At 68.7% G+C, this 57,671-nt stretch carries 50 protein-coding genes (1 of these 50 running past the window's edge); 11 read left to right on the top strand and 39 right to left on the bottom strand.

The window, feature by feature from the left end; all coding sequences use genetic code 11:
• The 6 genes from VFK57_14825 to VFK57_14800 all read right to left on the bottom strand — a co-directional run.
• Positions 1–625, bottom strand: the 5' portion of a protein-coding gene (locus VFK57_14825) for an FAD-dependent oxidoreductase (protein ID HET7696985.1). It extends 59 nt beyond the left edge of the window; the window shows 625 of its 684 coding nt (coding positions 1–625); its start codon is at positions 623–625; the stop codon falls past the left edge of the window.
• 11 nt (positions 626–636) lie between these two features.
• Positions 637–921, bottom strand: a complete 285-nt coding sequence (locus VFK57_14820; GenBank protein ID HET7696984.1) for a BON domain-containing protein — start codon at positions 919–921, stop codon at positions 637–639.
• Complete coding sequence (locus VFK57_14815; protein HET7696983.1) at positions 905–1,678, bottom strand: enoyl-ACP reductase; 774 nt, start codon at positions 1,676–1,678, stop codon at positions 905–907. The genes VFK57_14820 and VFK57_14815 overlap by 17 nt, the downstream gene beginning before the upstream one ends.
• A 73-nt stretch (positions 1,679–1,751) precedes the next feature.
• Positions 1,752–2,447 (bottom strand): hypothetical protein, encoded by a 696-nt coding sequence (locus VFK57_14810; GenBank protein HET7696982.1) that lies wholly within the window; start codon positions 2,445–2,447, stop codon positions 1,752–1,754.
• A gap of 111 nt (positions 2,448–2,558) precedes the next feature.
• Complete coding sequence (locus tag VFK57_14805) at positions 2,559–3,890, bottom strand: S41 family peptidase (protein HET7696981.1); 1,332 nt, start codon at positions 3,888–3,890, stop codon at positions 2,559–2,561.
• On the bottom strand, positions 3,887–4,654 hold the full coding sequence (locus VFK57_14800; protein HET7696980.1) for a hypothetical protein: 768 nt from the start codon (positions 4,652–4,654) through the stop codon (positions 3,887–3,889). The genes VFK57_14805 and VFK57_14800 overlap by 4 nt, the downstream gene beginning before the upstream one ends.
• Before the next feature lie 98 nt (positions 4,655–4,752).
• Here VFK57_14800 and VFK57_14795 point away from each other — a divergent pair, with 98 nt between their 5' ends.
• On the top strand, positions 4,753–4,974 hold the full coding sequence (locus VFK57_14795) for a hypothetical protein (protein HET7696979.1): 222 nt from the start codon (positions 4,753–4,755) through the stop codon (positions 4,972–4,974).
• On the opposite strand, the gene VFK57_14790 is transcribed toward VFK57_14795, so the two are convergent.
• The 9 genes from VFK57_14790 to VFK57_14750 all read right to left on the bottom strand — a co-directional run bounded on the left by VFK57_14790 (position 4,975) and on the right by VFK57_14750 (position 15,908).
• A complete protein-coding gene (locus VFK57_14790; GenBank protein HET7696978.1) occupies positions 4,975–6,171 on the bottom strand; it encodes a hypothetical protein in 1,197 nt (398 codons plus the stop codon).
• A complete protein-coding gene (locus VFK57_14785) occupies positions 6,171–7,388 on the bottom strand; it encodes an MFS transporter (GenBank protein HET7696977.1) in 1,218 nt (405 codons plus the stop codon). Before VFK57_14785 ends, VFK57_14790 begins: the two co-directional genes overlap by 1 nt.
• Positions 7,385–8,149 carry a 5-oxoprolinase subunit PxpA gene (locus VFK57_14780; GenBank protein HET7696976.1) on the bottom strand — a complete coding sequence of 255 codons (765 nt, stop codon included), beginning with the start codon at positions 8,147–8,149 and terminating at the stop codon, positions 7,385–7,387. Before VFK57_14780 ends, VFK57_14785 begins: the two co-directional genes overlap by 4 nt.
• A gap of 17 nt (positions 8,150–8,166) precedes the next feature.
• On the bottom strand, positions 8,167–9,621 hold the full coding sequence (locus VFK57_14775) for a M20/M25/M40 family metallo-hydrolase (GenBank protein ID HET7696975.1): 1,455 nt from the start codon (positions 9,619–9,621) through the stop codon (positions 8,167–8,169).
• 37 nt (positions 9,622–9,658) lie between these two features.
• On the bottom strand, positions 9,659–11,890 hold the full coding sequence (locus VFK57_14770) for a TonB-dependent receptor (GenBank protein ID HET7696974.1): 2,232 nt from the start codon (positions 11,888–11,890) through the stop codon (positions 9,659–9,661).
• Positions 11,891–12,398: 508 nt separating this feature from the next.
• On the bottom strand, positions 12,399–13,535 hold the full coding sequence (locus VFK57_14765) for a DGQHR domain-containing protein (protein ID HET7696973.1): 1,137 nt from the start codon (positions 13,533–13,535) through the stop codon (positions 12,399–12,401).
• A gap of 35 nt (positions 13,536–13,570) precedes the next feature.
• Positions 13,571–14,674 (bottom strand): heparan-alpha-glucosaminide N-acetyltransferase domain-containing protein, encoded by a 1,104-nt coding sequence (locus tag VFK57_14760; GenBank protein HET7696972.1) that lies wholly within the window; start codon positions 14,672–14,674, stop codon positions 13,571–13,573.
• Entirely contained in the window at positions 14,671–15,075 is a 405-nt protein-coding gene (locus tag VFK57_14755; GenBank protein HET7696971.1) for an OsmC family protein, read from the bottom strand. The genes VFK57_14760 and VFK57_14755 overlap by 4 nt, the downstream gene beginning before the upstream one ends.
• 50 nt (positions 15,076–15,125) lie before the next feature.
• Positions 15,126–15,908 (bottom strand): FTR1 family protein, encoded by a 783-nt coding sequence (locus VFK57_14750; protein ID HET7696970.1) that lies wholly within the window; start codon positions 15,906–15,908, stop codon positions 15,126–15,128.
• 91 nt (positions 15,909–15,999) lie between these two features.
• Here VFK57_14750 and VFK57_14745 point away from each other — a divergent pair, with 91 nt between their 5' ends.
• Together VFK57_14745 and VFK57_14740 are read left to right on the top strand one after the other, a co-directional pair.
• A complete protein-coding gene (locus VFK57_14745; GenBank protein ID HET7696969.1) occupies positions 16,000–17,955 on the top strand; it encodes a membrane dipeptidase in 1,956 nt (651 codons plus the stop codon).
• Positions 17,952–18,608: a GDSL-type esterase/lipase family protein gene (locus VFK57_14740; GenBank protein HET7696968.1), complete on the top strand. Its 657-nt coding sequence runs from the start codon at positions 17,952–17,954 to the stop codon at positions 18,606–18,608. Before VFK57_14745 ends, VFK57_14740 begins: the two co-directional genes overlap by 4 nt.
• Before the next feature lie 64 nt (positions 18,609–18,672).
• Here VFK57_14740 and VFK57_14735 read toward each other — a convergent pair whose 3' ends face one another.
• Positions 18,673–19,134, bottom strand: coding sequence for a DinB family protein (locus VFK57_14735; GenBank protein HET7696967.1), 462 nt, complete (start codon positions 19,132–19,134; stop codon positions 18,673–18,675).
• On the bottom strand, positions 19,135–20,943 hold the full coding sequence (locus tag VFK57_14730; GenBank protein ID HET7696966.1) for a carbon starvation protein A: 1,809 nt from the start codon (positions 20,941–20,943) through the stop codon (positions 19,135–19,137).
• Positions 20,944–21,017: 74 nt separating this feature from the next.
• Here VFK57_14730 and VFK57_14725 point away from each other — a divergent pair, with 74 nt between their 5' ends.
• Complete coding sequence (locus VFK57_14725; protein ID HET7696965.1) at positions 21,018–21,917, top strand: VWA domain-containing protein; 900 nt, start codon at positions 21,018–21,020, stop codon at positions 21,915–21,917.
• Positions 21,918–22,081: 164 nt separating this feature from the next.
• The gene (locus VFK57_14720) at positions 22,082–24,391 is read left to right on the top strand and encodes a YfhO family protein (GenBank protein ID HET7696964.1); all 2,310 of its coding nucleotides are present in this window, start codon (positions 22,082–22,084) and stop codon (positions 24,389–24,391) included.
• On the opposite strand, the gene VFK57_14715 is transcribed toward VFK57_14720, so the two are convergent.
• The 15 genes from VFK57_14715 to VFK57_14645 form a co-directional block, all read right to left on the bottom strand.
• Complete coding sequence (locus VFK57_14715; GenBank protein HET7696963.1) at positions 24,322–25,320, bottom strand: lysylphosphatidylglycerol synthase transmembrane domain-containing protein; 999 nt, start codon at positions 25,318–25,320, stop codon at positions 24,322–24,324. The genes VFK57_14720 and VFK57_14715 overlap by 70 nt on opposite strands.
• Positions 25,301–26,257 (bottom strand): glycosyltransferase family 2 protein, encoded by a 957-nt coding sequence (locus VFK57_14710; protein ID HET7696962.1) that lies wholly within the window; start codon positions 26,255–26,257, stop codon positions 25,301–25,303. The genes VFK57_14715 and VFK57_14710 overlap by 20 nt, the downstream gene beginning before the upstream one ends.
• Positions 26,250–27,443 carry a methyltransferase domain-containing protein gene (locus VFK57_14705; GenBank protein HET7696961.1) on the bottom strand — a complete coding sequence of 398 codons (1,194 nt, stop codon included), beginning with the start codon at positions 27,441–27,443 and terminating at the stop codon, positions 26,250–26,252. The genes VFK57_14710 and VFK57_14705 overlap by 8 nt, the downstream gene beginning before the upstream one ends.
• Complete coding sequence (locus VFK57_14700; GenBank protein ID HET7696960.1) at positions 27,440–28,633, bottom strand: FkbM family methyltransferase; 1,194 nt, start codon at positions 28,631–28,633, stop codon at positions 27,440–27,442. Before VFK57_14700 ends, VFK57_14705 begins: the two co-directional genes overlap by 4 nt.
• Positions 28,630–29,454: an SDR family oxidoreductase gene (locus VFK57_14695; protein ID HET7696959.1), complete on the bottom strand. Its 825-nt coding sequence runs from the start codon at positions 29,452–29,454 to the stop codon at positions 28,630–28,632. Before VFK57_14695 ends, VFK57_14700 begins: the two co-directional genes overlap by 4 nt.
• Positions 29,451–30,428 carry a Gfo/Idh/MocA family oxidoreductase gene (locus VFK57_14690; protein ID HET7696958.1) on the bottom strand — a complete coding sequence of 326 codons (978 nt, stop codon included), beginning with the start codon at positions 30,426–30,428 and terminating at the stop codon, positions 29,451–29,453. The genes VFK57_14695 and VFK57_14690 overlap by 4 nt, the downstream gene beginning before the upstream one ends.
• The gene (locus tag VFK57_14685) at positions 30,429–32,240 is read right to left on the bottom strand and encodes a thiamine pyrophosphate-binding protein (protein ID HET7696957.1); all 1,812 of its coding nucleotides are present in this window, start codon (positions 32,238–32,240) and stop codon (positions 30,429–30,431) included.
• The gene (locus VFK57_14680) at positions 32,237–34,552 is read right to left on the bottom strand and encodes an N-acetylneuraminate synthase family protein (GenBank protein ID HET7696956.1); all 2,316 of its coding nucleotides are present in this window, start codon (positions 34,550–34,552) and stop codon (positions 32,237–32,239) included. The genes VFK57_14685 and VFK57_14680 overlap by 4 nt, the downstream gene beginning before the upstream one ends.
• Positions 34,539–35,591: an NAD-dependent epimerase/dehydratase family protein gene (locus tag VFK57_14675; protein ID HET7696955.1), complete on the bottom strand. Its 1,053-nt coding sequence runs from the start codon at positions 35,589–35,591 to the stop codon at positions 34,539–34,541. The genes VFK57_14680 and VFK57_14675 overlap by 14 nt, the downstream gene beginning before the upstream one ends.
• Positions 35,576–36,355, bottom strand: coding sequence for a glucose-1-phosphate cytidylyltransferase (rfbF, locus tag VFK57_14670; protein HET7696954.1), 780 nt, complete (start codon positions 36,353–36,355; stop codon positions 35,576–35,578). Before rfbF ends, VFK57_14675 begins: the two co-directional genes overlap by 16 nt.
• Positions 36,348–37,343: a GDP-mannose 4,6-dehydratase gene (locus VFK57_14665; protein ID HET7696953.1), complete on the bottom strand. Its 996-nt coding sequence runs from the start codon at positions 37,341–37,343 to the stop codon at positions 36,348–36,350. Before VFK57_14665 ends, rfbF begins: the two co-directional genes overlap by 8 nt.
• Positions 37,327–38,064 (bottom strand): FAD-dependent oxidoreductase, encoded by a 738-nt coding sequence (locus VFK57_14660; protein ID HET7696952.1) that lies wholly within the window; start codon positions 38,062–38,064, stop codon positions 37,327–37,329. The genes VFK57_14665 and VFK57_14660 overlap by 17 nt, the downstream gene beginning before the upstream one ends.
• 3 nt (positions 38,065–38,067) lie before the next feature.
• Positions 38,068–39,396, bottom strand: a complete 1,329-nt coding sequence (rfbH, locus tag VFK57_14655; GenBank protein ID HET7696951.1) for a lipopolysaccharide biosynthesis protein RfbH — start codon at positions 39,394–39,396, stop codon at positions 38,068–38,070.
• Between the two features lie 74 nt (positions 39,397–39,470).
• Complete coding sequence (locus VFK57_14650; protein ID HET7696950.1) at positions 39,471–39,722, bottom strand: MoaD/ThiS family protein; 252 nt, start codon at positions 39,720–39,722, stop codon at positions 39,471–39,473.
• Positions 39,723–39,753: 31 nt separating this feature from the next.
• On the bottom strand, positions 39,754–41,703 hold the full coding sequence (locus VFK57_14645; protein HET7696949.1) for an aldehyde ferredoxin oxidoreductase C-terminal domain-containing protein: 1,950 nt from the start codon (positions 41,701–41,703) through the stop codon (positions 39,754–39,756).
• A gap of 55 nt (positions 41,704–41,758) precedes the next feature.
• On the opposite strand from VFK57_14645, the gene ggt reads away from it, so the two are divergent.
• A complete protein-coding gene (gene ggt / locus VFK57_14640; protein HET7696948.1) occupies positions 41,759–43,447 on the top strand; it encodes a gamma-glutamyltransferase in 1,689 nt (562 codons plus the stop codon).
• Positions 43,448–43,499: 52 nt separating this feature from the next.
• A complete protein-coding gene (locus VFK57_14635) occupies positions 43,500–44,477 on the top strand; it encodes a hypothetical protein (GenBank protein ID HET7696947.1) in 978 nt (325 codons plus the stop codon).
• A gap of 12 nt (positions 44,478–44,489) precedes the next feature.
• Here the strand turns inward: VFK57_14635 and VFK57_14630 are convergent, their stop codons facing one another.
• Entirely contained in the window at positions 44,490–44,822 is a 333-nt protein-coding gene (locus tag VFK57_14630; protein HET7696946.1) for a hypothetical protein, read from the bottom strand.
• A gap of 88 nt (positions 44,823–44,910) precedes the next feature.
• Between VFK57_14630 and VFK57_14625 the strand changes: the two genes are divergently transcribed.
• The 3 genes from VFK57_14625 (at position 44,911) to VFK57_14615 (ending at position 47,445) form a co-directional block, all read left to right on the top strand.
• Positions 44,911–46,092: a tetratricopeptide repeat protein gene (locus tag VFK57_14625; protein HET7696945.1), complete on the top strand. Its 1,182-nt coding sequence runs from the start codon at positions 44,911–44,913 to the stop codon at positions 46,090–46,092.
• Between the two features lie 33 nt (positions 46,093–46,125).
• Positions 46,126–46,623: a hypothetical protein gene (locus VFK57_14620; GenBank protein HET7696944.1), complete on the top strand. Its 498-nt coding sequence runs from the start codon at positions 46,126–46,128 to the stop codon at positions 46,621–46,623.
• A gap of 111 nt (positions 46,624–46,734) precedes the next feature.
• Positions 46,735–47,445 (top strand): hypothetical protein, encoded by a 711-nt coding sequence (locus VFK57_14615; GenBank protein ID HET7696943.1) that lies wholly within the window; start codon positions 46,735–46,737, stop codon positions 47,443–47,445.
• Here the strand turns inward: VFK57_14615 and VFK57_14610 are convergent.
• From VFK57_14610 to VFK57_14590, 5 genes are all read right to left on the bottom strand, one after another.
• Positions 47,434–48,834: a mechanosensitive ion channel family protein gene (locus VFK57_14610; GenBank protein ID HET7696942.1), complete on the bottom strand. Its 1,401-nt coding sequence runs from the start codon at positions 48,832–48,834 to the stop codon at positions 47,434–47,436. The two genes, VFK57_14615 and VFK57_14610, sit on opposite strands and share 12 nt — an antisense overlap.
• Before the next feature lie 47 nt (positions 48,835–48,881).
• A complete protein-coding gene (locus VFK57_14605; protein HET7696941.1) occupies positions 48,882–50,015 on the bottom strand; it encodes a M48 family metalloprotease in 1,134 nt (377 codons plus the stop codon).
• Entirely contained in the window at positions 50,012–52,054 is a 2,043-nt protein-coding gene (locus VFK57_14600) for an adenylate/guanylate cyclase domain-containing protein (protein HET7696940.1), read from the bottom strand. The genes VFK57_14605 and VFK57_14600 overlap by 4 nt, the downstream gene beginning before the upstream one ends.
• A 41-nt stretch (positions 52,055–52,095) precedes the next feature.
• Positions 52,096–53,376: an SLC13 family permease gene (locus VFK57_14595; GenBank protein HET7696939.1), complete on the bottom strand. Its 1,281-nt coding sequence runs from the start codon at positions 53,374–53,376 to the stop codon at positions 52,096–52,098.
• Between the two features lie 637 nt (positions 53,377–54,013).
• Positions 54,014–55,570, bottom strand: a complete 1,557-nt coding sequence (locus tag VFK57_14590; protein HET7696938.1) for a sulfatase — start codon at positions 55,568–55,570, stop codon at positions 54,014–54,016.
• Positions 55,571–55,694: 124 nt separating this feature from the next.
• On the opposite strand from VFK57_14590, the gene VFK57_14585 reads away from it, so the two are divergent.
• Positions 55,695–56,660 carry an alpha/beta hydrolase-fold protein gene (locus VFK57_14585; protein HET7696937.1) on the top strand — a complete coding sequence of 322 codons (966 nt, stop codon included), beginning with the start codon at positions 55,695–55,697 and terminating at the stop codon, positions 56,658–56,660.
• Between the two features lie 9 nt (positions 56,661–56,669).
• Here VFK57_14585 and VFK57_14580 read toward each other — a convergent pair.
• A partial coding sequence (locus tag VFK57_14580) for a serine hydrolase domain-containing protein (protein ID HET7696936.1) occupies positions 56,670–57,671 on the bottom strand: 1,002 nt, incomplete at its 5' end.

Here is a 57,671-nt window from a genome sequence, read left to right as displayed (position 1 = left end):
GAATGTCGACCACCATCGACGGCGGGCCGCAGATGAACGCCATCGTCTTCGGCGTGGCGAGTTCGGCGAGGTGGCGATCGCCGGCGCGTCCGCGCGCGTGGCGCCAGTCCTGCGCGTCGCCGGTGAGCGTCAGGGTGAGCGCGAGCGTGCCGGCCTCGTCCAGCGCGCGCAGCTCGTCGAGATAGGCGAACTCCTCCGGCGTGCGCGCCGAGTACACCAGGGCCATCCCGCCCCGCCGCCCGCTGTTCACACACTCGAGGATCATCGATCGCAGCGGCGCGATGCCGGTGCCGCCGGCGATGAACAGCAGCGGGTGGTGCGGCGCCGTCTCCGGAACGAGGAAGCGGCCGGCGGCCCGGCTGACGACGAGCGGAATGCCCGGCTCGAGCTGCGACACCCGCGCCCCGAATCTGTTGCTGCCGTCCACTTTGACGAGGAACTCGACCCAGCCCGTCGCCGCGGTCTCGGAGGGAGCGGAGGCAATGGAGTACGGCGTACCCGGATCGTCCGGCTGCACGGCAATCGACGCCGACTGCCCGGCGCGGTACGAGAACGCGGCGCCGTCGAGTGCCACACGCACGATCCGCGTCGTGGGGGTGGCGAGGAAATTCGACTGCAGCCGCACGGTCGCTTCGGTCAGGGGACGATTGTGAGTTCCGACTTGACGCCGCGCGCGCCCCGCACCTTGCGCGCAGCGGCGATCGCCGCGTCGGCGTCCGACTGCGATTTCACGGTGCCGCTGATCGTGACGACGCCGCGGGAGACGCGGGCGTCGAGCCGCTGCGGCCCGACGCGCGGATCGTTGAGCAGGGCGATCTTCACGCGCGTCGCGATCGTCTGATCGTCGCGCGTGCCGCTCGTCGCCGCGCCGCAGCCGGCGAGCAGGACGACGAGCAGCAGGACCTCACATGCCCGTGCCATGGAAGCCGCCGTCGACCATGAGGACCTCCGCCGTCACCGCGCGGCCGGCGTCGGTCAGCAGGAACATCGCGGCGGCGGCGACCTCGGAGGTGTCGACCGTGCGCCTGAGCGGCGCCCGATCGCGGTAGACCTGGAGGATCGTCGAGAAACCGCCGATCCCGGAGGCGGCGAGCGTCTTGATCGGCCCCGCCGAGACGGCGTTGACGCGGATGTTCTTCGGACCGAGGTCGGCGGCGAGATACCGCACCGTCGACTCGAGCGCGGCCTTGGCGACGCCCATCACGTTGTAGTTCGGGAACACGCGGTCGCTGCCGAGATAGGTGAAGGTCAGGATGCTGCCGCCGCCGCGCTTCTCCATCAACGGCAGCGCGCCGCGCGCCAGCGCGATGAGCGAGTAGGCGCTGACGTCCAGCGCCATGCGGAACCCCTCGCGCGTCGTCTGCACGAACGGATTCGACAGCTCCTCGCGCGGCGCGTACGCGGCGCCGTGCACGACGAAGTCGAGGCCGCCGAACGAGCGGTCGATCTCCTCGAACACGCCGGCGATCTGGCCGTCGTCGGTGACGTCGAGCGGGAGGATGAGCGGATCGGCGAGGCCGGCGGAGAGATCGCGGACGTTCTCCTCGAGACGCTCCCCCTGGTAGGTCAGCGCCAGCCGCGCGCCGGCGCCGGCCGCCGCCTGCGCCACCGCCCACGCGATCGAGCGCTTGTTGGCCACGCCGACAATCAGGCCTGTTTTTCCGGACAGAGAAGACATCAACGAGAAGGTATCAGCTTCCGGCGGAAAGCGGGAAGCCGGCCGCGAGTCGCAGCGGACCGCCGGTGGCGGTCTATCGTCCGCGCTTGCGCGGGCCGCCGGGCCGGGACTGTCCGCTGCCGCCGCCGCGCCCGAAGCCCTGGTTGGGACCACGGCCCGATCCGCCGCCGCGATGCGGCCCGCGGCCGAAGCGATGACCGGCGTTGCCGTTGCCGTTCCCGCTGCCGCCGGCTCCCCGTCCGCGGAAGCCGCCGCGCGCGTTGTTGTTCTGCCGGATGGTGAACTCGGGCGCCTGGCGCTCGATCTTGAATCCTTCCGGGCGAGGCAGCTGCGCGCGGATCAGCGGCCGGTGCATCGAGGCTTCGTCGGGCTCGGGCGGCAGCAGGCGCGCCTGACTGTCGTCGTCCTCGGGCAGGTCGGCGTCGCCGAGAACAGCGGGAACGGGGGACTCGGGCGAGTTGTCGGAATCGGTCATGTCGTCGGGCTCCACGAAGTGTTCGGGCTCACGATGTGGTGCCGCGCCCCGCGGCCTCGCGCCGGGCTCCTCGATGCCGGCGAGAACTTCCTTGTAGAGAGCGCCGGTCGACTGCGGCTTTCGGCGCCGCGGCGCCTGGCCGCCCTTGTAGACGTGTTCGGCGTCGCACGTCGTGCAGCGCGTCTGCTTGACGTCTTCCTCGATCATCGCGACGACGGCGTGATTGGTCACGCGCCGCTCGCGCGGACAGTAGTCGTCCAGAATGTCACCGAGACGCAGCCGGCGCTGCTCCATTACTCTACTTCCCCCGAATTGTTCCTGAAGGTGGGCTGGGATAGACGCGTTGCAGGTACCTAGAGTCTAGCAGACGCGCCCCCCAGAGCGCAACCGTGCGACGATTAACTCCTATGGCTGCCGGGGGTTGCGGCCCGCAGCCGCGCCCGTTCGAGCGGCGTCGATCCAGGCGAGCGCGCGCTCCAGCACCGGATCCCGCTCCTCCAGCAGGGCCGCCCGCGTCAGCGCCACCGGCTCGTCGGGGACGACGCCGCGTCCCTCCACCCGCACGCCCGTGCCGGTGACGAAATCCCCCCACGCGTGGATCAGCACGTCGCCGTTCGGCAGCTTGTCGAACAACGCCGGCAGGGCGCGGCCCATCGACGTCTGGCCGAACACGCGGGCGCGCCCGAGCGACTGCATGCCGCCGCTGAAGCACTCCGACGCGCTGCCGGTCAGACCGTCGACGAGGATCGCGAGCGGCCCGCCGTATGGCTCGACGCGCCGTCCGGCCGCGCTGACCAGCCGCGGGTTGGCGTTGAACCGGAGCGGCTGCGCCGTGTCTTTCGTCGTCATCACGCCGAGCGTGGCGCGTTCGGCGAGGAAGTGGCCGGCGAGCCCCATGATCATCCCGGCGAGCCCCCCGGGGTTGCCGCGGAGATCGATCACGATGCCGTCCGCCGACCGAAACCTGTCGACGGCAATCTGGAAATCGCGATCGACCGCGGTCATCCAGACGTTGAATCCGATCACGCCGGCCTTGCCGCCGCGCGGCGTCGACGCCTCCGACGAGGTGACGCGGACGTACATCGTCGGCAGGCTGCCGACCGTCACGGGTTCGCCCGTATCGAAGCGGCGGGTGATGGTCTTCTTCACCGGCGCGCCGGAGCCGTCGAGGAACGTGATCTCGACCGGCGCACTGGCCGGCCCCCGCAGCCGCGTCACCGCGAGGCGCCAGGCTTCCACCTGGGCGACCTGCGGCGAGGTGGACTCCGTGATCGTCTGAAGCATGCCCGCGGTGTCGATGCCGCCGATCGACTGCACGATCCAGCCGCGCTTCACGCCTGCGGCCGCCGCGTCGCGATCCACGTCGGTGACGACGATCTGCTTCTCGATCAGACGGATGTCGAACCCGGGATGCCCGCTGAGATTGGTGCGATCGCCGGGTGAATCGGGCGTGCTCGGGATCACCGCGAAATGCGACAGGCCGAGCCGGCCGAGCATGTCGGCGAGCACGGCGCGAAGCTCGCCGGCGGTCCTGGCGCTCCTGGCCCTGGGACGCAGCTCCTCGCCGACGCGATCCCAGTTGGCGCGATCGAATTTCGGATCGAAATGGCTGTCGCGCACGATGGTCCACACGGCGTCGAAGGTCTCCGCGGCCTTGTAGACCTCGGCCGAGACGGCGCGCCAGCCGAGGACGAGCGCGACGATCAGCGAGGATGCTGCGACGCGCCGCACTGTCACTTGATCAGCGCCTTGATGGCGTCCGGCGGGGTGAACGCCGCCGGATCGACCTTGTCGAACTCGACGGACGTCACGGTGATCGTCTGCTCGACCCCCATCACCTTCTGACTCTGCGCGGTCGCGACGAGCAGGTTGCCGAACTTCTTGTAGCCGCCGGTCACGGTGGTGACGGTCATCGTGCCCATCGCCGTTTCGCGGGTGTTGATGCTGCCGGCGCGGAGGCCGGTGGACGCGTCGTAGAAATCGTAATCCTCGCTGCCGTCGATGCGCTGCAGCTGGACCTTGTAGCACGGCCGGCCGTCGAACGTCGTCTTCTCGACGGTCTTGATCGAGGGATACTTCTTCGGATCGCGCAGCTCGCTGTAGAAATCCGCATCGAGCTTCGCCTGCGTCAGCTCCTTGTTGACCTTCAGCATCGGGCCGGTCATGGGTGTGAGCGACCAGGCGTGCGAGCCGTCGAAACCTTCCATGATGTCGCCGATGCCGGCGACCGACGTCTTGACGATGACGCGATCGGGGTTGGCGGCGGCGGAGATCTCGATCGGACCGGAGATGCCGGACGCCGGCACGCTCAGCGTCCCCTTCACCTGCAGCGACGTGTGGCTGAGCACGGCCTCGCGTCCGCCGATCTCCTTGATGTGCCGGTTGACGATCTCGCGGCCATCGGGCAGCGCGGCGGCGGCCGGCTCCGGTTTCTGGGCGGGCGCCTGAACGTAGAACGGCGCGGCGAACAGCACCGCAAGAGCGGCAGAACGAAGAATCATGCAGGAACTCCTGAGCAGGCGGGGAAGCTGTCTCAGTGTAGCGCATTCCGCGCCTGGCGGGCCGGGCGCCAGCACAGGCGGAGGGCTATACTGACGGCATGCTGAAGGGGTCGAAACCGGCGATCGTTCAGAAGATCCAGCCCATCAGCATCCACGGGCAGATTTCCCTCGACGTGTATTACACCGACCCCGACGACCCGCAGGGGCAGGTCCGCATCGCCCGCGTCGGCAAGGAGTCGATTCCGCGCAGCCTGGAGGCAGGCGATCGCGTCGATCTCCATTACGTCGTCGGCGTCGTCACCCACATCACCAAAACGTAATCAGCGGCGGCGCGCCCGGACGAGGACGTCGAGCGTGTCGGGACGCGGATTCCAGAACGACAACCGGATCCGGCCGTCGCTCTCCTGCGTGATCGCTGCAGGGATGGAGCTGGTCGTCAGATACCAGCCGGCCGGCAGCACCATGTCGTTGCGCGGACGGCCGAAGCTGCGATGCCACATCAGTTGTCCGTCGACGAGCGCGTAGCGCGCCGGGTCCGTGTAGGTTTCCGAGATCCGCAGCCGCACCGACGTGCCCTTCTTCACCGGTGGAAACGGAATGAGCACGACCTGGGTGTGCGGCTCGACGCGATCCGGGATGTCGATCTTCTCACGGGCGATGTCGGCGCCGGTCAGCGTGCGCGTCTTCAGCGCCTCGCCGGTGTCGAGGTTCTTCGCGGAGGGATCCGACACGGTGCTGCCGGCGCGCACCACGTTCACGTACTGGTGCTCGCCTTCTCGGGCGGCAGTGTAGTCGTGATAGAGCGCGAACGCGTGCGTTTCGGGTTCCTTCAGGAAGTAGACGATCGTGCGGTCCTGGATGGCGCGCTCGGCGACGCGAATCTGGTTCATCGGCAATTCGCGTGGCGGCGCATCGGCGATCGGTGGCGTCGGCGGCGGTGTTGACGGAGCGACGGAGGGCGCCGGCCGTCCGGTCATACGCCGCGCTCTGATGTACATGCTGAACCTGCGTGTCTGCATGAAGCTCGCGGCAATGCGCCCGTCCGCCTGTTCGAGCACCTGCACGGGCATGTCCGACGCCAGGATCTCGTACCCCGCGGGCAGAACGATGGCGCCGCGCGGCGGCAGATCAGTTCGATGGAACTCGAGCGCGTCGCCCGAGCTGTGGTACTCCGAAGGGTTGGCGTAACTCGCCTGCAGACGCACCCGCGCCTCCCCACCTTCGGGGACGGCGCGTTTCAGGAGCACGCTGACCGCACCCTTGACCTTCTGTTCGACTTTCAACGCATCGCCGGTGGCGAGATCGGTTGCCACGATATCGGTGAGCTCCTGCCCGACGCGGATCACATCGGAGAAAGACGTCGCGCCCGCCTTGCTGATGGTCGCGTCGAGCGTGACGCGGACGCGAGCGGTCTGCGGTGCGAGCAGTTCGTAACGGACGTACGAGTCGAGGTTCTGTGCCGACGCCGATCCGGCGGCGAACAGACACACGGCGGTGAGCGCAAGAGAGCGGGGCATCACTTCAACGCGCGTCCTTTCGTTTCGGGGATCCAGATCCACATCACCGCGGCGAGCACGAACGCCGCGGAGCACACCAGCAGGGCCTGGCCGAAGCCGCGGGTATCGGCGAGGGTGCCGACGAGATACGGCGCCGCGGCGCTGACGAGACGGCCGATGTTGTAGGTAAAGCCCTGTGCGGTGGCGCGGATCGATGTCGGGTAGATCTCGGCGGTCACGGCTCCGAAGCCGGAGAAGTACCCGGTCGCGGCAAAGGCGACGCAGGGACCGAGCACGAGCAGCAGCGTCGGATTGCGCACCGTGACGTAGACGGCGAGCAGCACCGCCGCGGTGAGCAGATACATCACGTACGCGGTCTTGCGTCCGATCCGATCGCTGATCACGCCGTAGGTGACGTAGCCCACCCACATCCCGGCCTGCATCACGAACAGGTAACCGGTCGTCGCTGCGCCGGTGAGCGCCGCGCCCCCCTGGGCGACGGGAGATTTCAGGTAGCTGGGCAGCCACAGGTTGAACCCCCACCAGGCGAACAGCGTGCAGGTGTTCATCAGCGTGAGGATCACCGTCAGGCCGCCGATGCCGCTCGTGAAGATCGCGCCGATCGCGGGAGCCGCGGTCTTCGCGCGCGACGCCGCCGTCCAGATCGCCGGCTCCGTCACCCGCCGCTGCACCCAGAGGGTGAAGAATGCGGGCAGGATGCCGAGGAAGAAGACGGCGCGCCAGCCGAAGCGCGGCTGCACGTAGCCGCTCACCAGCACCGCCGCGGCATAGCCGATCGCCCAGCCGCTCTGCATGAAACCGAGCGCCCGGCCGCGGCTGTGCGACGGCCAGGATTCGGAGACGAGCGCCGCGCCGCTGGTCCACACCCCGCCCATCCCGAACCCGAGGAAGATGCGGAACAGGACGAACTGCCAGAGACTGGTCGCGAAGCCGCAGGCGAACGTGAAGACGGAGTAGAGCGCGACGCTCAGCATCAGGCCGCGCGTGCGGCCGAAGCGATCGGCGATCCAGCCGAAGCCGACGCCGCCGACCGCGGCGGCGACGAGCATCACCGAGCCGAGAACGCCGCCTTCCGCCTTGGTCAGTCCGAGGTCGGCGCTGACCGCTGGCAGCACGAGGGCGAACAGCATGACGTCGAAGGCGTCGAGCATCCACCCGAGCATGCCGGCGATCAACGCCCGCCGCGCCGCCGTATCCGCCTCGCGCCACCACTTCACAGCCAGGCTCCGACTGGCGACACCGTGACGCCGCGCCGTTCGAGCGCGTCGTGGATGCGCTGGGCGAGCTCCGCCGCGCCGGGCGTATCGCCGTGCACGCAGATGGTGTCGACATGCAGCGGAACCTCCGCCCCGGCGGGCGTCAGAACGATCCCGTCGAGCGCCATCCTGACTGCCCGGGAAACGACGGCGTCGACGTCGTGGATGACGGCGCCGCTGCGCGACCGCGGGGTGAGCGATCCGTCGGGCTCGTAGGCGCGATCGGCGAACCCTTCTCCCGCGGTGCGGAGTCCGGCGGCGCGGCCGGCCTCGAGGATCGGCGAGTTCGGCAGTCCGAACAGGATGAGCGAGCGATCGACGGCGGCGATGGCACGCGCGATCGCGTCGGAGAGCGCCCGATCGCGCGCCGCCATGTTGTAGAGCGCCCCGTGCGGCTTCACGTGCTGCAGGCCAACCCCTTCGGCGCGGGCGATTGCGGCCAGCGCGCCGATCTGCGCGATGAGCGACGCCTCCAGCTCGGCGGGATCGACGGTCATCTCGCGGCGTCCGAAGCCCTGGAGATCGGCGAATCCTGGATGGGCGCCAATCGCGACGTTCGCCGCGCTCGCGAGCCGGACGGTGCGGCGCATGACCAGCGGGTCGCCGGCGTGCGCGCCGCAGGCGACGTTCGCCGACGTGATGTGCGGCATCACGCGATCGTCGGCCCCCATGGTCCAGAGGCCGAACGACTCGCCCATGTCGCAATTGAGGTCGATTCTCATCCGAGGGGCTTCGCCTGTCACATGCGGAGTACCGCGGCGATCGTGACGATGCCGTCGAAAAGCGCGCCGAGGCGAAGGTTCTCGTTCTCCTCGTGCTGGTTGTTGTCGAAGTTCACGATCGGCACGAGCAGCGCGGGAAATCCCAGCGCTTCGATGAAGGGGGCGATCGGCACGCTGCCCCCGAGCGTGCGCAACTGCACGGGCGGCGATCCGAAGGTGCGCGTCATCGACGCGAGCACCGCACGGGCCTCGGGATCCGACGTCGGCGTCCGGAACGCGTTCATCACCGGCCCGGTCAGGGTCAATCGCGCCAGCTTGCCGTACTTCGCCCGCGCGGCGGCGTCGGGCTCGCCATCCACGAGATGGAAACCCTGCTGCTCGATGTGCCGGCGCAGCTTGGCGATCAGGTCGTCGGCCGGCGTTTCCTTCACGAGACGGAGATCGATCGCCGCGGTGGCGCGATCCGGCACGATGGTTCGCGCGCCCGCGCCGACGAACGCGCTGGCGAGGCCGCGGACGTTCAGCGTCGGATGCTGCAGCGCATCCTGGAGCCTGGGATAGGCACGCTCCGGGGCGGCGACGCCGAACGTCTCGAGCATGCGCGGGCCGTCTTCCGGCACCGCGTCCAGCATGGCGCGCTCCTCCGCGGTGAGCGGCGCGACGGCGTCGTAGTAGCCCGCCACCCGCACCCGCCCGTCGTCGTCTTTCAGCGTCGCCAGCAGCGCGGACAGGCGCATCGCGGGATTCGGAATCCAGTTCCCGTAGTTGCCGCTGTGCACGCCGCTCTTCGGGCCGAACACGGTCAGATCGAGCGTCGCCACGCCGCGCGCGCCGTAGACGAGCGTCGGACGGCCGCTCGAGTGCGCCGGACCGTCGAGGATGACCATCACGTCGGCGCGCAGCCTGTCGCGGTAGCGCGCGATCGCCGGTACGAGGCTCGGCGAGCTGGCCTCCTCTTCGCCGTCGAGGATGACGCGTACGTTCGCGGTGGGCGCGAGGCCCGCCGCCTTCAGCGCGTCCAGTGCCGCCAGCAATGCGACGATCGGCGACTTGTCGTCGGACGCCGAGCGCGCATAGATGCGCGCGTCGCGCCCTTCACCGCGGATCACCGGCGTGAACGGATCCGGCTGGTTCCATTTCGACGGATCCACCGGCTGCCCGTCGTAGTGGCAGTAGAAGAGCACCGTGCGCGCGGCGCCGGGCGTGTCGAGCGCCCCGTAGACGAGCGGGTTCCCGCCGGTTTCGAGGATCTCCCCTTTCAGTCCGTGGCGCGTCAGCAGTGCGCGCAGGTGTTCCGCGTTGCGCCGGATGTTGGGCCGATCGGCGGCGACATTCGGGATGGCGAGCAGCTCGAGCAGCTCGGCGACGATCTGCTTCTCGTGTCCCGCCACATAGTCCGTCACACCGCGCCGGAGATCCGCCGGCTGCAGCGCGAGCGCCAGTGAGAGTACGCCAGTCGCAACTATCCGCATCTATCGGACCTCGCACACCGGACGCCGGACGCCGGGCTCAAAACTCGATCAACACGCCCACCGACGGCACGATCGGCAGCATCGAATCGAACGGCCTGCCGGTCGCGCGCGTCGCCGTGTTCACGCCGGGAGGATCGAAGCGCACGTTGTCGCGGTTCATGACGTTGATCACCTCGGCAAACAGCGTCAGGCGGTGCCGCGACCACGTGAACGTCCGGTTCGCGCGCAGATCGAGCCGGGCGTACGCCGGCAGCCGCGCCGTGTTGCGCCGGTCGCTGACGACGTACCTGCCGTCCTGCTCGGCATAGTAGCCAGTGATCGGGAAGTTGCTGCCGACGCGGAGCTTCGCGACGAAGCTCGCCCGGTCGGAGTGGCGATACATGGCATAGGCGTTCACGGTATGCCGCTGATCCGAATCACCCCAGAAGCTCTCGCCCGACACGGTATCGCGGTAGCGGTTCTTCGCGAATGCGTACGACAGCCAGCCCGAGATGCCGCGGCCGGGCGCGGACCGCTGCAGCGAGAGTTCGACGCCCCGCGCGAACCCGTCCAGGCGATTGTCGTAGCGCGCGTCCGCTGCGCCGCGGACGACGCGCGTGCCGCTGACGCGAGTCTCGGATCCGGGCCGCCGCAGCATGCCGCGTTCCTCGCGGTCGTAGAGCGTCACGGAGACGCGGAGGTCGTCGGCGAGGCGCTGTTCGATCCCGGCGTCGAACTGCAGGGCCCGTTCCGGGCGAAGGCCCGGCCCGGCGGAGATCCCGAGGACGTTCTCGAAGTCCGCGAACTGCACGTACCGGCCGGCACTCGCGCGGAGGCGCAGCGTGCGGCTCGCGCGCCATTCCGACTGCAGCCACGGCGATGCGGAGGTCTGTGCCGTCAATCCCCAGCGATCCGCGCGAACGCCGGGCGCGAGCGTGAACGACGGCGACGGCGTCCATCGCGCGGACACGAATCCGCCCGTCATCAGTCCGTCCCCCGAATAGTCGTCGAGCTGCAGCAGCGACACGCGGTTGGCGGCGAGCCGCCGCCGGACGCGGCGGTTGTCGCGCCGCTCCGCCTGGGCGCCGGCGCTGAGTCCGACGTGCGGCGCGGCCTCGACCGTCAGGTCCGCGCGATACGCGAGCTGCCGGTCACGCCCGTCGTCCAGCTCGACGCCGCTGGTGTTCTCGTTGCGGAAGCGGTTGTCCGCCGCCAGGAGCCGCTGCCACAGCACGGCGCGCGCGGTGGTCACGCGCCAGCCGGCGACGCCGACGACGGAGGCGTTGCGCCCCACGTGGATGTCGTCGATCTCCCGCTGATCCGGATCGTTGGCGAACCGCGATCGCCCGGTGAGCGCGGTGAGATCGAGGTGGTGGCGCGGCGACACATCGTAGGCCAGCTTGGCCTGCGCGTCACTGAACCCGAAGCTGACGGCGCGCTCGGTCAGCCGATGCACGATCGCATCGAGATACGACTGCCGCGCCGAGACCAGCCACGATCCGCGCCGCGCGCCGAGCGGACCTTCCGCCACCGCGGACGCACTGGTGCCGCTGACCGCGACCCGGAAGATCCGCCGCTCGCGCGAGCCCTCGCGGAGCCGGAAGTCCACCTCGGCGCCGGTGTGGCCGGTGAAGTACTGCGGATACCCGCCGTTCAGGAGCGTGACGTCCTCGAGGACGTCGCTGTTGATCATCGCGACCGAGCCGGTGGGGCCGCGATCCTCGACGCCGCGCACCGCGTGCAGCAGGTAGGGCGTCGCGAAGCCGTCGACGGTGAAGGTGATGTGGCGGAAGTCGCTGCCGCGGACGGTGAACTCGCTTCGGAGGTCGTCACCGGTCGCCACGCCGGGGAGCACCTGCACGGCGCGCAGCGGATCGTCCGCCAGCACGCCGCGCAGGTTGAGCAGCTCGGCGCTCCCGATGATCGACGCCGAGGGCACGGGGTCGGGCGGGCCGCGGAAGACATCGGCGCCGACCGTGACCGTCTCGCTGTAGGCGGACGTCCCTTCGCTGAGGCGGATGATCAACGGAGCGGCCTCGCCGGCGCGGACCTCGCCGCGGAACACCGCATAGCCGACCACGGACGCCTGGAGACGGTGCGTTCCCGGCGCCAGCCCCTCGATCCGGAACCGCCCCTCGCGGTCGGTGAGCGCCGTGCCGCCGCCCTCCACGGCGACGCGCACGTGCTCGAGCGGCGCCCCGGTCCGCGCGTCCACCACCTGTCCGGCGAGCGACGCCAGAGCCGGCTCAGAGCCGGATTTGATCCCTTGCGGCGCGCCGCGGGACCCCATCGCGGCGGCCGCCGGAACGCTGAACGCCAGGGTCAGAAGCGCAGCAAGACAAAACTGTAATCGAACGTCCCAAAACTGTCGGTCCGCCCGGGGCGCCGTCCCTCGAAATGCTTGAAAAAACAGCGGTACGCCCCTTGCTCAATAGGAGGGTGCAGACGGCCTGAATATTTACGGCAGGGAGCCGTGAGTTGCTGGGGAGCCGGGTCGTTTGCAAATCCGTGGGGCGCCGAATTTCTTCGGCGCCCCTTTTTTTGTCCGGGGGAATATCGCGACGCGCAGGGTTACCGAGCACGTCGCGCTTCCCCCGGACCCCCTGGCTACGCTCCACTACGCTCGCGCTACGCCGCTCGCTCCGTTCCGCTCCGCCCGATTCCACTCTGCCCAACAGCGAGCGAAGCGAGCCCCCCTTCCACCCTGCCCGACAGCGAGCGAAGCGAGCCCCCTTCCACTCTGCCCGACGGGGAGCGAAGCGACTGTCCCTGTCCCTGCCCGACAGGGAGCGAAGCGACTACACCGAAGCTCCCTCCGGGTACTGCAGCGCCAGCCGCAGCTCCTTCGACAGCGAGTCGACGGTAGTCCCCGCGCGTTTCCACGCCCCCTCGGTCTCGAAGCGGAGATCGCCGATCCGCCGGCCCCACGGGGAGATGACGCGGCCGATGGCGCGGAAGTCCGTGCGGTCGGCGTGCTCCTGATCCAGGCGCCGGACGACGTCCGGCGCCACCCGGATGAACGCGCGCAGCGCGCTCGCCGACTTGATGCTGTACTTGCGGCCGGTCCACGCCGCGCCGAACACCTGCGCCACCTGCTTCAGGTAGTTGACGAAGAACTTCTTCGACTCCTCGCGGAACGCCTCGCCCTTCTTGCCCGGCCCGAACGCCTCCGACGCGAACAGCTTCTTCAGCTCCTGCGCCAGCGGCGCCTGCGCGACGCGCCCGCTGCCGACGCCGAGCAGCTTGATCTCGCCGTAGAGCGGTGAGTCTTCGCGATCGTTCAGCGCCCGCATCACGTCGTGCGCCGCCGCGAGGTTCTCGTCGCGGTACAACTGCCGTCCCGACAGCGACACCAGGTGCGAGGCGTTCAGCCGCGTGTGCTTCGCGTTGATGGTGACGAACATCTGGACGACGTGATCCTCGGGAAGGCGATCGAAGATGATCGCCGGCACGGTGAAGCTTTCGTCGCCGAACCGATCGATGTCGGCGTGCAGCGCGAGCAGCCGGTGCTGGCCGTCGATCGCGCGCAGGATCCCCTCGCGCTCCGGCACCTTCAGCGTGCCGAGCGGCGATCCGTTCTCGACCGGCTCGAACTTCAGCGTCTCGTCGCACGAGATGATCACGGCGCCGGCGATCGACGGTAGATCGCGCGCCTGCCGGCACTGCTCGTAGTACGCGACCAGCTCGTCGATCTTGCGGCGGATGATCGCGCGCTGATACGCCTTGTCGCTGGAGGCGATCCGCCGTTCGAGCAGGTCCCAGTTCACCTTCGACGGCGCCGCGCTCTTCTTGCGTCCGCCGCGGACCGGCTGCCCCTGTTCCCCGTAGTCGAGGACCTCGAACCGGACGAGCTTGTCGATGTCGTTGGCCGAGAGTGATGCCTGGTAGAACTGCACCCCGAACTGCTGCATCCGGATGGCGGCGACGCTGATCAATGGGCCTCCAGTAGCATGTTTATATTGTGTCGGCGCTAGAACATCAAGGCTAGAACCTTCTCGCTGAGCTTCCCGTGTAAACGCCGCCGCTGCACGTACTTATCCCACAGCCGCTGCTTCTGCGCCGCCAGCCAGATCATCGCCGCCCAGAACGCCGCCAGCGCCGCCCACGCCGCCGGCAGCGAAAACGCGCCGTGAAGCGGACGTGAAATCAGCCCGTAGACGAGCTCCACGTGCACCCAGTAGATGAACAGCGACGTGCGCCCGAGCAGTTGCAGCGGGCTCCACCGCCGCCCCGCCGTCGGCCGCTGTTCCCACAGCCAGGCAGCCCCGAGCGCCGCCACCATCAGACCCAGGCGCAGGAAGAAGAAGCTCGCCGAGGTCGTCCAGAAGCGCGATCGCGGGTCGAGCGGCGGCAGAAACGACGCTTCGTAGGCAATCCACGCGAGCGCCGCCCCCGTCAGCCCCAGGGCGACGTTGACCCGGCGATCCGCGGCCGCAGTGCCGGCGGCCTCGAGAATCACGCCGACGGCCGCCCCGGCCATCACGAACGCCACCCATGGAAAGAACGTGAAGTTGTTCAGACCCGGGATCGGCCGCAGATAGGCCTCGACGGGATCCGGCAGGACGGCGAGGGCGGCGATGTCGCGGATCGCCGGCGTCAGGAACACCAGCGCGATCGCCGCCGCCGTGTAAGCGGCGCCGCGGCGCACCGGACCGCGCGCCAGCGCCCACAGCGCCGCCGCCGCGATCATTGCCGGTCCCATGATGTTGAGGATGTCCACCTTCAGCATCGTCCAGGCCGGCGCAGTGAAACCGCCGAGGACGTAGGACTGCAGGCGGAAGAGGAAGGCGAGCGCGAAGATCTGCAGGCCGCGCTTCTGCACGGCGCGCGAGGCGGCCGCGGGATCGCCGCTGCGGCGCGCTTTCGATCCGGCGGACAGGACGACTCCGATGCCGGCGAGAAACAGGAACAGCGGCGCACCGAAGCCGCCGAGAATCAGCGACTGACCGAAGGCCCGCGAGCCGCGATCGGCGGCGCGCGTCCACGCGTCGATCACATGCGCCTCGATCATGATCAGCACGGCGATGCCGCGCAGGACGTCCAGGTAAGACCGCCGGGTGGCGGGGGACGTCATGGGGCCACGGAAAAGCGGCTCTCGAACGCGATGTCTTCCCGCATCGAGTGCCAGACCGAGCAGTATTTGTCGTGGGACAGATCGATGGCGCGCTGCACCTGGTCCTTCGGCACGGCGCCCGTGACCGTGAAGTCCAGCGTGACTGCCGTCACGCGATGCGGATTGTCCTGCGCCCGCTCCGCGACGACGGCGACGCGGAGCCCGCGCAGGTCGAGGCGCGCCTTGCGGAGGATGTGGACGAGGTCCATCCCCATGCAGCCGGCCAGCGCGAACACCAGCGCCTGTACGGGAGAGGGACCCGCCTCCCCCGCGCTATCGAGAACCATCGAGGCCGCGGCCGAGTGGCCGGCGAACACGAGGTCACGTTCCCACACGATCTCGACGGTCGTCGGAGCCTTCATCCGGACATTCTATTTCCGGCGGCGGTCCGCCGGACGCCGCCAGGCGGCGCTCAGGCCGCCTGCGATTGCGAGCGGGGATTGCGCTTGAAGATCGTCGAGAGCGCGAGCCAGCCGAGCGGCATCGCGACGAGCAGGTAGGTTAGGTACTGACCGTAGGCGCCGTCGGGCCCGTACGGTTCCGTGGCCCAGTGCAGCGCTTCGCTGTTCGGCAGCACGTTGGCTTCCGCAAGCTCGTGGAAGCCGTAGATCAGGAGCTGCACCACGAAGACGAGCAGGAACACCGCGGTGACCTGGAAGAAGCGGCCGAGATTGATGCGGTGGCCGTACCGCGACCACAGATACGCGATGAACGCCGAGATCAGCGTCCCGGCGGCGGCGCCCGCGACGATGTCCATCGCGTGCATCTGGAAGATCAGCGCGTTCATCAGCATGGCGGTCTCCATGCCTTCACGGGTGATCATCAGCAGCGTGAAGCCGAACACGCCCCAGAACGCCGCGCGGCCGACGCGAACGGATGAGGCGGCCAGCCGTCCTTCGATCTCGCGCTTCATGTGACGCCCCGCCCGCCACATGTGCACCGTCAACGACGCGACGAGCACCGCGGCGACGATGCCGAGGATCCCCTCCCAGAGCGCCTGGTTCCGCGCCTGCGCCAACAGCAGCCCGGCGCCGATGCTCAGCAGGATGGAGGCGCCGATTCCCCAATGAATCGCCGGGATCAGCTCCCGGCGCCCGGTCTTGCGGAGGTAGGCGAGACTGATGGCAATGATCAGGAAGGCTTCGAGGCCTTCACGCAAGGTGATGACGAACGCCTGGAACATGACTGTTTTCAAAGTCTATTAGCGGAAGTCCGACCGGTCAAGTCGGGTTTCTGTCGCATTTCTGTCGCCGGTCCATTCGCCCTAACATTGAGCCATGTTCCGTATGCTCGGCCTTTCCCTGCTGGCGGTGCTCGCGATGCCTTCTCTCCCGGCCCAGTCGAACCCGATCGAGCGCGCCCGCGCGCTGCACCGGCAGGCGCCGGTCATCGACGGCCACAACGATTACCCGTGGGCCCTGCGCGAGCACGATCCCGCGCGCGATCTCGACAAGCTCGACATCCGCGTCTCGCAGCCGTCGATCATGACCGACATCCCGCGCCTGAAAGCGGGCGGCGTCGGCGGACAGTTCTGGTCGGTCTACGTCCCCGCGACGCTCCAGGGACAGAGCGCCGTCACGGCCACGCTCGAGCAGATCGACATCGTCCATCGCATGGTGCGCAAGTACCCCGACACGTTCGAGCTGGCGTCGACGGCCGCCGACGTCACCCGGATCCGGAAGGCCGGCCGGATCGCGTCGCTGATCGGCATGGAAGGCGGCCACTCGATCGACAACTCGCTCGCCAACCTGCGGATGTTCTATCGCCTCGGCGCGCGCTACATGACGATCACCCACTCGCTCAACACGCCGTGGGCCGACTCGGCGACCGACACGCCGAAGAGCAACGGGCTGTCGCCGTTCGGCGAAGAGGTCGTGCGCGAGATGAACTGGCTGGGAATGCTGGTCGATCTGAGCCACGTCTCCCCCGAGACCATGGCCGACGCGCTGCGCGTCACCCAGGCGCCGGTGATCTTTTCGCACTCGGACGCGCGCGCGCTCAACGACCATCCGCGCAACGTGCCCGACGAGATCCTGAAGCAGATGCCGAAGAACGGCGGGGTCGTCATGGTCACGTTCGTGCCCGGTTTCGTCTCGCCGAAAGTGAACGAGTGGAACAGGCGGCAGACGGCGGAGCAAGAGAAGATCTCGAAGACGACCGGCAACCAGCCGGATCTCGTGAAGAGCGCCATGGCGCAGTGGACGGCGTCGAATCCCGCGCCCGAAGCGACGATCGCGGAAGTGGCGGACCACGTCGATCACATCCGCAAGATCGCGGGCGTCGATCACATCGGCGTCGGCGGCGACTTCGACGGGATTACGCAGACGGTCAAGAACCTCGACAACGTGTCGGCGTACCCCGCGCTGACCGCGGAGCTGATGCGCCGCGGGTACAGCGATGCCGACCTGCGGAAGATCCTCGGCCGGAACGTGCTGCGCGTCATGAGCGAGGTCGAGAAGGTCTCGGCCCGTCTGCAGAAACAGCGCGGACCGTCCGTCGCGCTCTTCCCGGCCGCGCCGGCCGCGGCGCAGTCCGTGCCGGTGCAGGCGCCGATCGCCATCACGCTCGAGCGGACCGCCTGTTTCGGCTTCTGCCCCGTGTACACCGTCACGCTTCGCGACGACGGGACTGTCACCTACAACGGGCGCCAGCACGTGAAGGTGACCGGCAATCACACGTGGAAGATCGATCCTGCCGCCGTCCGCGCGCTCGCCCAGGAGATGCAGGACGAGGGCTTCTTCGACCTGCAGGACGAATACCGGTCGCTCATGACCGATCACCCGACCGTGTTCACGACGCTGTCAGCCGGAGGGCGCAGCAAGAGGGTGCTGGATTACGTGGCCGGCCCGCAGAAGCTGAAGGACTTCGAAGCGAAGATCGATCAGATCGCCGGCACGCAGAAGTACGTCAAGGGGGACGACAAGCTGGCGGCGGCAGTCATGGCCGGAGACGAGAACGCGGTGCGCGCGCTGCTCGCCGCGGGGGCGGACGCGAGGGGCGCAGACGAGCATCGCGTCACCCTGGTGATGCGCGCGGCGGAAGCGGGGAACGCCGAGATCGTTCGCCTGCTGCTCGCCGCCGGCGGCGATCCGACGGCGCGGGACCGTGACGGCCGCAACGCCGCGGATCGCGCGCGCGACGGACTCGCCGGCGGCAAGGCGCGGCAGTACGAGCTGATCCTCAAGCTGCTGGTCGACGAGATCGAAGTCAGCGGGTCGTCGGGTGATCGGGTGATCGGGTGATCGTCCTGCTGCTGATTGCCGCCTTGCTGCCGCACATGACGCAGGTCTCGCGCGTCCGGATCGTCGCGATGGGGGACTCGACGACGGCGGGGACGCCGGCGTTCAAGTCGCCGCGCGAGGCGCCGCCGGGCGGCAGCGGCGACGAGACCAGCCAGTACGCCTACTGGCTGATGCGCGCGCATCCCGAGTGGGAGGTCGTGAATCAGGGGATCAACGCGCAGCGCAGCGATCAGATTGCCGCGCGGTTCGACGCGGACGTCCTCGCGCAGAAGCCTCGGGTCGTCGTCATCGTCGCCGGAGTGAACGACGTGTATCAGGGGCGTCCCGCCCAACACGTCATCGATCAGCTGCAGTCGATGTACCGGCGCGCCCATGCCGCGGGCATCCGGGTCGTCGCCGGCACGATCATTCCCTACAACACCGCGACCCCCGATCAGAACGCGCGGATGAAGGCGATCAACGACTGGATCCGCGGGCGCGCCGGACAAGGGGATCCGCCAGTGACCGTCGTCGACACGCGCGCAGCCGTCGCGGCCGCGGACAATCCCGACATGCTGGCGAGCTCACCGGATCAGTTGCACCCGGACGCAGCAGGCTATCGCAGGATGGCGGACGCCATCGCACCGGCGATTCTGCGCGCCCTCCACCCATAATCCCCAATCCCTAATCCCTAATCCCCGATCCCTAATCCCTGATCCCCGATCCCCGATCCCAGCTCTAGGGTTCGTCGCCGCTCGGGCCGTAGATCTGCGGCACCTTCGAGCCCATGGGGCGGAGATACGTCGTGATCTGGCCGCGGTGGTGGACGATGTCGAAGAGGAAGCTCCATGCCATGGGCGCGGCCGGACGCTGCTGGCCGAAGAACTCGAGGGCGCCGGTCCACTTCGCGTCAGGCAGCGCCGCGAGCCGCGTTTCGATGGCGGCGCTCTGTTTCTCGTACGCGTCGACCAGCTCCTGCATCGTCGCCGGGGCGGGCTGCGGGGCCCATTCGGCCTTGCCGGTCTCCAGCGCGTCGATGAGCATGCCCTCCTCGCAGACGATCTGCCAGGCGATTTCCTTGGCTGTCCGCGACTTCGGATCCGGCCGGTAATCGGATCCGTCCGGGATCCGCGCCAGCACCTTGTGCGTCGTCTTCGATTCCTTGTTCCAGAACCCGGTAAAGAGCCGCTTCTCGTCCATCTACACTGCCTCCGCGGGCTTCAGCGTCCCGTTCAACACCCTCACCCACCGCAGCACGGCGCTCGACAGGATCACGATCACGCACGCCATCATCACGATCGTCAGGGTCGAGTTCAGATACCCCTGGAAGTGCCTGGCGGGATCCGGGCCGACCGCCATCGGGTAGAAGTTGTCGCGCACGCTCAGCGCGCCCGCGGTGAGCGTGGTGATCGAGACGAACGCCAGCGGCGCGATCGTCACCCACGCATAGCGGGCGCGGCCGGCGTTGATGATCACCGTCGTGCCCACCGCCAGCGCAACCGCGGCGAGCAGCTGGTTGGCGATGCCGAACATCGGCCAGATGGTGGAGATGCTGCCGGCCCAGATGAAGTAGGCCCAGGCGCCGACCACCAGCAGGGTCGAGACCACCGCGCCGGGCAGCCAGTCGTGGCGCGAGAAGGGCGTGTAGGCGCGGCCGAGGAACTCGCCGACGAGGAACCGCGCCACGCGCGTGCCGGCGTCGATCGTGGTGAGGATGAACAGCGCCTCGAACATGATCGCGAAGTGGTACCAGTAGTCGACGAGCTGGCGCATGCCGGGCAGGCCGGCGAAGATCTGCGCCATGCCGATGGCGAGCGACACCGCGCCGCCGGTGCGGCCGGCGACGGTCTCCTGCACGGCGGCCTCGAGCGCCGGCAGGTTCGTCACCTGGAGCCCGAGCTGGGCGAACACCGCGGGCGGGGTGTTGATGGCGAAGTAGTCGCCCGGATGCATCGCGCTGGCGGCGATGATCGACACGATCCCGACGAGTCCCTCCATGAGCATCGCGCCGTAGCCGATCGGCCGGATGTCGGATTCCTTGTCCACCATCTTCGGCGTCGTCCCCGACGAGATCAGCGAGTGGAACCCGGAGATCGCGCCGCACGCGATGGTGATGAACGCGAACGGGAAGAGGGGGCCGGGAACGATCGGTCCGCCGCCGCCGACGAACTGCGAGAACGCGGGCATCTCCAGCACCGGGTTGACGACGATGACGCCGAGGATCAGCAGCCCGATGGTGCCGATCTTCATGAACGAGCTGAGGTAGTCGCGCGGCGCGAGCAGCAGCCACACCGGCAGCACGGACGCGATGAATCCGTACCCGGCCATCAGCACGATCAATTGCGTGCGGGTGAACTCGAAGTAGTGCCCGAGGGAGGAGCCGGCCAGCGGTTTGCCGAGGACCACGCACAGCAGCAGCCCGGCCACGCCGATGATCGTGGCTTCGGTGATCTTTCCGGGCCGGAGGCGGTACATGTACCAGCCGACGAAGAGCGCGAGCGGGATCGACATCCCGATCGTGAAGGTGCCCCACGCGCTGTGCTCGAGAGCGTTGACCACCGCCAGGCCGAGGCCGGCAAGCGCGATGATGACGATGAAGAGGATGGCGAGGGCGGCGGTGGTTCCGGCGACGGGGCCGATCTCCGAGCGGGCGATGTCGGCGAGCGACGCGCCGCCGCGGCGTGTCGACGCCCAGAGGATGATCATGTCGTGCACGGCGCCGGCCAGACAGACGCCGCCAACCAGCCAGATGAGCCCGGGGGCGTAGCCGAACTGTGCGGCGAGCACCGGGCCGATCAGGGGGCCGGCGCCGGCGATGGCGGCGAAGTGGTGCCCGAACAGCACCCAGCGCGTCGTCACGTGGTAGTTGTGCCCGTCGGGGCGGACGTGCGCCGGCGTCGGCCGGCGGTCGTCGAGGCACATCACCCGCGCGGCGATGAACGCGCTGTAGTAGCGGTAGGCGATGGCGAGGATCCCGAGGATGGGCAGAATGACGTAAAGGGCCCGCATCGCCGGCGATTCTAGTCGATGCCGGCGGCGGGGTATCATGGAGGAGCCACCTGCCCGGTTTTCCAGAGTTACACATGCGACGGATCATCCCTGTCCTCACCGCGCTGGCGCTGACCGCGCCGATTGCGGCCCAGAACCAGACCATCAAGGTCTCCACCGCCTCAGTCCCGGTCTACGTGACCGTCACCGATACGGAGCGCCGTCTCGTCCCGGATCTGACCATCGACGACTTCGAGATCCTCGACAACGGCAAGCCCCAGGCGATCAACGTCTTCGAGAACAAGCCGGTGCCGATCACCACCACGGTGATGATCGACACCAGCGGCAGCATGACGGGGATCCTCAGCTTCGTGAAGGATGGAGCCGAGCAGTTCCTCATCCGTCTCCTGCCGGACGACAAGGCGCAGGTCGGCGAGTTCAGCGACAAGATCAAGTTCCATCCCGGGACGTTCATCGACGATCGGGATCGGCTGATCTACCTGCTGAAGCACGAGCTGGACTTCGGGTACCCGACGCGCCTCTACGACGCGGTCGACGAAAGCCTGACGCAGCTCGAGCCGGAGACGGGCCGGAAGGTCGTGCTGGTGTTCACCGACGGGGACGACACGGCGAGCAAGGTCGGGCTCGGGCGGGTGATGGACCGCGCCCGCGAGAAGGACGTGATGGTGTACGCGGTGGGGCTCGTGAACGAGTACTTCAACGGGCAGCAGCGCGTGCGCAGCGCGCCGGATCGCGGGCTGAAGAAGCTCGCCGAAGATACCGGCGGCGGCTTCTTCGAACTGAAGAAAACCGCCGACCTCGGCGAGACCTTCACGCGGGTCGCGCAGGAACTGCACAGCCAGTACGTCCTGGGGTTCTCGCCACAGGCGCTGGACGGCAAGGTCCACAAGCTCGAAGTGCGCGTGAAGAAGAGCGGGATGAATGCCCGCGCGCGAAAGAGTTACGTCGCCGCGGCCTCAGTGGGAACGAAGTGAGGCCGTCGGATCTAGACCAGCGCGATGACGACCGTCACCGCCAGGAGGATCGCCACCAGGCGTTCGGCATTGCTCGAGATGTCCCAGTCCATGTACCGCATGTTCGTGTCCGTCCTTTCTCCGAGTTAGACGGACCTTCGCCGGGATCGGTTTAGTCTGTAGCCGTGACGTTTCCGTGGCGGCCGCGCCGCCAGGACCTGTCGGCGCGAACGCTCCTGACACTCGGCGCCCTGCTGCCTTACTGGCGCCTGCTCACCTTCTCCGTCATTTACGTTACCGACGACTATTTCGCCTCCGACATCTTCAACGGGGAACTTCCCGGCCGGGTACTCGTAGGACAATTGGTACGCCGCGGCGAGCTCCCGGTGTGGACGGCTCAGTTGTGCTCGGGCCTGCCGCTCGCCGGATCGTCGGCGGATCCCATCGGGCTCGGGGCATTCGCGCTCCTGCCGCCGGCCGCAGCGCTCGATCTTCTCGTGATCGCGCTGCTGCTCGTCGCCGCGCACGGCGCCTACGGGCTCGCCCGGCGGTTCGGCGCCGATCGCGTCGGCGCGGTGCTCGCCGGTCTCGCCTTCGCCGGTTCCGGCTACATTGCCTGCCAGCTCAAGCACCTGGCGATCGTCTCGACGATCGTGTGGCTGCCCGTCGGCCTGTTGTTGATCGATCGGGCGCTCGTCGCGCCGAAGCCCGACACGGAGAGACCGGGCGAGGGCGGACGCCGCTCGCTCGCGACGGCGCTGTTCGGCCTGGTGTTCGCGCAGCAGGTGCTCTCCGGATTTCCGCAATCCGCCTACATCTGCGCGCTCGTCTACGGATCGTTCGCGCTCTTCCGCGCGCTGCAGGGGCGCATGCAGTACGCCTCGCCGCGGCAGTGGCTGGTCCTGCTGGGCGGCCTCGGCGCCGCGGTGGTGCTCGGCGCCGGCGCAGGCGCGTTCGTGCTGCTGCCGATGTCGGCGCTCGGGAGCATCTCCGATCGGGCGGCCGAAGTGCAGCAGGGCTATCAGTGGGCCACACGCCTGGCCTACTGGCCGCCGAACATCCTCACGTTCCTGCTTCCCTACGTCAACGGCGACATCTCGGATAACAGTTACAAGGGGCCGCCGTTCTTCTGGGAAGACTACGGCTACGTCGGCGCGTTGACGTTCCTGCTCGCGATCTACGGCGCCGTGCGCCAGCGCCGGATGCCCGTCGTCCTGTTCCTCGCCGGCATGACGGTGCTGGCCTACCTGTTCGTGCTCGGCGCGGCGACACCGGTCTTCAAGATCGCCTATCTGCTGATCCCGGGGCTCAAGATGTTCCGCTTCCCCACGCGCTTCCTCATCGTCGTCGAGCTGGGGCTCGCGGTGCTCGGCGCGATCGGATTGACGCGGCTGCGCGCGGACCTGCAGGAACGCGTGTCCGCTGTGTCACGCGCCCCGATCTGGATCGCAGCCGCGATCTGCGCGCTGACCGCAGTCGATCTCTGGTATCACCAGCCCCGGCAGAACCCGATGGTCCCGGCGCAGGAGTGGCTGGCGCCGCCGGCAACGGCGAAGATGATTCTCGCCGACACGCCGCAGCCGAGGACCTTCACGCCGCGCCAGCGCGAGCTGCATCGCGGCGCCTTCGTGGCCGCGAAAGGGTGGTCCGACGTCACTCCGTACTTCACGTTGCGCGGCGTCCTGCAGCCGAATACCGGCGGGGGCTTCTGGGGCATTCCGTCCGCCGACTGCTACGCCGGCATCGCGCCGCGCTGGTACACGGACGTCTGGGGCGATCACAACCGCGAGGACTCGCTGGCGACGCGCATGTCGCTCGTCGATCCTTCGCAACAGGCGCTGCTGCTGCACCCCGGATTCGCCGGCCTGCTCAAGGGCTACGGAGTCACGCACGTGCTGAGCTCGCTCCCGCAACGCGGCACCGACCTGCAGTATGTCGGCCGCGACGGCAATTCGTTCGTCTACCGTGTGAAGGGCACCGCGCGAGTGCGCTTCGTGCCGAACGGGCGCGGCATGAGCGACGGCGCGGCCGCCGCCCGGCTGCTGGACGGCACGTTCGACCCTGATGCGGAGATCCTCCTCCACGAACCTGGTTTCGTCATCTCGGACGGTCCACCGCCGACGGCGCAGACGTGGCCGGACCGGGCCGTCATCACCCACGAGAGCCAGCGGACGCTGACCGTTTCGGTGGACGCACCGCAGTTCGGTTATCTGCTCCTCGCCGACACCTACTACCCGGGCTGGAGCGCGACCGTCGACGGTGCTCCGGCGCCGGTGATTCGCGCCAATCTTTCCGTTCGCGCCGTGCCAGTCTCGGCGGGGCGCCACGAAGTGCGATTCACCTACGACGCGCCCGGCGTCGCGACCGGCATCAGGATCACGGTCGCGTCGATTGCGCTGCTGCTGCTGTGGGCGGCGGCGGCAGGCTACGCGGTGCTGCGCTCGCGCCGGTACCGCAGCAGTCCGATCGCCCCCCAGAATCCAATCACCGCGTAGTTCAGCGCCTGGGCGACCAGGATGTAGGCGATCGCGTCGTTGCGGCTGAAGCCGAACGGCGTCAGCACGCTGACGGCGACGAACTGATAGATGCCGACGTATCCAGGCGTCGACGGGAGCGCGCTGCTCAAGCCCAGCGCGGCGATCAGCAGGAACGCGATCGGGAACGGCGCATCCAGACCGAGCGCCGACGCGCCGACCACCACGCCGGCGGCGTCGAGCGTCCAGATCACCGCGGTGAGGGCGGCGAAGGGCACGAGCCGCCGGGGATCGTGGAGCGCGCGCATGCCGTGCAGTGCGTTCTCGAGTGCCGACGAGAGCGCCGTGCGGAAACGCTCGGGCAGCGGGATGCCGCGCACCGCCGACTGGAGTGGGGCGGCGAACAGCGGAAGCAGCGCGATGGCTGCGGCGGCGATCAGGGCGGCAGCGCCGAACGGCCGGATCGCGCCCGCGAGCCAGCCCGGCGGCGCGGGCATCGTCAGCAGCACGGTGGCGGCGATCAGCACGAGCACGACGGCGTCGCTGACGCGCTCCGACAGCGCGGTGGCGAGCACGTACGGCAGCTCGAGGCCGCTCCGTGCGCTGATCATCATCGTCCGCACCAGCTCGCCGGCGCGCGCCGGCAGGAAGTTGTTGCCGAAGTAGCCGGCGGCGGTCGCCCAGAACACCGCGGGAACGGCGAGCGGACGGTGACCGTCTTCCGGCGGGCGTTTCAGGAGCACGTGCCAGCGCACGGCGCGCAGCAGCAGCGCGAGCGAGGCGATGCCGAGGACCAGCGCCAGGCGCGGGGCTGACGCGCCAGCCACGATCCGCCCGACCTCGCGCCACTGGATGCCGCGAAGCGAGAAGTAGAGCAGGACGGCCGCGAGCGCGACCGCGATGCCGACGGTGATGGTTCGGACCCGCGCGTCAGTCCGCGGGATCGTCATCGAAGTTGATGCGCTCCTCTTCGACCACCAGCGGACGGTTGCGCACCTGCGTGTAGATCGAGCCCACGTACTCGCCCAGCACGCCGAGAAAGAACAGCTGCACCGACGCGACGCAGAACAGCCCGATGATCACCGGCGCCACGCCGATCGGCAGGTTGTACCAGAACAGCATCTTCATCACGAAGTAGACCAGCGCCACGAGCAGCGTGATGACCGAGCTGACGAAGCCGAGGATCGTCGCGACGCGGAGCGGAATGCGGGAGTGGTTGACGATCCCCTGCATGCCCAGGTCGTACAGCGTGTAGAGATTGTTCTTGGTCAGGCCGCGCTTCCTGACCGGCTGTTTGTACGGCACGGTCGCATAGCGGAAGCCGAGCTCCGCCACGATGCCGCGGAAGTACGGGTAGGGATCGGGCAGCCGCCGCAGCACCGAGACGAACGCCTTGTCGTAGAGGCCGAACCCGGTGCTGTTGCGGACCTGTTTGACCTCGGACAACCGGTCGATCACCTTGTAGCCGGCGCGGCGGATCGCCGACATCAACGCCGATTCCTCGGCCTGCTCCTTGATGCCGAGCACGACCTTGTAGCCCTCTCGCCACTTGCCGAGGAAGGCGGGGATCATCTCGGGAGGATCCTGCAGGTCCGCCGCCATCCCGATGACGGCGTCGCCGCGGCACTGGAGCAGCGCGTGGTACGGCGAACGCACGTGGCCGAAGTTGCGCGTGTTGACGATCACCTTGACGTTCCGGTCGGCCGCGGCAATCTCGCGCAGGATCGCGACCGTCGCGTCGGTGGACGCGTTGTCGATGAACAGGTGCTCGTAGCGGTATTCGCGCAGGGGGGCGAACACCGCGCGGACGCGCTCGTAGAGCGTGCGGACGTTCTCGGCTTCGTTGTAGCAGGGGGTGAGAACGGTGACGAGCGGGATGTCAGACATTGTAGAGAAGGATCAGCTCGTTCGCGCAGCCCAGCGCGGTGCGGATCTGGTCGGCGATCTCCTGCTGGAACACGCGCGAGCTGATGAGCACCGGCTCCCGTCTCTCGCGCAGCGCTTCCGGCGCCACGATCGGCCGGCCGTGCAGCAGCTTGCCGTGATAGCGCGAGTTCGATTCGACGAACGCCACGATGTCGGCCTCGGCGAGGCGGCTGGTCGCCATGAGCCGGCTGGTGTGCGTGCCGACGCCCCACACCAGGATCGGCTGTTTCGCGTCCACGACGGCGTCGATCTTCTCGTGCAGGCGGCGCTCGTCCGCGGCGCACGCCGCCAGGTAGCGGTCGAGGCCGAGGGCGGTATCGGCGTCGAACTCGATGTGCTGCGGCATCTCTTCCTCCCTGCGGTAGAAGGCGGAGATGTTCGACATCACGGTCCGGTAGCTCTGCTCGCGATGGTTCTGCTCGAGGAACGCCTCGGCGAACCCGTGGCGCCGCATCAGGTTGCGCAGCGAGACCGGCGAGAAGAAGTTGATGTGCTCCGTGCTGAAGTCCTGGTACGGCGCGTTGGGCCAGTCCGCGAACGCGGTGACGTCCGGCACTTCGACGTAGAACAGACCCGAGGGCTCGAGCAGCGCGCGCACCTGCGCGAAGGCGCTCTCCAGATCGCGCAGGTGCTCGAGCACGCCGACCATGATGACGACGTCGAAGCGCTCGCCTGACGCGGCGATCCCGGCCAGCGTCGTCGTGCGCACCGGAATCGAGTAGAGCCTCGCCGCCGTGGCGGCGCACGCCGGCGACGGATCGAGGCCGGTCACGTTCGGGAAGCCGCGCTCGCGCAGGTTCGCGAGCAGCCGCCCGCTGGCGCAGCCGACGTCGAGGACCCGCGCGTCACGCGACGGGAGGCGGGGCGCGACGACGTCGGCGATCACCGCGAGACGCCGGGCGTCGTACTCGGATTCTTCCCCGCCGCGCTGCGCGTACTCGTACTTCGACATCTCGCGATAGTAGCGATCGAACGCCGCCTGGCCGGGGATGCCGTCCGCGTAGGCGGCGCCGCAGCGCTCGCACACCGCCACGTCGTAGCCGGTGATCGGCGTCGCCTGCTCGACCGCGGCGAACTCCTGCCGAAAGACGACGCGCCGATCCGGCGAGCCGCACACCGGGCAGTCGCGGTGCGGGGCGTCGCTCATCGCGTGCTCCTCGCCAGGCGCGCGCGGGGGATCCCGTAGCACACCAGATCCCACCCCTCTTCGTTGTGCGGACGCAGGAAGTAGGCGTAATCGTCGCGCCAGCTGCGCAGCATCAACGGGATCTTCCAGAGGTGATCCTGTACGTGGTAGACGCAGACCGCGAGAATCGGATCGTGGCGGCGGATGGTGCCGCGCGCGCCGTGCAGCGCCTCGACTTCGAACCCCTCGATGTCGAGCTTGATGAACGTCGGCCGCTCCTGCCCGACGAGCGCATCGATCGTCTCCGCCTGCACGGCCACGGCGCCGGCAGCCGCGTCCGTGCGCGCCGCGCTCGCCGCTGTTCCCGTGGCATCGAGATAGAGCGTCCGCGCTTCGGCGCCGAGCGCCACCTGGCGGCAATCCACGCGGGCGCGAACGTCTGGCGGCAGCTGCTCGACGACGGCCTGCAGCCGGGCGAAGTTTCCCGGGTCGGGTTCGACCGCCAGCAGGTGGCCGAATCGGCTGCCGTACAGCTGCGACAGCGTCCGCACCGTGTCGCCGTCGTAGGCGCCGCCGTCCACAATCCACTCGTCGTCGCGCCAGGCGAACAGGTCGGGCGGAAAGTACTGCGGGTGGTCGACGGGACGCGCCAGCCCGTCGAAGTCGGCGTCGAGACGGAAGCGTACCTGCGACACGTACTCCGCACGCGACGCGCCGTCCTCCCAGACGTCGAACGCCCGGCGCACCTCTTCGCGCTGCTGCAGCACGTGCGACGGCAGGTCCTGCAGGTAGAACGGCAGCAGTGCGTCGGCGTACTTCCAGAACAACGGCGGAAAGGGAAAGACGACGTCGCAGCCGAGCCCGCGAAGCTGGTCGCGGGACTGGGCGAAACGGTGGCGGTTGTGCGCACCCCAGATCGTCACCACGAACGCCGCGGTGCGCCCGAACTCCCGCGCTGCCGCAGCCGCGGAGAGCACCCGCACCCCCTCGACCGTGGTGCCGTGCCTGCCCGGCCCGTTGTCGACGAACGCCAGCGGCTCGACGCCGTGCCGGCGCAGGCCGGCGAGCGTGCGGCGGCCGAGCCCGCCCGCGCCCATGAGGACGACGGGCCTGCCGCCCGACAGGCGATCGAACTCGCGGCGCTCCGCCTGCTGCTGGGTCGCGACGTGCCGCGACAGCAGCGCGTCGAGCTCCGTCCGGGCGGTCGTCACCAAATCGTCTTTCCTCCGTCGACCACCAGGTTGGCGCCGGTGACGAACGCCGCGGCGTCGGAGCAAAGATAGACCAGCGCGCCCTGGAAATCGTGCGGACGGGCCATCCGGCCCATCGGGATCCTGCCGGCAGCGCGCGCGATGAAGTCGGGCGGCTGGCCGCTCTCGACGCCGCCGAGCGTGATCGTGTTCACCCGGACGCCCGCCGCCGCCCAGTACGTCGCCAGGTAGATCGTCAGTCCGTGCAGCCCCGCCTTGACGACCGTGTAGCTGACCGGTTTCACCGGTTGTCGATCCGCCGGCACACCGTCCTTCAGGTAGAGCCGCTGATCCGGGGCGATGACACCGTACTCGGAGGAGATGTTGACGATGACGCCGCGCCCCTGGCGGGCGAGCGCGGTCCCGATGATCCTGGCGCACAGGAACGGACCGGTGAGGCCGACCGCCAGGTCCGCCTCCCATTGATCGAGGGGAAAGTTCTCGAGGCGCGAGAACGCCTGCCCCGGCGCTTCGACTTTCGGATTGTTTGCCGCGTTGTTGACGAGGATGTCGACGCGGCCGAAGCGCGACGTCACCGACTGCAGCAGCCCCTCTATCGACTCCGCTCGCGTGACGTCGCATGCCAGCCCGAGCGCCGTGCCGCCGGTGGCGGCGGCAATCCCGCCGGCGCGCGATTCGGCGTCGGCGGCGCGAAGATCCGCGAGAACCGCGATCCCGCCGGCGGCGGCAATGGCTTCACCGTGGCGGACGCCGAGGAGGCCGGCCCCTCCGGTGATGATGGCGACGCGCCCCTCCAGCGAGAAATCGGCCCCCGGCTTCACCTGACCTCCACCGTGCGCCCGCTGCGCATCGAGCTCTTCACCGCGACAGCCAACCGCAGCACGGCGATCCCGTCGCGCAGCGGCGTCGCCGGCCGCTCGCGTCCCTCGATACAAGCCAGGAAGTGACGCGCCTCAGCGAGAAACAGGTCGTTGCGGACGAAGCCCTCGACGGGGGCGAGCAGGTCGGATTCGAGCGTCCCCTTGTCGCAGGCGATCGAGATCCGCCGGACCGGCGGCCCGGCGGCGAACGTCTGGTTCACGTGCACCGGGCATGCGCCCCCTTCCAGGAGAGCATCCACCGTGTCTTCCACGTCGATCTCCAGGGCGCTCAGATGCCCGCCGCTCGCCGTCACGCGCGCAAACGGCCCGAGCAGCCACCACGCGAGATCGTAGTCGTGGATCTGCGTCAGCACGACGCCGCCGCCGAGATCGGCGCGGGCGGCGTACGACGTGCGGTAGTCCTCGTACGGGTGCCAGTCGGGCAGGTACTCCCGGTACTCGATGCTGGCCATCACCGGTGGACCCATCCTTCCGCTGCCGAGCGTCTCCCGTAACGCACGAATGCCCGGATGAAAGCGCCACTGGCAGCCGACGAGCGCGACGAGGCGCTTCGCGCCGACGGCCGCCTGCAGTCGATCGAGACCGTCGAGCGTGTGCGACACCGGCTTCTCGATGAAGAGATGACACCCCGCGTCGGCGGCACGCCGCGCGACGTCGACGTGCTGACTCGACGGCGTGCACACGAACACCGCGTCGGGACGCGCGGCCAGCGCCGCGTCGAGATCCTCGAAGGCGCGGATGCCCAGGTCCGACTCGACGTCGCGCGAGGCGTCACGCCGCAGCCCCTCCGTGATCACGTGCCGCAGCCGCCGCTGCCGGTAGGCGAGCAGCTCCAGGCGATCGCCAAGGATGGCGCGCAGGTTGCGGGCGTGCCGCTGCCCGATCGCGCCGAGGCCGGCAATCAGAATGCGCACTCATTCCTCGATCGGCGGAACGATCATGTTGGAGAGGAACTCGTCCCGCGGCAGGAACGGCCAGAGGTCCTCCAGCGGCTTCGAGACCATCGAGCCATCCGCCTTCCGCATCGACGACATGCTCGGCGCCCGCGGTTCTTCGCGCGGCGTCATCACTTCGACGACGATCGGTCCGGGGGCGTCCAGCAGCTCGCGCACGCGCGCCGCCAGACCGCGATCGGTGTCGATACGCGCGTAGGGGAGGCCGTACGCTTCCACCACGCCGCGCAGCTCCGGCAGGGTGATGCCGCTGCTGGCATCCGCCCCGGTCAGCCGGCCGAAGTATCGCGATTGCGACGTCCGGATCGACGCGTACCCGTCGTTGTTCAGCACGAACAGCTTGATCGGCAGCCCGAGGCGGCGCGCCGTCTCCAGCTCCTGGATGTTCAGCTGCAGCCCGCCATCGCCGTCCACGCTGATCGTGCGGCGCCGGCGGTTCGCGACGCACGCGCCGATCACGCCCGGCAGGCCGTTGCCCATCGCCCCGAGCGCCGTGGTGAGGAACAGACGCTGTCCTTCCTTGAGGCGCACGGCGAGACAGAAGATCTCGATGCCCGCGCCGGAGCTGCCGGACACGATCACGTCGTCGGGCGCCGACGCTTCGCCGATCGCCTCGGCGAGCACGTAGGTGCTGACGCCGGCGGGCAGGTTCCGGTATTCCGGCAGGACCACCGGGTACTTTCCCCGCCAGCCGCGCCACCGGCGATCCCAGCCGGACCGATCGCGCGGCTTCACGCGATCGATCTGCCGCAGCATCTCCAGGATGAACGTCTTCGCATCGGCGCAGACCGGCTCCTGGATCGCCCCGCCCATCTTCCGCAGCTCCGCGGCGTCGATGTCCACCATGATCTTGCGGGCGGCGCGCGCGAAGTGCTGCGGCGAGTAGCCGGTGACGACCAGGTCGAGCCGCGCGCCGAGCGACAGCAGCCAGTCCGAGTTCTGCAGCGTGAAGTTGGCGCCGCGCGGCGCCAGCGGCCCCGGCCGGCCGGCCATCAGCGGATGATCGTCCGGCACCATGTCGTGCGCCGGCCACGTCGTGAGCACGGGGACGCCGAGACGATCGATCAGCCGCCGCATCTCTTCGCGCGCGCCGCCGAGCCGAACGCCGTTGCCGACGAGCACCACCGGCCGCTCGGCCGCGTCGAGCAGCTCGATGGCGCGCTGCACGGATGCCGCGATCTTGTCCGCCGGCGCCAGGCCGCGGAGCGGTTCGTCCGCCGGATCGAAGCCGTGCAGCGACGACTCGTCGACGATCGCCCCCTGGACGTCGAGCGGCAGGTCGATCCAGACGGGTCCCGGGCGCCCCGTCAGCGCCAGGTGCACCGCCTTCTCCATGTGAAACCGGATCTCGTTCGGGTCCATCACGGTGACCGCGTACTTCGTAACCGGCGTCACCATCGAGACGATGTCGACTTCCTGCACGCCCATCTGGCGCACGCCGGTCGCGCCCTTCAGATCGGCGCGCTTCGCCTGCCCCGACAGCACGAGCATCGGCGTCGAGTCGAGCCAGGCTCCGGCGACGCCGGTGATGGCGTTCGTTCCGCCCGGGCCGGCGGTGACCAGGCACACGCCGAGGCCGCCGGTGACCTTGGCGTAGGATTCCGCCGCCATCGCCGCCGCCTGCTCGTGCGACGTGCAGATGTACTCGATGTCGTCGGAGGCGCCGACCGAATCATTCAGGTGCATCGCGCCGCCGCCCGTGAGCATGAACACGTGGCGGACCCCCTCGCCGGCGAGGAAGCGGAACACCCAGTCGGACAGCTTCACGCTCACGGCTTGTCACCCAGCGTCTCGAGGCTGGCATAGTCCACCAGCCGTCCGGCGGCGTCGAGGATCGGCATCACCCGCGTCCGCCCGGGCAGCCGCTCGCGGAGCTGCGCCGCGGACATCCCCGCCTCGCCGTGGACGAACGTCCGCGTCATCGCCTGCGTCACCTCGTCGTGCAGGTTGATGCCGCGGACGAACGCGTGGCGGATGTCGCCGTCGGTCACCACCCCGACGACGCGGCGGTCGTGGTCGATCACGAAGGCAATGCCGTGGCGGTTGGTGTCGATGACCCGCAGCGTCGTGAAGATCGTCGCGTCGGCGGTGACCGTCAGCGCGCGCAGATCCGGACGCGTGCGGCGATCGCTGCCGCGCCCGAGCACCGTCGTCGCCCAGCGGACCTCCGTGAGGCGCTCGAGCGCGGTGCGGAAGGCCAGCCCGTTCTCGTGATGCCCCATCCAGATCTCCGGGATGACGGTCGGCTTCGTCTCGAGCAGCACCGAGAGCAGCGCGACGAAGTTGATCGAGCCGTCGCCGATCTGCAGCCCTTCGCCGGAGGTGCCGGCGCCGTCCGACACGTGCAGGTGCCGGACGTACGGCGCGACCGCCTTGCCGAACTCGAAGAGGCTGACGTCGCTCTTCGCGCATTCGAGCGCCGCGTGCGACGTGTCGAAACAGAGGCCGAGACCGGACTCGCGGACCAGGCGGACCGTGTTCTCGGGGTCGCAGAGCACGTGGCCGAACCAGCGCCCGCCGAAGTACCAGGGATACGGCGGCAGGTTCTCGAGCAGCAGGTCGACGCCAGTGGTGTCGAGCTTCTCGAGCGCGCCGAGCAGACGCGCGCTGGCGGCATCGACGTCGTAGCCGCCCGGCTTCGGCGACATGCCGCCGACGTGCATGACGATCTTCGGTCCGTGTGGAAACAGCGCCCGGTCCCACTGGAACAGCGGGGCGAGGTCCCGGGCGAGGTCGATCGTCTTCTGGATGCGCTGCGTGGACAGCTCGCGCTGCGCCGGGTCCGCGGCGCAGAGATCGATCAGCGTGTCGTGGCAGTACTCGGGCGCGTGGACGACGAAGCCGAACGGCTTCGGACCACCGTGGTAGGCGGCGGCGCCGGCGTCGAGATCCCGATCGCTGACGTGGAACTCGACGAAGCTCATGCCCAGGGGCACGAAGGCGTCTTCCAGCGGGGCAAAATCGGTGAACCGGGCGACGATGCCCCACGGCGCGCCGATGTCGATCGCGGCCGACTCGCGTCCGGCCACCGCCTCTTCGATGTCCGAGTGCCGGAACATCTCGTCCCGGGCGATCGGCCGCGGCAGCCGGCGGCCGACGAGCTTGTCGACGAACTGCGGCGACAGGCCCAGACCGGGGCTCTTGCTCGTCAGCATCGCGCGCGAGATCGGCGTGTTCGCCGGAATGTCGGCCGCCGCGACCAGGCTCTTGCCGAGCACGCGCCGGTTGAGGGTCTCGCCGCGCGTGATCCAGCGGTGCGGCACGCCGAGCGAGAGCTCGACCTCGCGCACCGCCCGCACCTGTTCGGCGAACTGCGGCGGCTCCAGGCTGGCCTTGTGATCGGGCCCGCGCATCGTCCGGTCGAGGGTCAGGTGCCGCTCGAGCATCCGCGCGCCCATCGCGACCGCGGCCAGCGAAATCGCCGTGCCGGTGTCGTGGCCGGAGTAGCCGACGGGACGCCCCGACCATTCGCGGAGGCGTTCCATGAAGCGGAGGTTGATCTCCTCGGCGGCGGCCGGGTAGGTGCTGACGCAGTGGAAGAGCGCGTACTCCGCGCCGCACTGCTCGAGGAACGCCAGCGTTCGCCGGACCTCCTCCTCGGTCGACATGCCGGTCGAGAGGAGCATCGGCTTGCGTGTCGCGGCCACGTATTCGATGAGCGGGAAGTTGGTCAGGTCCGGCGAGCCGATCTTGTAGGCCGCGAGGTCGCAGGTCTCGAGGAAATCGACGCTGGCGCGATCCCACGGCGTGCACATCGCGGTGATGCCGCGGCTCTCGCAGTAGCCAAACAGCTCACGGAACTGATCGTCCGACAGCTCGAACTCGATCAACAGCGGCACGATGTACTGCAGCCCCTGCTCGCCGTGCCGCGGCTGATCGACGATTTCCTCGCGGTAGGTCTCGCGCAGCTTGCGTTTCTGGAACTTGACCGCGTCGGCGCCGGCGTCGATCGCGGCGTCGACGAGCTGTTTGGCGATCGCCAGGTCGCCGTTGTGATTGATGCCGACTTCGGCGATCACGTAGCAGGGCTCGTCGTGGCCGATCGTCCGCGCTCCGATCCGGAGCGCCCGCTCAGTGGGCGCCATGATGCGATCCGCGGCGCGCGCGGTGCCAGGCGACCGTCCGCCGCAGCGCCTCGTCGAAGTCCACCGTCATCGTCACTCCCAGTTCGGTTCGCGCCCGCTCGGTGGAGGGCACGTAGCGTTCCGCCGGCCCGACCGGCGCGTGCTTCGCGATCGTCACGCCGCCGGCGCTGCCGGCGATCCTGGCCACGGCGCGGGCGGCGTCGGCGATCGAGACGGCGTGCTCCGAGCCGACGTTGTAGGCGCGGCCGCGCTCGCCGCGCAGCAGGATGGTCCACAGCCACGCCGCCAGATCGGACGCGTACATGTACGAGCGCACCGGGGTGCCGTCCCCGAGGATCTCGATTGGCCGGCCGTCGAGCGCCGCCGCCAGGAACCCGCTCATCGCGAGGTGCCCCTCGAGCGGCAGATAGGGGCCGACGAAGGCGAAGCATCGAGCGATCGTCGGATGCAGCGCCCCCTCGGCATGCAGCGCGCACAGCATCTCGGCGGCGCGCTTGGCTTCGGCGCCGGCAGCCTGCGGCGAGACCGGGTCAGGCGCGCCGGGGAAGTCTTCGGTCACGTGCGACACGTTCGGCGGCTGCCGGCCGTACACCGCGCCGGTGCTCGCCATGAGAAACCGGACGGCCCCGGCGCGCACCGCGATGTCGAGCGTCCGCCGCGTGCCTTCGACGATCGAGTCGAACACGCGGAGCCGATCCGCATGGGTGGCGGGCGGGCGCGTGTCGGTGCCGGCGTGAATGACGTGCGACACCGACCCGCCGCGCCACGACCAGGTGCGGATGTCCCCCTCCTGGAGCGTCACCGCGGGATGCGAGGCGAGCCGCGGCGCCTTGCTGATGAAGCCGCGCGGATCGCGGGTCACGACCACTGCCGACGCGCCGACGCCGAGCCGATCGTTCGCGCGCAGCAGCGTCTCCAGCATCCAGCAGCCGAAGAATCCGGTGCCGCCGGTAACCAGGATGCGCGCGCCGCGGAGGTCGTTCCACAGCCCGCCGGTCTGCGCCAGCACGCCATCGAGGTCCTCTACCAGGTCTTCCACGGCGCCTTCCCGGCGTCCCAGAGTGATTCGAGGTAGCGAAGATCGCGCAGCGTGTCCATGCACTGCCAGAACTGCTCGTGGCGATAGGCGACCAGATGGCCGGCGGCGGCGAGCGCCTCCATCGGCGCGTGCTCCCACATGACGTCGTCGTGGATGTAGTCCAGCGCCGCCGGCTCGACCACGAAGAAGCCGCCGTTGATCCAGCCCTCGTGCAGCGTCGACTTCTCCTTGAAGTGGCGGATGCGATCGCCGTCGAACTCGAGCGCGCCGAACCTCGCCGGCGGCCGCACCGCGGTCAGCGTGACCAGCCCCTTGCGCGAGCGATGGAACGCGAGGAGCGCGTCGAGCGGCACGTCGCCGACGCCGTCGCCGTAGGTCAGCATGAACGTGCCGCCGCCGATCAGCGGCCGCAACTGCCGCAGTCGTCCGCCGGTCAGCGTCGACTCCCCGGTGTCGACGAGGTGGACCTTCCATGGCTCCTGGTTGTTGTTGAGCGACGTCACGCTGCCGTCGCCAAGGTTCACCGTGATGTCCTGCCACACCGCGTGATACCCGAGGAAGTACCGCTTGATCTGATCCCCCTTGTAGCCCAGCGCGAGCACGAACTCGTTGAAGCCGTAGCGCGAGTAGTGCTTCATGATGTGCCAGAGGATCGGACGGCCTCCGATCTCGACCAGCGGCTTGGGGCGGATCTCGGTCTGCTCGGAGAGCCGCGTGCCGGCGCCGCCGCAGAGGATCACCACCGGAATGCGCGCGTCAGCCACCGAAGTACCTCTTGTACCAATTCACCGTCTCGCGCAGGCTGGTCTCGAAGGCGAACGCGGGCGCCCACCCGAGCAGCGCCTTGGCCTTGCTCGCGTCGAGGTACTGGTCCCGGATCTCGTTCGAGGCCTCGTTGCGAACGTCGGGCCGCAGTGACGAGCCCATCACCTCGAGCAGGCGATCGACCAGCTCGAGCACCGTCATGCGGCGCTCGTACGAGAAGTTGAACACCTCGCCGGCGAGCTTCGGCTTGATCGCCAGCTGTTCCGCAAGCGTCATGTAGGCGCGGGCGCCGTCTTCCACGTAGATGTAGTCGCGCGTGTAGCGGCCGTCCGATCGGATGATCGGACGCTCGTTGCGAAGCACCGATCGAATCGTGCCGGGGACCAGGCGATTCCAGTTCAGATCGCCGCCGCCATAGAAGTTGCCGCAGCGCGTGACGCAGACCGGCAGCCGGTAGGTCCTGGCGTACATCTGCGACAGCAGATCGGCGCACGACTTGCTCACGTCGTAGGGATGCCGCCCGAGAACGGGCGCGTCCTCGCGATACGGCAGCTGCTCCTGATCGCCGTACGCCTTGTCGGACGAGGCGGTGATCACCTGCTCGACGGTGGGCGTGCGGCGGCACGCCTCCAGCACCGCCCAGGTGCCGCGGATGTTGGTGTCGAGCGTCGAGACCGGATTCCGGTTGGCGACGCCGACGATGGTCTGCGCCGCGAGGTGAAAGACCGTCGCGATCTCGTACTCGCCGAGCGCGCGCTCCATCGTCTCCTGGTCGCGAACGTCGCCGCGGACGACGCGGACGCGCTCGAGCAGACCGCTCGACGCCAGTTCGGAGCGCGGCACCCAGTCGCGCACCAGGGCCACCACGTCCGCGTCCGCGGCCAGCAGCTGGCGCACCAGCCACGACCCCAGCAAGCCGGTCGCCCCGGTGACCAGCACCGGACGGTCCCGCCAGAAGGTCGACGCCGCGCTATTCCCAGGCGTCAATGTGGATCGCCTCCGGCGCGACCTGGCGCGCCCGCAGGTCCGCCGCAACGGCCGCGAGCATCGCGGGCGGGCCCGATATGTAGAAGTCGCTCTCCCGCGGACGCCGGATCTGCGTCCACAGTGCCGCTACCGACACGCGCCCGGGAAGCCAGCGCGTCGGGTCGCCGATCCGCGAAGACGGAATCGCTCCGGTCTCGACGAACCAGGTCACGTCCAGCGCCGGCACGCGCGCCGCCGACCGGTCCACGACGTCCTTGTAGATCAGCAACTCCGCCGTCCTCGCGCCGTAGCCGAGCACGTACGACCGATCGCTCGCCGGCGGCGACAACGCTTCGAGATAGGCGGTGAAGGCGGAGATGCCGGTCCCGCCGGCGAACAGCACCACGTCTCCGGGACTGTCGATCACGAAATCGCCGTACGGCATCTTGATCCAGACGCGGCCCCCCTCCCGGATCTCCGACTCCATCCGCGCGGTGAACTGCCCGTGCACCGCGTAAGTGACCCGTACCGCGGAGCGGTCGTCCGGCGAGCTGGCGATCGAGAACACGCGGGACTCGGGCCAGAAGCCGGTCGGATCGTACGGATCGAGCGCGAGGTGCAGGAACTGCCCGGCGCGGAAGCGCGGCGCCGGACGGTCCGGCCGCAGGACGAGCGTATACACGTGCTCGCCGTGGTCGACGATGCGCTCGACCGCGCATTGCAGCTTCTGCGCGACGGCCATCGCTCACAGGCCTCCCGCGCGCTCGCCGCGCATGAACCGCGCGAACGCCGATGCCATGTGCTCCAGCCGCGCGCGGTCGAGGCCGGGATACACGCCAACGAAGAAGGTCTGGTGCATCACCGTGTCGGTATTCGCCAGACCGCCGACCACGCGATGCGGAATGCCGGTGAATGCCGGATGCCGCAGCAGGTTGCCGGCAAACAGGCTGCGCGTCTCGATCCTGTTCGCTTCGAGGAATCGCACCAGCTCGGCGCGCGTGAAGCCGGCCCCGTCGCGGACGGTGATCGCAAAGCCGAACCACGACGGCGCCGAATGCGGCGTCGCGCGCGGGAGCAGCAGGCGATCCTCATACGGACGCAAGGCGTTCAGCAGCCAGTCGAAGTTGGCGCGCCGCCGGGCGATGAACGTGTCCAGCTTCTGCAGCTGCGCGCAGCCGATCGCCGCCTGCATGTCGGTGACCTTCAGGTTGTAGCCGACATGGCTGTACACGTACTTGTGGTCGAAGCCGTGCGGCAGGGTGCCGAACTGCTGGCTGAAGCGCGTGCCGCAGGTGTTGCTCTCCCCTCCGGCGCAGTAGCAGTCGCGGCCCCAGTCGCGGAACGAGCGCGCGATGCGCGCCAGCCGCTCGTCGTTCGTCACCACGCAGCCGCCCTCGCCCATCGTGATGTGATGCGCCGGATAGAACGACATGGTTCCCAGGTGGCCGAACGTGCCGGTGAGCCGGTCGCGGTAGCGCGAGCCGAGCGCGTCGCAGTTGTCCTCGATCAGCCACAGATCGTGCTTCTTCGCCAGCTCGCCGACCGCGTCGAGGTCGAACGGCACGCCGAGCGTGTGCGCCATCACGATGGCGCGCGTCTTCGGCCCGATGGCATCGGCGAGGCGGTTCGGGTCCGCGGTGTAATCGCCAAGGTTGACGTCGACGAACACGGGCACGAGGCTGTTCTGCAGGATCGGCGCGAGCGTCGTCGGAAAACCGGCCGCGACGGTGAGCACCTCGTCGCCCGGCTTCAGCCGCCGCTCTCCCAGCTTCGGCGAGGTCAGCGATGTGACCGCGACGAGGTTAGCCGACGATCCCGAGTTCACCAGCAGCGCGTCCGACAGGCCGAGGTAGTCCGAGAACTCGGCTTCGAAGCGTTCCGCGTAGCGGTTCGCGGTGAGAAAGAAGTCCAGGCTCGAGTCGACGAGGTGGCACAACTCCTCGGCGTCGAACACCCGTCCGGCGTAGTGCGCGAGGTCGTGTCCGGGGGCGAACGGACGTACGGGGAACTGCGCCTCGTGGTACTGCCGCACGAGCGACAGGATCTGCTCCCGCAGGACGCTGGCCGCGGACACCGGGTCTCCCTTCACGATTCTGCACACCTTGGCACGGGCGACAGGCTCACCGGAAGAGTTATCGGCCCGAAGGGTCAGCCGCCGGAGATGGTCGGAATGATTTCGACGACGTCGCCGTCGGCCAGGGCCCGCTCGCGGGCGCGGTGCAGCAGCATCTCGTCGTTCACGGCGAAGTTGAAGACCGAGTCGTCGAGCTGATCGCGGAACCCGGGAATTCGGGCGTCCATGGCGTCGATGAGGTCGGCAACGGTGCCAAGGGGCTGCTCGAACGTCAGGGTGTCGCTCGGGCCAACCCGAAGCGTTGCCGGCAGCCGCACGGTGATCACGGTCGCACCCCAGGGCTTCGCATTTGTGCCTTCATTGCGAAGCCAGCAATTGACGGAGACCCTGTCCCCAGTCGCCCGCAGGCTGCCCGTTCCCGTCGAGCTCGGAAATCTCGTAGAACCGGCTGAGCATCGCGTCGAACTCCGCGCGGTCTATCCGCTCCCCCGCATACTGTCCCACCGTGACGGGCTCGTCGAACCACCGGTCCGGCAGCGTGTCGTGCGCCCGGCCCACGCCAAGGCGTCCGTTGATCAATCGCTCGACCCCCATCACGTTGTGTCCCACGGCGCTGAGCTCGTCGGTCGAGAACTGGAGCCCGGTGACATTGCCGACCTGATTTGCGAACTCCTCCAGCCCCGGCAGCGACGGACTGTTGAACAGCTTCGTCGTGAAGCGGCACATCCCGACGCTGTCGCCGACCGCGTAGGTGTTCTCGCACACGCGGACGGCGCGCTCCTTGTTCTCGTAGCTGTTCGGCGCCGCGCTCACCGGGCCGCCGTAGAGCCGCTCCTTGAACGCCGGATCGTCGTTGATGCGCGCGTTGATCTCGAGCGTCACGCGGTTGCGCAGATGGTCCATGCCGCGCGTGGCCACCGCCAGCCCCAGCGCGAAGGCCTTCAGAATCCTGGCGTCGTGCGGGTCGCTCTGCATCAGTCCCTTGACCGCCATCCGATACTTCAGCGCCTCCCCCGGATAGTGGCCGCGCTCGACGGCGCGGGTGCTGTCCGCGACGACGTTGCCGAAGCCTTCGCGCCGGGAGACGAGGAACAGCAGCTCCTCGACCGCTTCGGCGTTGCCCCACGACAGATCGAGACCGCCGGTCTGGTGTGTGGTGATGATGCCGCGCTGGAACAACTCCATCGCCCAGGCGATCGAGGAGCCGGTGGACGCGGTGTCGAACCCGAGATCGTTGCAGATGTTGTTCAGCCGGATCACCGACTCGATGCGATCGACGCCGATGTTCGGACCGAATTTCCCCAGCGTCACGTACTCGGGGCCGTCGCCGGCGCCGTAGCGATCCTGCGGCTGCCGGAGATCGTTCAGCGGGCGGCAGTTCACCGGGCAGCGGAAGCAGCCCGTCATCCCCGGGCGGTACGGCGTGATGTGCTCGGCGTCGAGCCGGTCGGTCCAGGTGGTGAGCTGGTTGTTCTTGGTCCCCATGGCGCCGAGCATGCGGCTCGGCCGGTAGAGGAACGGCGTGCCGGTCGTCTTGAGCGCGTGCTTGACGACCGAGGTGTCGAGCAGCTTCTGCGCGATCGTCCGGTTGTACCCCTTGTAGGGCTGGGCGGTCTCGAAATCGCGGGTCTGCCCCTGAACCAGGATCGCTTTCAGCTTGAGCGATCCCATCTTGGCGCCCGGTCCGCCGCGGGCGTAGCAGGCCTTCGGGCCGCCCATGATCGCGCTGGTCAGCACCTGGTTCTCGCCGGCGCGGGTGATGTTGACCATCGCCAGATCGCGCGTCCAGGTACCCCCGAAGTCATTCGGAATGCGCTCGCGCATGTCGATATTGTCGAGCCCGACGTAGGGCGAGGCGTCGAGGAACGCGACCTCCCCGTTCCGGATGTGCAGCAGCGTCCAGGAGGCGGCGCCGCCGAACAGCACGAGGTGATCGATGCCGTTCATGCGGATGAACGACGGGAAGTAGTCGCCGGCGTTGGAATCGAGCAGCACACCCGACTCCGGCGACCACGACGTCGCGTTGCCGCGGGCGGCGCTCGGCACAATGCCGGTGAGCACCCCCGATCCGAAGATGAGCGGCACGTCCGGATGCAGCGGCGACAGCGACTCGTCGAGCAGGCGGTGCAGGTAGAACATGTTCGCGCCCCGCCCGGCGAGCAGCGACCGGACCACGCGCAGCGGCGTGAAACCGCGCTGCACCTCCCGGCGCTCCAGATCGACGAACAGCGTCGCCCCCTGCGTCGGGTATTGCGGCGCGTTCGGCAGGCCGGCGACCAGCCGTGCCACTCTGTCGCGGATAGACATTCTCTGCAGTGTAATTGGGAAATTTGCGAATGGCGAAATTTGGTAATCTCCGCGGATGCGAGTTCCAGCAGCGCTTCTGGTGGCAGGCATCCTGATGCAGCAGACGGCAGGCGATCGGCCGGCGGGCAAGCCGAGCTCGACACGATCGGTAGTGATGGCGCGGAACGGGGTGATCGCGACCAGCCAGCCGCTGGCGACGGCGGCCGGGCTCCGGGTGCTGCAGTCCGGCGGCAACGCCATCGACGCGGCAATCACCGCAGCCGCGGTACTCAGCGTCGTCGAACCGACGATGAACGGCATCGGCGGCGATCTGTTCGCGATTGTCTACAGCGCGAAGGACAAGAAGATCCACGGCTTGAACGCCAGCGGCCGCGCCCCGGGGGCGGCGACGCTCGCCGAGTTCAAGCGCCGCGGCCTCGACCGCATCCCGCTGCGCGGCGAGCTCGCCGTCAGCGTCCCCGGCGTGGTCGACGGCTGGCACGAGCTGCTGTCGAAGCACGGGACGCGGACGATGGCGCAGGCCCTGGAGCCGGCGATCCGCTACGCGCGCGAGGGGTATGCGGTCAGCGAGATCATCGCCGATCAGTGGAAGAGCGTCGAAGGGCTGCTCGCCAGGGATTCCTCTGCCGCGTCGGCGTTCCTGACCGACGGCAAGGCGCCGGAGCCCGGGACGGTGATGAAGAACCCGGCGCTCGCCGCCTCGCTCGAGACGATCGCCAGGCAGGGACGCGACGCGTTCTACAAGGGGGACATCGCGCGGGCGATTGCCGAGGACATGCGGCGCCGCAACGGCCTGCTGACGGCGAAGGATCTGGCGGACCACCATTCGGACTGGGTCGAGCCGCTCTCGACCACCTATCGAGGCCATCGAGTGTTCGAGCTGCCGCCCAATACGCAGGGCATCGCCGCGCTCGAGACGCTCAACATCCTCGAAGGATTCGATCTCAAGTCGCTCGGACACAACTCGGCGGAATACCTGCACCTGCTCGTCGAGGCCAAGAAGATCGCCTTTGCGGATCGCGGCGCGTGGATCGGCGATCCCTCGACCACGCCGGCCAGGGCGGTGCAGCAGATGCTGTCGAAGGAGTACGCCGCCGAGCGCCGCAAGGAGATCAACCGCGACAAGGCGTCAGACTACAAGCCGCTGTCGATCGACGGCCGGACGACGCCGGCGGGCGGCGAGGCGCCGGCCGGACGCGGCGACACGATCTATCTGACGGCGGCGGACGCGGAGGGGAACGTCATCTCGTTGATCCAGTCGATTTACGAGACGTTCGGGGCCGGCATCGTCGCCGGCGGCACCGGCATCGTGCTGCACAACCGCGCCAACCTGTTCACCCTCGACGCGGCGCATCCGAACGCGCTCGCGCCGGGCAAGCGGCCGTTCCACACCCTGGTGCCGGCGATGGTGACGAAGGACGGCGTGCCGTGGGTGTCGTTCGGCGTCATGGGCGGCGACATGCAGGCTCAGGGGCACGTGCAGGTGCTCATCAACCTGATCGACTTCGGGATGAACATCCAGGACGCGGGCGAGGCGGCGCGGTTCCGGCACAGCGGCGCCGGCCTCGCGCTCGAGTCGGCGTTCACCCAGGCGGCGCGCGACGGCCTCGCGACGCGCGGCCATACGCTCGTTCGAACGCCCGGCGTGTTCGGCGGCTTTCAGGGGATCATGATCGATCCGAAGACGCGCGTGCTGATGGGCGGATCCGATCCGCGCAAGGACGGGATGGCGGCAGGCTGGTAGCGGAGGGCCGAGGTCCGGGTGCGAAGTTCGCGTGTGGTAACGTCGGGCGGAGATGCCCGTCCTGCTCTCTGAAAAAGACGTTCGCGCCGTTCTCTCGATGGACGATCTGATCGCGGCGATGGAAACCGCGCTCGATCGATTCTCGGCGGGCGCCGTCCGCCAGCCGTTGCGCAGCATCGTCGACGCCGGCCGCGGCGCGTTCTATGGCGTGATGCCGGCGTCCATCGCCGAACCGGCGGCGCTCGGCACCAAGCTCGTGTCGGTGTATCACACCAACGCCGAACGCGGCCTGCCGTCGCACCTCGCGACCATCGTGCTGCACGATCCCGAGACCGGCGCGCTGAGCGCGATTCTCGACGGCCGCTACATAACCGAGGCGCGCACCGCCGCGGTCTCGGCCGCGTCCGCCAGGCATCTCGCGCGCGAGGATGCGCGCGTGCTGGCCATCCTCGGATCCGGCGTGCAGGCACGCAGCCATCTCGACGCGCTGGCACGAGTGCGATCGTTCGACGAGATCCGGGTGTGGGGACGCCACGCGGGACGCGTGACGGCGCTGCTGCACGACGTGCCGGCCCACGCCCGCGCCAGGCTGGTCGCGGCCGACTCGGCGGAAGCGGCAGCAACCGGCGCGGACGTCATCGCCCTGGTCACCGCGTCGCGCGAGCCGGTGCTTCGCCGCGCCTGGGTGCGTGACGGCGCGCACATCTGCGCGGTCGGCGCCTGCCGGCCGGATCAGCGCGAGATGGAAACGGCGCTGGTCCGTGATGCGCGTGTGTTCGTCGATTCCCGCGCCGGAGCGCTCGCCGAAGCGGGCGACCTGGTGATTCCCATCGACGAAGGCGCGATCGACGCCTCGCATATCGCCGCCGAGCTCGGCGACGTCTTCGGCGGCCGTGCGGCCGGACGACAGAGCGCCGCCGAGATCACGATCTTCAAATCGCTGGGAATGGCCGTCGAAGACGTGGCCGCGGCGCACCTGGCGTTCGAGCGGGCCTCGGAGCGCGGCCTCGGACGAGGATTCGTTCTCTGACGCGGGTGGAGACTACTTAGACGCCTTCTTCCGCTCCGCCCACCGCTTTTTCATCATCTCCGAGAGGCGCTTGCGCGCTTCCGGAGACATGGTCCGGCGGCGGCGCTTCCGGCCGGTAACCGGGGGAACCTCGCCGGCGCCGGCTGCGGCCGGTGCCGCGGCAGGACGTCCGGGGCCCTTCAATCCGACGCGGCTCCGCAGCTCGGCCGCCTGCGCGGTGAGCGCCGCAAGTCTGTTCCGCGTCTCGACGATCTCCCGCTCGATTCCGCCGAGCGCCCATCCAATCAGCTCCGCCGATCGAATCAGCACATCCTGGGGGTTCTTCCGCGGTCTTCCTCTCGGCATCCATCTCCTCCCTGAGCTGACCGGCTCCTCGTCGGCGCCTTACTGCCATGGGAGCAGGTCCATGTCGCAGCCCAGCTATCATATGCCCATGCGCGCACGCCGGCCAGTTCTCGCCGCGCTGCTGCTGTCGTCGCTGATCTGGGTTCCGCCGGCGGAGGCCGCCCAATCGTCGCGCGAGCTGCGCGAGCGGGCGTCGGATCTCGTCTACAACCTCGACCACCACGAAGCGATCCGCCTGCTGCGGCAGGCTGTCGCCGCCGATCCCGGCGATCCCGCCAATTACCGCGCGCTCGCGTCCGCGGTGTGGCTGCTCATCCTGTTTCAGCGGGGGGCCGTCACCGTCGATCATTACCTTGGCAGCTTCACGCGGTCGTCGGTCGAAATGAAGAAGCCGCCGGCGGAGCTCGACACCGAGTTCAAGCAGGCGGTGGCGAAGGCGATCGAACTGGCCGAGAAGCGCGTGGCCGCCTCGCCGGGGGACGCGCAGGCGCAATTCGATCTGGGCACCGCGGTCGGACTGCAGGCGTCCTACATTGCGTCGGTCGAAGGGAAGCTCATGGCCGGGTTCCGCGCCGCCCGCCGGAGCTACGACGTGCAGGAGCACGTCCTCGAGCTCGACCCCAGGCGCCGCGAGGCCGGCCTGATCGTCGGCACCTACCGGTACATCGTCTCCACGCTGTCGTTCCCGATGCGGGTCATGGCCTACGTCGCCGGCTTCGGCGGCGACAAGAACAAGGGCATGCGGATGATCGAGGAGACGGCGGCGGCCGCCGGGGAGAATCGAACGGACGCCGAGTTCGCTCTCGTATTGCTTTATAACCGCGAGCGCCGGTACGACGACGCGATGCGGGTGCTGGGCAATCTTCGGCGGCGGTACCCGCGCAACCGGCTGGTGCTGCTGGAGGCCGGCGCCACGGCGACCCGCGCCGGCAAGGCCGCCGAAGCCGAGGCGCTCCTGAGCGACGGACTGGGGCTGCTCGCGAAGGACACGCGCGCCAGGATTCCCGGGGAGGAGGCGCTCTGGCACTACAAGCGCGGCGCCGCGCGGGTGCTGCTTGGCCGCCACGACGACGCCCTCGCGGATCTCAGGCAGGCGCAGGCGCCGGGCGCGGCGGCGTGGGTCCAGGGGCGGGCGCATCTCGAGATGGCGCGCGTCGCCCTGCAGAAGGGGGACAAGCCCGAGGTGCAGCGGATGGCGGCGCAGGCTGCGACCATCTGCCGTCAGGCGAACGATCCGATCTGCGTCGAGGAAGCGCGTAAGATGCGGTAGCGCGGGGCACGTCACGTCCTGGATGGTGGATTGATGGCCGGGAAAGTCAAACCGTGGGTCTGGATCGTCGTCGGCGTCGTCGTCTTCGGGATCCTCGGGGTGATCGCGATGGCGGCGGCCGGCCTGTGGTTCGTCAAGTCGCACGTCGACGTCCGCAGCACGACGGCCGCGACCGCCTCCGCAGACTTCCAGTCGATCCGCGCGCGCTTCGTCGACCAGAAACCGCTCATCGAGCTGGACGAGCGCGGCAATTTCCTGCACGCCAACACCGATCGCCCCGCCGGGACGCAGCGGCCGCAGACGCTCACCATCCTCGCCTTCGACTCCGACGACGAGAAGGTGGTCCGCCTCGAGGTGCCGTTCTGGCTGCTGCGGTTGAAGGGCCGCGGCTCGCGCTTCGACATCGGCGGCGGCAACGTCGATCTCGCCAAGCTGCGGCTGACCGTCGAAGACCTCGAGCGGTTCGGGCCGACGCTGATCCTGGACCAGAAGGACAACGACGGCTCGCGTGTCCTCATCTGGTCGCAGTAGCTGTCCCCCGCAGATCACGATCCGCGCGCGACCGCGGAATTCCGGCCGTTTTTTTCCGATCGGCACGGGTGTGCTTCTTGCTCGAACAGGCGTGCAGCAAGGAGCGGATCCATGGTCACAACGCGTGCACGGTTTCTGACGATATCGGCGGCCCTGGTGCTTCTCGGTGGAGCGCCGGCAGCGGCCCAGAGCGGCGGCTGGCTCGGCACGGCGCCGAGGTATGCCGGCGGCGACTACCAGGCGCCGTATCGAACCGCGCGGCGCGGCGCCTTCGACAACGGCTACCGCGACGGGTTCCGGCGCGGCGAGCAGGCGGCCCGCGATCGCAAGCCGTTCAACGCCCAGCTCGAACGCGACTATCGCGACGCGACGAACGGCTACAACCGCTCGTATGGCGACCGCGAGCGCTACCGCGACGACTATCGCGGCGGCTTCGCCCAGGGCTATCGCGAGGGCTACTATCAGCGCGACTCGCGCGGGCAATACGGGCAGTATCCGGGCTACGGCAACGATCGCGGCTACGGCAACGATCGCGGCTACGGTAACAACCGCGGCAACGGCAACTGGGGCTACGGGAACGGCAGCGGATACGGCTACGGCCGCGGCAACTACGGCGCGTTCCAGAACGGCGCCAGCGACGGCTATCGCAAGGGGCTGGAGGACGTGCAGAAGCGTCGCTATCCCGACGTCTCGCGCCACAGCTGGTACCGCAGCGGCGATCATGACTACGACCGCGCGTATGGTTCGCGAGACACCTACCGGATCGAGTATCGCCGCGGATTCGAAGAGGGCTACAACCGGGCCTTTCGGTCAGTCCGGTGATCGAGTGATCCTGAGAAACCGCTTCATCCGGGTCAGCAGCGTGCTCGTTTCGACGGTCGCCGTTTCGGCGGCGGACGATCGAACCTGATCCAGCTCGGCGCGGCGCATCATCACGGCCATCCCGATCTTCTCGAGGGCCTCCGGATGCGCCGCGATCACCCGCCGGAACAGGTCGGCGCCGATTTCCGTCACCGTCACGTCTCCCGCCGCCAGCACGGTCGCCGTCCGCGGGTCGCCGGTCAGCAGCGACATCTCGCCGAAATAGCCGCCCCGTCGGATCCGCGCGACCTCGTTGCGGTTCGGCTCGAGCACGACGCGCACTTCGCCGTCGAGGACGACGAACATCGACTGCCCTTCGTCCCCCTGCCGGACGATCGTCTCGCCGCTGCCGTAGATCGCCATCGGCGCCGAGACGGCGATCTGCGTCCGCGCCTCGGCCGGCAGCGTCGCCAGCAGATCGACGCCGCCGAGCAGCCGCTCCTGTTCCGCCTGCCTGGCGGCGCCGTCGGCGGGCTCGAACGCTCGATCGTACTGCACCTGGATCGGGTACGGGATCTCGATGTCGTGGCGCTGGAACGCGTAGTAGATCGCGGTGCGCACTTCGTCGCGCGACACTTCGTCCGCCGCGTAGTCGTCGATCCAGAAGCGCGCGCGGTAGGTGATCGCCGAGGCGTCGAACGCCACCAGCACCACGTCCGGAGCCGGCGCGGGCAGCACGCGCGAGCAGTGGCGCAGCGCCTCCATCATCGCCGCCTTCACCTTGTTCGGCGGCACGTTGTACGACGCGCCGACTTCCACCTCGAGCCGCAGCGGCAGCGCCGGCTCCGAGAAGTTGATGATCGCTTCCTTTGCGACGATGTTGTTCGGCAGGATCGCGAAGTTCCCCTGCTTGGTCCGCAGCTTCGTCGCCCGCCAGGTCACCTCGGTGACCCGCCCCTCGAAATCCCCGACCTTCACCCAGTGGCCGACGTGAAACGGCTTCTCGCTCTGGATCGCCAGGCCGGCGAACGCGTTGCCCAGCGTGTCCTGCAGCGCGAAGCCGATGACGACGGCGCTGACCGCCGACGTGGTGACCAGGTGCTGGCTCAGGAAGCTCGACGCGAGCAGGACGAGCGCGATCACGATCGCGTCCTGAAGGATGGTCGGAAACCGCTCCGGCACGCGATCCTGCCGCAGCGGGTTGATGATCAGGAAGACGAAGGCGTTGATCAGCGCCGCGGCAAGCGCGAGGCGGCCGAACGCCTGAACCTGGTCGAGCGTGTCCGCCGAGAACGGATACAGGGCCTCGGCCGCGTCGACGGCGATGTAGACGACGAGCAGGACGACGGACAGCCGGAGCTTCCGCCGGATCAGCCGGTTGGCGGTGACGCTCATCAACCCGAGCACCACGGCGAGCGCCGTGATGCCCAGGATGAGATGGCTGGTGTGAAGCGCCGTCAGGCGATCCCCTTCTTGAACGCCTCGATCTCGGCGGCGGTCACGCGCACGTTGATCGCGTTCTTGTTCGGTCCCCCCTTCGCGTCGCGATCCGGCACGCCGCCGCGGGCGCCAGCCGACGACGCCTGCTGCGTCGACGCCTGCTGTTTGCCTCCGGTAATCGCGCTCAGGCCGAGCCCGCCCTTCTTCTTCGACTCCTCCGCCTTCTTGTCGTCGTCCTTCTTCTTGTCGCCGGCGGCGAGACCGGCGGCCCCTTCCTCGGCGGTGGCGACCTCGGTAATCGGCCTGGCGTCGAACGTGATGTTCTGCTTGTAGCGCGCTTCGCCGGTGGCGGTGGCGGTGAGCTTCGCGGACTTGATCTGCTTCTCGTTGTCGGCGATGCGGTCCTTGATCGCCGGGTGCGAGGCGAACATGCCGTTGCGATCCTGCCTCGAGCCGTTGCGCGCCTGGATCTTCTTCAGGACTTCGGCGATGCCGTTGGGAGCGTATCCCACGCTGTTGGCGAGCTTCGCACCGACCTCATCGGACTCGCGCTCGTCGTCGCGGTTGAAGTCCCCTTCCAGGATCGACTTGTAGGCGGCTTCGGTCGCCCGCTTGATCAACTCGCCGCGCATGCCGCCGCCGCTGCCGGCCGCGTCCGCACTGAGCGAAACGGTTTTCGATTTCTGGATGGCGCGAATGGTGTGCTTGGCCGTTATGTGCGTCAGTTCGTGCCCCAGCACGCCGGCGAGCTCCGCCTCGCTCTTGACGAGGCCGAGCAGGCCGCGGGTGACGTGCACGAAGCCGCCGGGCGCGGCAAACGCGTTGACGCCCTCGGTGTCGAGCACGATGAACTTCCAGTCCAGCGCGGGCTTCGCGCTCGCCTGGGCAAGCATGGTTCCGAGGAGCGTCACGTACTTCGCGACCTTCTCGTCCTGCATCACGCCGAACCGGTTCCGCAGCTGCAGGCTCACCTGCTCGCCCAGCTGCCGTTCCTCCTGTTCGGAGAAGCTCAGATCGTCGACCTTGTTCTTCGTGTCGACAGCCTTGTCGCCGAGCTTCTTGAGCTTGCCCAGTCCACCGAGCTGCGCGCGCGCCGGGCTCGCCAGGCCCGCCACGAACACTGCCGCGAGAACGATTGCTGCTGCCTTCATGTCGTCTGTACCTCTACAAGGGGAGCGGGAACCTTCACCTCGAAAATCTCGACGGCCTTGCTCTTGCCTTTGACGACCACGCCGCCGAGCGGGCGGAGGTCGTACTGCTGCTTCAGCCGGGCGCGGGTGGCGTCACTGATGATAATCCGGCACTTGTATTCCTTGTTCAGCGATTCCAGCCGCGCGCCCAGGTTCACGTTGTCGCCGATCACGGTGTAGCTCATGATCGACGAGGAGCCGATGTTGCCGGCGATCATCTCGCCGGAGTTGACGCCGATGCCGATATCGAGCTGCGTCATGCCGCGCGCCGCCCACGCCTTGTTCAACTCGGCCAGCTCGCGCACCATCTCGATCGCCGTCCTCACGCCGTTCTCGGCGTGGTCGGGATCGTCCAGCGGCGCCGAGAACAGCGCCATGACCATGTCGCCGACGAACTTATCGACCGTTCCCTTGTTCCGGAACACGATCGCGACCATCCGCGAGAAGTACTCGTTCAACTGGCCGACCAGCTCCTCCGGGTCGCCGCGCTCGGTCACGGAGGTGAAGCCGCGGATGTCGGAGAAGAGGACCGTCATTTCGCGGCGCGCCCCGCCGAGCTCCGCCTGTTCCGGGTGCGCCATCAGCTGGGCGTAGACGTCTTTCGACACGTACCGGCCGAACAGCTTCGCGACCTTGCGCTTCTCCCGCCCTTCGACGAAGTACCGGTAGGCGGTCCCGAAGAACAGCGCGGCGCCGCCGGCGGCGACCGGCTGGACGAGATTCAGCCACTGCCCCCCCTTGAAGGCGGCGACGGCGAACAACGTCCAGCCGCCGAGGATCGCCAGCGACGCGCCGGCCGCGGCGGCGAATGGCAGGAACGCGGCGAGCAGGCCGATCGCCGCGGCGGTGATCAGCACGGACGCGATGCGGGAGGCAGAGGACGCGGGATGGATGAAGCGGTTGGCCAGGATGCTGTCGGTGATGCTGGCATGCAGCTGGATGCCCGGCATCACTCCGGAGCCCGACGTCGACATCGGCGTGCGGAACACGTCGAGCAGGCCCGATGCGGTCAGACCGATGAACACGATCTTGTTCTTGAACACGGATGGATCGAGCCGCGGCTTCAGCCCTTTCTGGATCTCCTGCTCGGCGGCAAAAATCTCGCGGAACTCGTAAGAGCGGTAGGGCGGCTCCAGTTCCCCCCTTTGATTGCGGACGAGCGCCGGGGCGCGGTAGTTGATCAGCATCGACCACTGATCGCGTTCGTCTATCCGCCTCCGGATCAGCGGCATGCGCGCGCTGCCAAGACGCAGGTACTCCCCCTCGGCGAACACCTCGGACGCCGCCACGTTCGCCGCGCGCAGCGCCGCCGCCACGCCGAGCGACGGCAGTTCCTTGCCATCGCTGACGATGAACGGCGACATCCGGCGTGCCGGCCCGTCGTCATCCGTCGTCAGGTGGTTGTGCCCGAGCGCGGCCGCCGCGTCCGTCAGCTCCTGATACGGCGCGAGCACCAGCGGGCGCGGCTCCGCGAGCGGGCCGATACGGTACGGCGACGCCGCCCAGTTCGCGGGATGCGCGTCCTTCACCTTCGCATCCGCGATCCCCTCGTAGACGGCGTCGGCCAGCATGACCACGTTGCCCGAGGCGCGGGCGAACTCCACCAGCTTGTCGTCGCTCTGCGCACCGCTCCACTCGTCGCTGGGATCGTCGAAGCTGTACTTCAGAACCTGGTCGTGTTCGGTGAACGCGATGTCGACCGCGATCACCTTCGCGCCGCCGCGATGGAGAAAGTCGATCGCGAGCCCGATGGCGACCCGCGGCCAGGGCCAGCGCATCCGGTAGCCGGTCTGCAGCTCGCGGATGCTCAGATCGTTGATTTCGACGAGGACGATGTCCTGGTTGACCGAGGCGGGATCCGCCGCAAGGCGCATCCGCCAGTCGTAGGTGGTGAGCTCGACCCGGTCGAGGAGATCGCCGGACGCCGAGGCGCCGAGCACGATCAGCGCCGCGAGCGTGCCCAGGCCGAGGCCTGCCAACAACTTGCGCAGATGGACCATTACGTGGGTTCGTGGTTCCGGGGGCCCCTAATGGTAGCAGGTCAGCGCGCGGCGAGCACCGGCGCGAAGAGCGCGCAGAAAACGGCGCCGACCACCGTCATCGCCAGGCCCCACAGCAGCATCGCGCGGAACAGCGTGCGGCCGGTGACCGCGTCCGCCGCCGCCGCCACGCACAGGGCGCCGATCGTCGACAGTGGCGACACGTCGACCAGGGAGGAGCCGACGTTGATCGACAAGGCGACCGCGAGCGGATCGCCGCCGCCGACCCGCTCGACCAGCGTCGCTGCCGTCGGCAGAAATGTGGGGAGGACGACCCCGGAGGTGCTGCTGTAGGTGGAGATGCCGCCGGTGACGAAGGCGATCACGCCGTTCAGCGTCGCCGGCGACGCGAGGCGGGCCAGGAGCGTGGTGAACAGGTCCATTCCGCCCGTCTTCTCCAGCAGCGCGATCAGCACCGACACGCCACAGACCATCATGATGATGCTCCACGGCATGCGTTTGACGGCGGCGGACTCGTCGCTCCGCGTCGTCAGCAGGATGATGGCAGCGGCGGCGAATGCGGAGAGGCCGAGGTGCAGGTTCAACGCGATGACGCCGGCGATCCAGGCGGCGATCAGCAGCAGCGTCCAGCGTTGCGCCGCCGGCATTGGCGCGTGCGCCGCGATCGGCGCAGCGCCTCGAGCGTCGTCCGGCGGCGCCGACCGCGTGGTCCACAGATGAGCGGCGTATGCGGCGCCGGCGACGAGCACATGCGCGGCGAAGTTGGCGAACCAGACTCTTCCCTCGAAACCGCCCAGGCCGATCTTCGCCATCGCGCCGTTGGCGATCACCCCTACCGCCGAGAACGGCGAGAGGTTACCCGCGTTGGCGCCGTTGGCGACCATCAGGGCGATCACCAACGGCGGCAGACCCGCGCGCACGCCCATCGTCATCGCCAGCGGCGCGAGCAGCGCAACGGTCGACACCGCGCCGGGACCGACCGACGACAAGCCGCAGGCGATGGCGAACAACAGCAGCGGGATGAGGCGCGCGCGGCCGCGCGCCGGGGCCATCGCGCGATTGGCCAGCGCCTCGAGGCTGCCGTTCGCCTCCGCCACCGCGAACAGCAGCGTGACACCCGAGAGCGTGATGAAGAGCGAGACGGGAAAGCCGCCGATCACCGCGTCCGGGCGCAGATCCGCGGCATAGACGCCGATCAGCCAGGCGAACGACAGCGCCAGCCAGCCGACGTTGATCCGCGACGTCATCGACAGACCGAGGGCGACGACGAGCGCGAGCAACGAGAGGACGGCCGGACTCACCGGCTGTAGTATGCCGCGCATTGCGGGCGATTCATCCGGACGGCGCGGCGGCGGACGAAGGGAGAGTCGCTTCGCTCCCTGTCGGGCAACGGGCTGCGGGCAGGGAAGCGAGTCGCTGCGCTCCCTGTCGGGCAAGGAAGCGAGTCGCTGCGCTCCCTGGCGGGCAGTCGCTTCCGTGCCCTTAGCCCGATAGCGAGCGGAGCGAGTCGCTTGCTTGCCCGAGCTTGAGAGCGAGCGAAGCGAGTCGCTTCCTCGCCCGAGCCCGAGAGCGAGCGAAGCGAGTCGCTTCCCTCCCCTGAGCCCGAGAGCGAGCGAAGCGAGTCGCGTGGCTTCCCTGTCGGGCAACGGGCTGCGGGCAAGGAAGCGAGTCGCGTCGCTCCCTGTCGGGCAAGGAGCTTAAGCAAGGATGACTGTCGCGTTGCTTCCTGTCGCGGATAGGGCCTCGGCGCCGTGCCCGACGGCGAGCGAAGCGAGTCGCTTCCCTGCCCTGAGCCCGAGAGCGAGCGAAGCGAGTCGCGTCGCTTCCCTGTCGGGCAACGGGCTGCGGGCAAGGAAGCGAGTCGCTGCGCTCCCTGTCGGGCAGGGGGCTGCAGGGAAGGAAGCGAGTCGCTTCCCTGCCCTGAGCCCGATAGCGAGCGAAGCGAGTCGCTTCCGTGCCTCATTTCCCTCGCAATTTCGCGACCGGACCGTCCACGCCGTTCGGCAGCTGACGATCGGCGAGCTGATCGTCGTCGCGCGCTTCGCGCTTCAATCGCGCCAGCTCGCTCTTGAGCGACGCCGTCAGCGTTTCCTGCCCGGGCTCGCCATAGAGATTGTGCAGCTCGTACGGATCCGTGCGCAGGTCGAACAGCTCCCACTGATCCTTCGTCCAGAAGTAAATCAGCTTGTGCGTGAGCGTGCGAACGCCGTAGTGCTGCCGCGTGTTGTGGTCGCCGGGATCGTGGTAGTAGCGGTAGTACATCGACGTGCGCCAGTCGCGCGGCGTCCGCCCGCGGAGCACGGGCAGCAGGCTGCGTCCCTGCATGTCGGATGAGGGGGGAAGCGCCGCCGCATCGAGGAACGTCGGCGCGAAATCGACGTTGAGCGCGATGGCGTCGCTTCTGGTCCCCGGCTTGATCGACGCCGGCCAGCGGACCAGGAACGGCATGCGGATCGACTCTTCGTACATGAACCGCTTGTCGAACATCCCGTGGTCGCCAAGGAAGAAGCCCTGATCGCTGGTGTAGATGACGATGGTGTTGCGCGCCAGGCCGCCCTTGTCGAGAAACGCGGTCACCCGCCCGATGCTGTCGTCGACGGACTGCACGGTCGCGAGGTAGTCCTGCATGTAGCGCTGGTACTTCCAGCGCACGAGCGCGTCGCCGGTGAGCGTCACGCTCCTTCCGTCGCGGACGATCGTGACTTCCGACGGCTTGGACGCGAGCCACTTCGTCAGCTCGGCGCCGGCGAGCTCGGGCGGCGGCGGCCGCTTCAGGTCGCGATTGGTGAGATCCGCCGCGACGCGCTGCTGATTTTCGTGGAGCGCGTCCGTCCGTGTGTCATAGCGATCCCAGAGCGTGACCGGCTCGGGGATGCGGCGCGACGCGAACTGCGCGGCATACGCCTCGTCCGGCTGCCACGGCCGGTGCGGCGCCTTGTGGTGCATCATCAGGAAGAACGGCTTGTCCCGAGGCCGCTGCTCGAGGAAGGCCAGCGCGAGATCGGTGATGACGTCGGTGACGTAGCGGCCGGTGTAGGTCTTCTCGCCGGTCTCGGTGTAGAGCACCGGATCCTTGTACGCCCCCTGCCCCGGCAGGATCTCCCAGCGATCGAAGCCCTGAGGATCGCTGCCGAGGTGCCACTTGCCGATCATGCCCGTGTGATACCCCGCCCGCTGGAGCAGCCGCGCCACGGTGGTTCGCGAATTGTCGAACCGGTTGAACATCGTCACGCCGTTCAGATGCGAGTACTGGCCGGTGAGGATCGCGGCGCGGCTCGGCGTGCAGATGGAGTTGGTGGCGAACACGTTGGTCAGCAGCGCCCCTTCCCGTGCCAACCGGTCGAGGTGCGGCGTCTGGTTGATCCGCGATCCGTAGGCGCCGATGGCATGGGCGGCGTGATCGTCGGTCATGATGAAGACGATGTTCGGCCGCGAGGGGCGCGCCGGCTGCTGCGCCGCGGCCGACACGATCAGGATGGAAACCGTCACCGCGAAACCTGCCACCAGCGATCGCATCCGTGCTCCTTCCTCGGAACGCAGCCGGATGATATACGCGAAGCGGCCGCGGCGGCGCGGTCGAGGTGATTGACCGTGTGCCCGCTGCGCCGCGCGCCCGATTGCGCGATAATCCCGGGCCACCATGATTCATCGGCGCACGAGTTGGATGGCGGCAGCCTGGCTGCTGCTCCCGGCAGCGGCGGCGTTTCCGCAGGCCGCGGCGCCGGCGCAGCTCGCGCCGGGCCAGACCTGCGCGTTCGTCACCCAGGCGCACGCGGACGCGAGCGCGGGCACGCCGAACGTCAATCACGACGGGTCGCCGCTCGCCGGCATCCCGCCGCCGGACATTTCGCGCGGCTTCCAGGGTATTCCGCGATCCGCGCAGCCGCGTCTGACCCCCTCCCAGCGGCGCATCCTCGAATGCACCTACCGCCTCGCCGAGGCGGACGCAGACATGCCGTATGCGCTGTTCGTCCCGTCTGGCTACACGCCGGCAAAACCGGCGCCGCTGATCGTGAACCTGCACGGGCTGAACATCACGCCGCTGATGCAGATGCTGTTCGACGGAACCACTGATTTCGCCGAGCGCCATGGCTTCATCGTCGTCGCGCCGATGGGTTTCAGCCTGTCGGGATGGTGGGGAGTGCGAGCCGGACGACCGAGCGAGCTGTCAGAGCTCGACGCGATGACGGTGCTCACGTTGATTCGCCAGCGGTACGCGATCGACAGCGACCGCATCTACCTGATGGGACATTCGATGGGCGGCGCCGGGACTTACCACCTCGGCGCGAAGCATCCCGAGATCTGGGCCGGCATCGCCCCGATCTCAGGTGCGGGCGGGATCGGCGACGCGGCGAACGCCGAGCGCTATCGCAGCTTTGCCACGCTCCTGATGCACGGCGAGAAGGATTCCATCGTGAACGTGGCGGCATCGCGGCGCGCGGCCATGCTGCTGCAGGGCGCCGGGGCGCAGCACATATATCTGGAGGTCCCCGGCAAGGACCATGAGTTCTGGATCCGCCGCGGAGCCGAGAACATGGAGAAGGTGTTCTTCTTCTTCAACACCGTCTCGAAGCGGACCAACAAAGGCTACATCCGGCCGGAATGACTGCACCGATCACCTGGCAGTCGCAGTTGTCCCCTGTTCGGCAAACGCCTGCGCGATGTTCAACGCGATATCCCTCGTGATCGCGTTGGCGATGTTCGCCGTCGCCGCGACGACGATGCCGCGGGCCGGAAATGTCATGAACGACGTGGTGCCGCCTCTCAGGCTCCGGCTGGCGTGGTGCACCATGACGGTGGGCTCGCCGGCCAGCGTCACTTCCTCCACCATCCAGCCGAGACCGTATTCGGTTTCCGTACCCGCGTTCAGCACCTGAGGTGTCTGGAGCTTCCTGACGGTATCCGCGCGCAGCAGCTTGCCGCGATTGAGCCCCGTCCCGAACCGCACGAGATCGGAGGGGGTCGAGAGGATGGCGCCGGCGCCGGCGAAGCAGGAGTTGTCGACGCGCGCCGCCGGCACTACTCCCTCGCCGGCGTCGCCGGTGAATCTCCGCTGGTAGAAGGTCACCCGGTCCGGGATCGGTGACGTCGCGGAGTCGAACGACGTCGCCGTCATGCCCAAAGGGGTGAACACCTGCGCCGCCATGAACGCGGGGAGCGGCTGGTTCGCCACGGCCTCGACGGCGGCGCTCACGAGGACCCAGCCGTACGTCGAATAACCGTATTGCGTGCCGGGCTCGAACAGCAGCGGATCGTCCGCGAAGTTCTTCAATCCGTCGACGGCTCGCTCGCAGTGCGCGGTGGGAACGGAATCTTCTTCACCGCGGTAATGCCTGATCCCCGCCACGTGTCCCATCAACTGCCGCAGCGTGACCGGCCATTGTTTGATCGGGAACGCCGGCACGTACTTCTGGATCTGATCGTCAAGGTGCAGCCGCCCTTTCTCGAGGAGCAGGCCGACGGCTGCCGAGGTGAGCGCCTTGGACGTGTGGCCGATTCGAAAGCGCATGCCTGGCGTGACGGGCACGCGCTTCTCCACGTCCGCCCAGCCAAACCCTTCGGCCCAGACGATCTCTCCGCCGACGCCGACCGCCACCGACAGGCCTGGAAGGTTCTG

This window comes from Vicinamibacterales bacterium (genome assembly GCA_035699745.1).
GTDB lineage: Bacteria > Acidobacteriota > Vicinamibacteria > Vicinamibacterales > 2-12-FULL-66-21 > JAICSD01.
This window is presented reverse-complemented; position numbering and strand designations above follow the sequence as displayed.

Excerpts from the sequence above, each read along its gene's own strand:
- VFK57_14815 (HET7696983.1), bottom strand. The coding sequence starts at position 1,678 with ATGTCTTCTCTGTCCGGAAAAACAGGCCTGATTGTCGGCGTGGCCAAC.
- VFK57_14780 (HET7696976.1), bottom strand. The coding sequence starts at position 8,149 with ATGAGAATCGACCTCAATTGCGACATGGGCGAGTCGTTCGGCCTCTGG.
- VFK57_14710 (HET7696962.1), bottom strand. The coding sequence starts at position 26,257 with ATGTCTGACATCCCGCTCGTCACCGTTCTCACCCCCTGCTACAACGAA.
- VFK57_14625 (HET7696945.1), top strand. The coding sequence starts at position 44,911 with ATGCGCGCACGCCGGCCAGTTCTCGCCGCGCTGCTGCTGTCGTCGCTG.
- VFK57_14715 (HET7696963.1), bottom strand. The coding sequence starts at position 25,320 with ATGACGATCCCGCGGACTGACGCGCGGGTCCGAACCATCACCGTCGGC.
- VFK57_14810 (HET7696982.1), bottom strand. The coding sequence starts at position 2,447 with ATGGAGCAGCGCCGGCTGCGTCTCGGTGACATTCTGGACGACTACTGT.
- VFK57_14725 (HET7696965.1), top strand. The coding sequence starts at position 21,018 with ATGCGACGGATCATCCCTGTCCTCACCGCGCTGGCGCTGACCGCGCCG.
- VFK57_14790 (HET7696978.1), bottom strand. The coding sequence starts at position 6,171 with ATGCCCCGCTCTCTTGCGCTCACCGCCGTGTGTCTGTTCGCCGCCGGA.
- VFK57_14735 (HET7696967.1), bottom strand. The coding sequence starts at position 19,134 with ATGGACGAGAAGCGGCTCTTTACCGGGTTCTGGAACAAGGAATCGAAG.
- VFK57_14680 (HET7696956.1), bottom strand. The coding sequence starts at position 34,552 with ATGGCGCCCACTGAGCGGGCGCTCCGGATCGGAGCGCGGACGATCGGC.
- VFK57_14585 (HET7696937.1), top strand. The coding sequence starts at position 55,695 with ATGATTCATCGGCGCACGAGTTGGATGGCGGCAGCCTGGCTGCTGCTC.
- VFK57_14820 (HET7696984.1), bottom strand. The coding sequence starts at position 921 with ATGGCACGGGCATGTGAGGTCCTGCTGCTCGTCGTCCTGCTCGCCGGC.
- VFK57_14755 (HET7696971.1), bottom strand. The coding sequence starts at position 15,075 with ATGAAGGCTCCGACGACCGTCGAGATCGTGTGGGAACGTGACCTCGTG.
- VFK57_14595 (HET7696939.1), bottom strand. The coding sequence starts at position 53,376 with ATGCGCGGCATACTACAGCCGGTGAGTCCGGCCGTCCTCTCGTTGCTC.
- VFK57_14745 (HET7696969.1), top strand. The coding sequence starts at position 16,000 with ATGCTCGGCCTTTCCCTGCTGGCGGTGCTCGCGATGCCTTCTCTCCCG.
- VFK57_14760 (HET7696972.1), bottom strand. The coding sequence starts at position 14,674 with ATGACGTCCCCCGCCACCCGGCGGTCTTACCTGGACGTCCTGCGCGGC.
- VFK57_14730 (HET7696966.1), bottom strand. The coding sequence starts at position 20,943 with ATGCGGGCCCTTTACGTCATTCTGCCCATCCTCGGGATCCTCGCCATC.
- VFK57_14770 (HET7696974.1), bottom strand. The coding sequence starts at position 11,890 with ATGGGGTCCCGCGGCGCGCCGCAAGGGATCAAATCCGGCTCTGAGCCG.
- ggt (HET7696948.1), top strand. The coding sequence starts at position 41,759 with ATGCGAGTTCCAGCAGCGCTTCTGGTGGCAGGCATCCTGATGCAGCAG.
- VFK57_14795 (HET7696979.1), top strand. The coding sequence starts at position 4,753 with ATGCTGAAGGGGTCGAAACCGGCGATCGTTCAGAAGATCCAGCCCATC.
- VFK57_14775 (HET7696975.1), bottom strand. The coding sequence starts at position 9,621 with ATGCGGATAGTTGCGACTGGCGTACTCTCACTGGCGCTCGCGCTGCAG.
- VFK57_14630 (HET7696946.1), bottom strand. The coding sequence starts at position 44,822 with ATGCCGAGAGGAAGACCGCGGAAGAACCCCCAGGATGTGCTGATTCGA.
- VFK57_14800 (HET7696980.1), bottom strand. The coding sequence starts at position 4,654 with ATGATTCTTCGTTCTGCCGCTCTTGCGGTGCTGTTCGCCGCGCCGTTC.
- VFK57_14660 (HET7696952.1), bottom strand. The coding sequence starts at position 38,064 with ATGGCCGTCGCGCAGAAGCTGCAATGCGCGGTCGAGCGCATCGTCGAC.
- VFK57_14605 (HET7696941.1), bottom strand. The coding sequence starts at position 50,015 with ATGAAGGCAGCAGCAATCGTTCTCGCGGCAGTGTTCGTGGCGGGCCTG.
- VFK57_14615 (HET7696943.1), top strand. The coding sequence starts at position 46,735 with ATGGTCACAACGCGTGCACGGTTTCTGACGATATCGGCGGCCCTGGTG.
- VFK57_14635 (HET7696947.1), top strand. The coding sequence starts at position 43,500 with ATGCCCGTCCTGCTCTCTGAAAAAGACGTTCGCGCCGTTCTCTCGATG.
- VFK57_14620 (HET7696944.1), top strand. The coding sequence starts at position 46,126 with ATGGCCGGGAAAGTCAAACCGTGGGTCTGGATCGTCGTCGGCGTCGTC.
- VFK57_14600 (HET7696940.1), bottom strand. The coding sequence starts at position 52,054 with ATGGTCCATCTGCGCAAGTTGTTGGCAGGCCTCGGCCTGGGCACGCTC.
- VFK57_14590 (HET7696938.1), bottom strand. The coding sequence starts at position 55,570 with ATGCGATCGCTGGTGGCAGGTTTCGCGGTGACGGTTTCCATCCTGATC.
- VFK57_14645 (HET7696949.1), bottom strand. The coding sequence starts at position 41,703 with ATGTCTATCCGCGACAGAGTGGCACGGCTGGTCGCCGGCCTGCCGAAC.
- VFK57_14705 (HET7696961.1), bottom strand. The coding sequence starts at position 27,443 with ATGAGCGACGCCCCGCACCGCGACTGCCCGGTGTGCGGCTCGCCGGAT.